The sequence below is a fragment of the Burkholderia sp. ABCPW 111 genome (genome assembly GCF_000773065.1).
In the GTDB taxonomy this organism is placed as follows: domain Bacteria; phylum Pseudomonadota; class Gammaproteobacteria; order Burkholderiales; family Burkholderiaceae; genus Burkholderia; species Burkholderia savannae.
Window position 1 is genome coordinate 57,672 of record NZ_JPWT01000050.1, and the last position, 49,962, is coordinate 107,633.

Sequence of the window (49,962 nt, forward strand, 5' to 3'; positions counted from 1 at the left end):
TCGCCCGGCCGGCGCCCGCGCTGCCGGAGCGCGTCGCGCACACGGCGGTCGTGCTCGACGGCGTGCAGGACGCGGGCAACGTCGGTTCGATCCTGCGCAGCGCGGCCGCGGCGGGCGTGAAGCAGGCGTTCTGCACACCGGGCACCGCATATGCGTGGTCGTCGAAGGTGCTGCGCTCGGCGATGGGCGCGCACTTTCTGCTCGACATCCACGAGGACGTCGCCGCCGACACGCTGATCGAGCGGCTCGCGGCCCCGGTCGCGCTGACCGATTCGCACGGCGCGCGCGCGATCTACGACTGTGATTTGTCCGGGCCGGTCGTGTGGGTGTTCGGCAACGAGGGGGCGGGCGTATCCGCACGCTGGCGCGACGCGGCGACGCATCGCGTGACGATTCCGCAGCCGGGCGGGATGGAATCGTTGAACGTGGCTGCTGCGGCGGCGATTTGTCTTTTTGAGCAGTGTCGGCAGCAACGCGCGCGCGGCGTGTGACGCACGCGCGTTTCCTTCTCTCTTCTGTTACGCGATTGGCGCGCTAGGCGCGGTGAGTGCGCTTGCGCGGCGCACGGCCTGAAACGCGATGCTCGCGATGTCGGCGGCCGGCATCGCGATGCCGATCAATGATGCCGCGGGTGACGCGCGTCGCCGCGCATGCCGGATGCAGCGGCGTTGGGGGGGCGCAAGCGCCGCGGCGCGCGAGCGGCGCTTGCATCGCCGCCGTCGCGGGCCTGCATCAATACGATTGCCGTTCCTCGAGCTTGATTTCCTGCAGGATCGTCGTCGCGATCTCCTCGATCGACTTGTGCGTCGACGACAGCCATTTGACCCCTTCGCGCCGCATCATCGCTTCCGCCTCGTTGATTTCGTAGCGGCAGTTCTCCGGCGCGGCGTACTTGCTGCCGGGGCGGCGCTCGTTGCGGATTTCGGAGAGGCGCATCGGGTCGATCGACAATCCGAACAGCTTGTCGCGGTGCGGGTGGAGCGGCGTCGGCAGCTTGCCGCGCTCGAAGTCTTCCGGGATCAGCGGATAGTTTGCCGCCTTCACGCCGTACTGCATCGCGAGATAGAGGCTGGTCGGCGTCTTGCCGCTGCGCGACACGCCGATCAGGATCACGTCCGCGTCGGCGAGATTGCGGTTGGACTGGCCGTCGTCGTGCGCGAGCGAGAAGTTGATCGCTTCGATCCGCGTCTTGTATTCATCGGTGTCCGCGTTCTGGTGAACGCGGCCCATCGCATGGCTCGACTTCAGCTGCAGCTCCTGTTCGAGCGGCTCGACGAAGCGCTGGAACATGTCGAGCACGAGCGCGTTCGAGCGCTTGACGATCTCGTTCGATTCGCCGTCGACGAGCGTCGTGAACACGATCGGCCGGCGGCCGTCGTGCTGCGCGGTGTCGTTGATTTTCTGGACGGTGCCGTACGCCTTCTCGAGCGAATCGATGAACGGCACGCGCACGAGCCGGAACTTCTGGTCGAACTGGGACAGGATCGAATGCGCGAAGGTTTCGGCGGTGATCCCGGTGCCGTCGGAGACGATGAATACGGTTGGAAGCATGAATCGGAGCGTCGAGCGTGTGCGTGGCGGCCGCGCGCGGCCGGGAAGCGGTCATTCTAGCAGGCGCGGGCGCGCGGTCCGGGCGACGGCGAAGCGTCGCCGGCGGCGCCCGAGCGTCGCGCCGCTCGACGATATGACGAACGATCAATCCGGATTCGACGATAAGCATTTGCGTATTGAGCAATAGTCGATGCGTGCATTCATCGGAATGATCTGTAATATTTCGTAATGCTGTTCGAAAGGTGGCAATGGCGAGCCGTATCATGTCGCCGAATGAATGTTTTCGCCGCGCAAATCAGTTTGTCGAGTTGCCTTGGTTGATTCGGAATCCTACTGATTGCCGATCGGCCCTTGGCGTGGACGGGCGGCGGCATTCGTTCATTGCCGCATCGCGGGCGAGGCCGGAGGAGCGGCGGCGCATGCGTGCGGACAGCAGTCGTGGGGCAGTGGTACTCGAGCAGTTCGGCGGTTCGATTTGTTTGAGTTTCGACTTTATTCAAACCAAATGAGGAACGACGAAATGACGTCAAGAAAATGGGCCAACCCTCGCGCTTCGCAAGCGAAGCGTGCGATTTGCGCGGCGACGTTTTGCGCCGCGACCACGCTGACGGCGCACGCCGCCGCGCCGGCGTGGGTCGATACGCAGACCCGCGCGTATCCGGCATTCCCGCAGCAGGCGTCGGCGGCGACGTTTGCGGCCGGCAAGGCGATCGACGCGGCGCCCGGCGAGCCGGTGCGGGTGGTCGTCAGTCTCAATCTCAACGACGAAGCGAGGCTCGATCGCTTTCTGCGCGATCTGCATACGCCCGGCAACGCCGCGTACGGCCGGCATCTGACGCCCGCCGAATTCGCCGCGCAGTACGCGCCGACGCAACAGCAGGTCGCGCTCGTCGAAGCGCATCTGCGCCGGTCCGGATTTCGCGACATCCAGGTGTCGCCGAACCGGCTGCTGATCTCGGCGACGGGCACCGCGGCCGCGGTCAAGACGGCGTTCAACACGCGGTTGAAGAGCTTCACGCTCGAAGGCCGGCGCGTGCACGCGAACCAGGACACGGCGCAGGTGCCGGCCGCGCTCGGCAGCATCGTCGGCGCGGTGCTCGGGCTCGACAGCGCGACGCTCGCGCACACGTACAACCGCCGGGCGGCCGTGACGGGCGCCGTCGGCGGCGCGAAGGCGTCGCTTGCGGCGCGCGCGAGCGACGCGACCGCGAACGCGGCCGCGAGCGGCACGCCGGTGCTGACGGGCCACGATCCGCTCGAATTCTCGCAAATCTACCGCGCGGGCTCGACGCCGACGGCGTCGCAGACGACGGTCGGCGTCATCATGGCGGGCGACGCGGCGCCCGTGCTGCGGGATCTCGGCACCTTCGCGGCGAAAGCGGGGCTCGCGCGCGTGGCCGCGAGCGTCACGCGCACCGGGCCGCCCGGCAGCGACTACAGCGACAACTCGGGCCTGAGCGAGTGGGACATGGACAGCCAGGCGATCGTCGGCGCGGCGGGCGGGCAGGTGAAGGGGATCGTGTTCTACGCGGCGCCGTCGATGTTGCTGACCGACATCACCGAAGCATATAACCGGGCCGTCATCGACAACGTCGCGAAGGTCATCAACGTGTCGCTCGGCGTGTGCGAGGCGGATGCGCGCGCCGCCGGCACGCAGGCGGCCGACGACCGGATCTTCAAGAGCGCGGTCGCGCAGGGGCAGACCTTCGCCGTCGCGGCGGGCGACGCCGGCGCGTACGAGTGCAGCGTGAGCCGCGTTTCCGGCGGGCAGGGCGTGCCGGCGCGATCGAACTATTCGGTGAGCGAGCCCGCGACGTCGCCGTACGTCGTCGCGGTCGGCGGCACGACGCTGTCGACCGACAAATCGACGGGCGCCTACGCCGGTGAAGCCGCGTGGAACGAGGGGCTGCAGCCGATCGGCGTGTACGATCCGTACGGCAGTTACGATTCGACGCAGCGCCTGTGGGCGACGGGCGGCGGCTACAGCAAGAACGAAGCGGTGCCGGCGTGGCAGCGCAGCGTGCTCGGCACGTCGGCGAGGACGCGCGCGGTGCCGGACGTCGCGTTCGAGGCGGACGGCCGCAGCGGCGCGCACGTCTACGTGAACGGGCAGATCGAGCAGTGGGGCGGCACGAGCCTCGCCGCGCCGATCTTCACGGGGATCTGGGCGCGCTTGCAATCCGACAATGGCAACCGGCTCGGCTTTCCGCTCGCGAGCCTTTATCGCTACGTTCCGTCCAACGGCACGCTGGTGCACGACGTGACGTCCGGCAACAACGGCTCGGGCGGCTACGGCTACAAGGCGGGCACCGGCTGGGACCCGGTGACGGGCTTCGGCAGCTTCGACATCGGGAACCTCGCCGCATTCGTCAAGAAGACGGCGGATTTCGCGCGATAGGGCCCGGCGCGCCGCTTCGGCGCGCGGGCCGCGGCGGCGCGGGCGGCGGGAGCCGCGCCCGGCTTTTGCGCGCCGTTTCGCATCGCCGCGCCCCGCTCGGCGTCGCGCTATGCTCGTGCGGGCGCCGTGCGCGAGCGGCGCTCCACTCGTCGAACGACAAAGGATCGATCGTGACAAAAAGAAAAGGATTCGCCGTGGCCGCGTTGTGCGCGTTCGCGTTGATCGGGCGCGCGGCCGCGCAAACGCTGCCGTTGCCCGACGGCCTGATCGACCTCGGCAGCGGCGCCGGCGAGCACATGCTGGCCGAGAGCGGCGCGCGCAGCGCATACGTGCCGCTCGGCAGTCACTTCGTCACGCAGAAAACCGAGAGCTATTGCGGCGTCGCGTCGCTCGTGATGGTGCTGAACGCGCTGCGCGTGCCGGCGCCCGCCGCCGCGCAATATCCGCCGTTCCACTACTTCACGCAGGACAACGTGCTCAACGACGCGACCGAGAAGATCCGTCCGCAGGCGCAGATCGAGCAGCACGGGATGACGCTCGATCAACTGGGGGCGCTCGCGAACGCGCTCGGCGCGCGCGGCGACGTGCGCCATGCGTCCGATGCGTCGGTCGATGCGTTTCGCGCGGACGCGGTCGCGCATCTCGGCCGCCCGGGGCGCTACGTGCTCGTCAACTACCTGCGCAGCCGCCTCGGCCAGCAAACGGGCGGCCACATCTCGCCGCTCGGCGCGTACGACGCCGCGGCCGACCGCTTCCTGATCCTCGACGTGTCCCGTTACAAATACCCGCCTGTCTGGGTGAGGGCGGCCGATCTGTACGCGGCGATGAACACGCCCGATGCGGACAACGGCGGCCGCAGTCGCGGCTACGTGCTCATCGGCGGGGCGACGGCGGGGCGTTGATGCGTGCCGGCGACGTGCCGGCCCGCAGGGTGGGCGTACCCGTCGTCCGACAGGCGCGAGGCCGCACGACGCGGGCGGCGCCGGCGCAAGATTGCGGCGAGTCGGTCGGCCCGCCGCCCGTGCGTCGTTTGCGTCGGGGAGCGGGAACCCGGCATTCGGCGCGCCAAATGTCTGAACGCCTGAATGCCCGAATGCCCGAATGCCCGAATGCCCGAATGCCCGAATGCCCGAATGCCCAATGCCCAATGCCTGCACTCAAACGCCCGTACACCGCCCCGACGAAAAGCGACAGACCGGCCAAGCCCCTGCCGGCAAGGCGTCCCGACTTGCCCGGCGCGTCGAAACCGCGCGCTAGAGCCCCATTGCGAGCGGGTTGCGCCACATCCGCTGGCCGTCACGGTAGAATAGCGGCAACCTGTTGGATAAGCCCTTGCGGCTGAAGCGCGGCGCAGCCGCGATTCGGGTCGCGATGCGCTACGGATTCCCGGCAAGTTCGGCGATTTGTCTGCTTTTTCGCCTTTCTGCCGGGATTTTTGCAAGTGCGCCGGAGTCGTCCCGTCCCTGCGAAGGCTTATCCGACAGGTTGTGCAATGCGTGTCCCGCTTTTTGCAGGCGGCCGCGCTCCGAGCCCGTTGCACGATCGAGCATTTTTTTCACACTTAGGGGCTTGTATGACTAACGCAGCAAACGTCGCAAAGGATCAGGCGTATGTAATTCCGTTCGAGCAGTTGCGAATGACCGATGTCGAAATCGTCGGCGGCAAGAATGCGTCGCTGGGCGAGATGATCAGTCAACTGGCTGAGGCAGGCGTACGCGTGCCCACCGGTTTCGCAACGACCGCGCTCGCATTTCGCGACTTCCTCCAGCACAACAAGCTCACGGAGCGCATCGCGCAACGTCTCGAGTCGCTCGACGTCGACGACGTGAAGGCACTCGCCGAAGCCGGCGCCGAGATCCGCCGATGGATCGTCGACGCGCCGATGCAGTCGCGCCTCGAACAGGAGATCCGTGCGCAGTTCGAGATCCTGAAGAACGGCTCGCCGGGCGAGCTGTCGTTTGCCGTGCGCTCGTCCGCGACCGCGGAAGACCTGCCGGACGCATCGTTCGCGGGCCAGCAGGAGTCGTATCTGAACGTCGTCGGCATCGAAGACGTGCTCGACCGCATGAAACACGTGTTCGCGTCGCTCTACAACGACCGCGCGATCTCGTACCGCGTGCACAAGGGCTTCACGCACGCCGAAGTCGCGCTGTCGGCCGGCGTGCAGCGCATGGTCCGCTCGGACGTCGGCGCGGCCGGCGTGATGTTTACGATCGACACCGAATCGGGCTTCAAGGAAGCCGTGTTCATCACCGCGAGCTACGGCCTCGGCGAGACCGTCGTGCAGGGCGCGGTGAACCCGGACGAGTTCTACGTGTTCAAGACGACGCTCGCGCAGGACAAGTACCCGATCATCCGCCGCTCGATCGGCTCGAAGCTGATCAAGATGGAGTTCACGCAGCCGGGCGAGCCGGGCCGCGTGAAGACGGTCGACGTGCCGCACGAGCAGCGCAACCGCTACTCGATCACCGACGAGGACGTGATCGAGCTCGCGAAGTACGCGGTCATCATCGAGAAGCACTACCAGCGCCCGATGGACATCGAGTGGGGCAAGGACGGCCGCGACGGCAAGATCTTCATCCTGCAGGCGCGCCCGGAGACGGTGAAGAGCCAGGCCCACGGCAAGGTCGAGCAGCGCTTCAAGCTGAAGGGCCAGTCGCAGGTGCTCGCGACGGGCCGCGCGATCGGCCAGAAGATCGGCGCGGGCCCCGTGCGCGTGATCCACGATCCGTCCGAGATGGAGCGCGTGCAGCCGGGCGACGTGCTCGTCGCCGACATGACCGACCCGAACTGGGAGCCGGTGATGAAGCGCGCGTCCGCGATCGTCACGAACCGCGGCGGCCGCACCTGCCACGCGGCGATCATCGCGCGCGAGCTCGGCGTGCCGGCGGTGGTCGGCTGCGGCGACGCGACCGACGTGCTGAAGGACGGCTCGCTCGTCACCGTGTCGTGCGCGGAGGGCGACGAAGGCAAGATCTACGACGGCCTGCTCGAGACCGAAGTGTCCGAGGTGCAGCGCGGCGAACTGCCGCCCGTGCCGGTCAAGATCATGATGAACGTCGGCAACCCGCAGCTCGCATTCGACTTCTCGCAGCTGCCGAACGCGGGCGTCGGCCTCGCGCGCCTCGAGTTCATCATCAACAACAACATCGGCGTGCACCCGAAGGCGATCCTCGAGTATCCGAACGTCGACGCCGACCTGAAGAAGGCGGTCGAAAGCGTCGCGCGCGGCCACGCGTCGCCGCGCGCGTTCTACGTCGACAAGCTGACGGAAGGCATCGCGACGATCGCGGCGGCGTTCTATCCGAAGCCCGTGATCGTGCGCCTGTCCGACTTCAAGTCGAACGAGTACAAGAAGCTGATCGGCGGCTCGCGCTACGAGCCGGACGAGGAAAACCCGATGCTCGGCTTCCGCGGCGCGTCGCGCTACATCGCCGAGGATTTCGCGCAGGCGTTCGAGATGGAGTGCATCGCGCTCAAGCGCGTGCGCGACGAGATGGGCCTCGCGAACGTCGAGATCATGGTGCCGTTCGTGCGCACCGTGAAGCAGGCGGAGCGCGTCGTCGGCCTGCTCGAGAAGTTCGGCCTGAAGCGCGGCGACAACGGCCTGCGCCTCATCATGATGTGCGAAGTGCCGTCGAACGCGATCCTCGCCGAAGAGTTCCTGCAGCACTTCGACGGCTTCTCGATCGGCTCGAACGACCTGACGCAGCTGACGCTCGGCCTCGACCGCGACTCGGGCATGGAACTGCTCGCCGTCGACTTCGACGAGCGCGATCCGGCCGTGAAGTTCATGTTGAAGCGCGCGATCGACACCTGCCGCAAGCTCGGCAAGTATGTCGGCATCTGCGGCCAGGGCCCGTCCGATCACCCGGATTTCGCGAAGTGGCTCGCCGACGAAGGCATCGCGTCGATTTCGCTGAACCCGGACACGGTCATCGACACGTGGCAGGCGCTCGCCGCCAAGCAATAACCGGCAGCGGTGATCGTTCGTCCGGGCGGCGGTCGTCGGATCGCCGTTTGAATGAAGGCAAATTGAAAGGTTCGTGCTATAAACACCCCGGTAACGCCGGGGTGTTTTTCTTTGTGCAACGGGAGGGGCGATGGTGTCAGGGCAGTTTTTCTGGTGGATCGGCGTCGGGGTGTTCGTCATCGCGGAACTGCTGACGGGAACGTTCTACCTGCTGATGATCGCGCTCGGCTTCCTCGCGGGCGGCCTCGTGCATCTCGCGGGCGCGCCCGTCGCGTGGCAGTTCGCCGCCGCCGCGCTCGTCGCGATCGTCGCCGTGATCGTGCTCCGGCGCTCGGGGCTCGGCCGCAAGCAGAAGCGCGACGCGTCCGCGAATCCCGACATCAACATCGACATCGGCGCGACGATCACGGTCAGGCACTGGCATGATCGCCGCGCCCGCGCGCAGTATCGCGGCGCGCAATGGGACGTCGAGCTCGCCGCCGGCGAGCGCGAGGACGCGCATCTGTACGAAGTGCGCGCGGTGCGCGGCAATTGCCTCATCGTCGCCGCGAAGCCGTCGGCCTGACCGCACGCGTGCTCGCGCGTTCGGCTTTCACATTTCAACCAGGAGGACCAGCTTCATGGATTCGTTGATCGTCTGGGCGGTGCTGCTCGTCATCGCTTTCGTGATCGTGTCGCAGACGGTGAAGATCGTGCCGCAGCAGCACGCGTGGGTGCTCGAGCGGTTCGGCCGCTATCACGCGACGCTGTCGCCGGGCCTGAACATCGTGCTGCCGTTCGTCGACCGGATCGCCTACCGGCACGTGCTGAAGGAAATCCCGCTCGACGTGCCGAGCCAGATCTGCATCACGCGCGACAACACGCAACTGCAGGTGGACGGCGTGCTGTACTTCCAGGTCACCGATCCGATGAAGGCGTCGTACGGGGCGAGCAACTTCGTGCTCGCGATCACGCAGCTCGCGCAGACCACGCTGCGCTCGGTGATCGGCAAGCTCGAGCTCGACAAGACGTTCGAGGAGCGCGACTTCATCAATCACAGCATCGTGTCGGCGCTCGACGAGGCGGCGTCGAATTGGGGCGTGAAGGTGCTGCGCTACGAGATCAAGGATCTGACGCCGCCGAAGGAGATCCTGCATGCGATGCAGGCGCAGATCACCGCGGAGCGCGAGAAGCGCGCGCTGATCGCCGCGTCCGAAGGGCGCAAGCAGGAGCAGATCAACCTCGCGTCGGGCGCGCGCGAGGCGGCGATCCAGAAATCGGAGGGCGAGAGGCAGGCGGCGATCAACCAGGCGCAGGGCGAGGCGGCCGCGATTCTCGCCGTGGCCGAGGCGAACGCGCAGGCGATCCAGAAGATCGCGCAGGCGATCCAGTCGCAGGGCGGGATGGACGCGGTGAACCTGAAGGTCGCCGAGCAGTACGTCGGCGCGTTCGGCAATCTCGCGAAGGCGGGCAACACGCTGATCGTGCCGTCGAACCTGTCGGACCTGAGCACGGCGATCGCGTCGGCGCTCGCGATCGTGAACCGCGGTGCGCCGGGCGCGGCAGGCTCGGGCGCGAGCAAGGGCTGAGCGCCGCCGTCGGCGGGATGAAGAAAAGGCCCGCTTTTTCGAGTCGATCGAAGCGGGCCTTTTCGATGTCGGCGCATCGCGCGGCGGATGAAGTGCGCCGCGGGCGGGCGCGCGGCGTGCGGCAAAGCGTCGCGCGTTACGCGGCCGAGCGCATGATCCGCGCTTTTTCGCGTTCCCAGTCGCGTTTCTTTTCGGTTTCGCGCTTGTCGTGCAGTTTCTTGCCCTTGGCGAGGCCGATCTCGCATTTGACGCGGCCGCCTTTGTAGTGGAAGTTCAGCGGCACGAGCGTATAGCCGCGCTGCTCGACCTTGCCGATCAGTTTCTTGATCTCGTCGCGATGCAGCAGCAGCTTGCGGGTGCGGACCGGGTCAGGCTTGATGTGGGTCGAGGCCTCGGGCAGCGGGCTGATGTGCGTGCCGATCAGGAAGATCTCCGCGTTCTTCACGACGACGTAGCCTTCCTTGATCTGGCCGCGCCCGGCGCGCAGCGCCTTGACCTCCCACCCCTCGAGCACGAGCCCCGCTTCGTAGCGCTCTTCGATGTGGTAATCGAAAAACGCTTTTCTGTTGTCGATGATGCTCATGAAGGGAAATGGCCAACTCGTTTAAAATCACAATTTTAGCAAAGCGGGGCGGCGTTGGCCCGGCTTGCTCGTTTACCTTAGCGATGCCGCGCGATTTATGGCAGATGTCCAGAAAACCGTATTGATCCGCCATTCGGCGGAACAGATGTTCGACCTCGTCACCGACGTGGCCGACTACCCGAACTTCCTGCCGTGGTGCGGCGGCGTCGAGATTCGCCGTCGCGACGAAACCGGCATGGAGGCGCGGATCGACATCAACTTCAAGGGCATCAAGCAGCATTTCGCGACCCGCAACACGCAGGAGCGCCCGACCCGGATCGACATGGAGTTCGCCGACGGGCCGTTTCGCAAGTTCACCGGCTACTGGCGCTTCACGCCGCTGCGCGCGGACGCGTGCAAGATCGAATTCGCGCTGCATTACGAGTTCTCGAGCATCATCCTCGAGAAGATCATCGGGCCCGTGTTCACGCACATCGCGAGTACGTTCGTCGAATCGTTCGTGAAGCGCGCCGACCAGCGCTACGGCAAGGGGTGACGCAGATGCCGAAGGTCCAGGTCTGCTACGCGCTGCCCGAGCAACAGACGCTCGTCGCCGTCGACGTGCCGGCGGGCGCGACCGTGCGCGACGCGATCGACGCGAGCGGCGTGCTCGCGCGTCATCCGGACATCGATCTCGCGACGCTGAAGACGGGCATCCTCGGCAAGCTCGCGCCGCTCGACGCGCCCGTGGCCGACGGCGACCGCGTCGAGATCTACCGGCCGCTCATCGTCGATCCGAAGGTCGCGCGGCAGCGCCGCGTCGACAAGACCCGCCGCGAAGGCTCGATCGAAGGCCGCAAGTGGCTGCCGAAGGATTCGCGCTGAGCGGCGGCGCGCGGCGTGGGCGATTCGCCTGACGAAATTTCGCGGCGGCCCATGCGCGCGCTTTCCGGGCCGACGCCGGGCGAAGCTTCCGAAGAGAAATCCAAACAGACATATCCGAAGAAATATTCGGAGAAATATTCGGAGAAGCGTCCGGCGGAGGCCGCGCTCAATGCGCGCCGAGGTTCGCGTTGAGCGGATCGTCGGCCGCGCGCTTGCCGTCGCCGTGGCGGCGCACCGATCCGTAAACGCCCGCGAGCAGCAGCGCGAGCGCCGCGATCTCGAGCGTGCGCGGCAGGCGATGATCGAAAACGAAGCCGTACAGCAGCGCGAAGACGGTTTCGAACACGATCAACTGGCCCGACAGCGTGAGCGGCAGCCGCTTCGACGCCGCGTTCCACAGCCCGTTGCCGAGCCACGACGCGCCGATCGCGAGGCCGAGATTCAGCAGCCAGAACAACTGCCAGCGCGATGCGGGCAGCGCGGGCTGCAGCGCGCCGGCCGGCAGCGCGACGATGCCGATCCAGCACAGCCCGCCGATCAGGCCGGTGACGACGCCCCACAGCACCGACCATTCGTTGCCGTCGAAATGATGGTGGCGTTGCAGGTAGCGGGCGTTCGCGACCGCGTACCATGTCCAGCTCGCGAGCGCGCCCGCCGCGCACGCGATGCCGGCGAGCTTTTGCGAGAGCGTCGTCGCGTGCGCGGCTTCGGACGTGAACAGGTCGACGTTGATGCACGCGATGCCGGCCACGACGAGCGCGAGCGGGCCCGCGAGCCGCTTGAGCGGCACCGCGCCGTGGTCGCCGAGGCCGGCGAGCGTGACGGTGACGGGCAGCACGCCGACGATCAGCGAGCTGGGCGCGATGCCGATCAGATGCACGGCGCTCGACAACAACATGTAGTAGGCGACGTTGCCGACGAGCGCGAGCTTGACGAGCGCGACGAGATCGTCGCGCGTCAAGCGCGCGGCGAGCGAGCGGGCGGCGGGCAGCGCGGCCGCGAGCGACACGAGGCCGTACATCGCATAGCGGCCCACGCTCAGCAGCAGCGGCGAAAAGTCGGTCAGAAGCCGCGGCACGAGAAACACCATCCCCCACAAGGCGCCTGCCAACACGCCATACACCACACCGCGCTGCATCGAATTCTCCGGCCATTTCACTGACGAGCGCGCATCTTAGCGAAGCGAGGCGGTGTCTGTCTTGTTCATTCCTGCACTCGGTCGGAGCGGCGTGGGCGTGGAGCGCGCCGGCTCGGCGGCTCGGTGTTGAGGCGGATCGCCGGCAATTGCGCGTGCCGCGTCGGCGGCGCGGCCTCATCGCTCGACGGCGGCGAGCGAAGTTTTGGCGCGCCTGTCGCCGTGTTTGCGCGTGACGCGCGGACGGACGTTGCGGCGCATGCCGCCCGTGGCTGCCCGTGGCTATTCGTCGGTCGAGCCGGCCGCGCGCCCCGCGCCGCCGCGTGCCGCGCCGTTTCGCGCGGGGCGGCGGACGGCTCGCATTTTCCCGCTGTTGCCGCCGCCGCAGAAGAAGCGCTCGCCGCCGTCGGATTCGAGCCCCGACACGCCCACGCCAGCCGGCATCTCGAGCGCTTCCAGCACGTCGCCCGTTCGCGGATCGATGCGGCGCAGCTCGCTCTCGTCGTTCTCCCACGTGCCGTGCCAGAGCTCGCCGTCGACCCACGTGACGCCGGTGACGAAGCGGTTCGATTCGATCGTCCGAAGAATCGCGCCTGTGTCGGGATCGATCTGATGAATCTTGCGATCGCGGTACTGGCCGACCCAGAGCGTGCCTTCCGCCCATGCGAGCCCGGAATCGCCGCCGCCGCCGGGCGCGGGGATCGTCGCCAGCACGCGCCCCGTGTCCGGATCGATCTTGTGGATGCGATCCTCCGCGATCTGATACAGGTGCCGGCCGTCGAACGCCGTGCCCGCGTGCGCGGCGACACCGATGGAGCGCAGCGTCGCCCCGCTCGCCGGGTCGAGCGCGTTCAGTTTGTCGCCGGACGCGAACCATACGCGATGGCCGTCGTACGTGAGCCCGTGCACGCTGTCGACGCCTGCGAACGGGCCATATTCCCGAATGATTTCGGCTGCGGATCGTTTCATGTCTTCGCCTTCCGGTCGATCGATGGCGCCATCCTAATCGCCCGGCAGCGCGGCCGGGAGTAACAAGGCTGTCGCGAATCCGGGCACGGGCGGGGTGGTCCAGCGGCGCGCGCGCCCGCGGCCGAACGACTGCGCCTTGCCTGCCGTCGCGAGCGCGTCGAGCGAGCGCTGCACGGTGCGCTGGCTCGCGCCGAGCGCGAGCGCGAGCGCCGAGCTCGACCACGACTCGCCGTCGGCGAGCAGGGCGAGCACCGCCGCGTGCGCGTCCTCGACCGGGCGCGCGAGCACGGCCACGTCGCGCGCGCGGCGCGGCGTCAGCGCGAATCCTCGCTTCGTCGCATGAATGTCGGCGAGCGCGCCGAGCATCGCGCGCAGCCGTCCGATTTCGACGCGCAGGCGCGCGCGATGCGTTTCGTCCATGCGTTTCGCGCGGAACGCGCGGGCGACGAGCGCGTCCCGCGGCACGTCGCCCGGCCAGGCCTCGCCGAGCGCGCGCGCCAGCGCGAACAGCACGGGACGTCTCGCGAGCGAGACCGTCGCGCGCGCATCGCGCACGACGTGGCGGCACGCGTCGACGACGAGCGATTGCGATGCGCGCCACGCTTCGACGTCGTCGAGCCGCAGCGCGCGTTCTTCGCCGCGCGCGATGAGGCGCGCCGCGGGCGCGTCGAGCACGCGCAACGCGTGCTCGACCTCGGCCGTCAGCGCGGGAATACCGGCCTCGCGCGCGGCGCGCCCGGCGTCGGCGAGCGCCGCGCGCGCGGCCTTCGTTCTGATCCGCCGCAGCGCGATCCCCGCGACGATCAGCGCGTGCGTGGCTTGCAAGGCGGGCGGCAAGGCGGCCGGATCAAGCGCGGCGAGCGTGCGCTCGGCTTCGTCGAGGCGGCCGATTAGCAACAGGCGCCGGACTTCGAGATAGCGCGCATGCGCGGCGTTCGCGCGGTCGCCGTGCGCCTCCAGCGTCGTGCGCGCGGCTTCGAGCGCCTTCTCGGGCCAACCGAGCTCGCGCGACGCGAGCGCGATCTCGGCTTCGGCGACGACGCATCGCGCGCGGGCGACGGCTTCCGTCGCGCCGAACGCGCGGGCCGCGCTTCGCACGAGCGCCTTCGCCCGCGCGAAATCGCCGAGCTGGGCCATCGCGATGCCGCGCAGCGCGAGCGCGGGCGCGTCGTCGCGCAACGCGACGCGGTTCAGCGCGCCGAGCGGATCACCCGCCGCGAGCGCGCGCGCCGCGGCCGTGATCAGCGAGTCCATCGGAATCCCGCCACACTTGTCACTCCCACCGTTCGAAGCCCGCGACTAATCTACCACCACGATCACGCAACCCGCGCGCCGGTTCGCGAATCGGGCGAGCTGCGCGCGACACGAAAAAGGAGGGACGATCGATGGCGACTCACACGATTGGGACGCGCGACGAATGGCTCGCCGCGCGGCTCGAACTGCTCGATGCGGAAAAGGCGCACACGCGGCGCGGCGACGAACTCGCGCGGCTGCGCCGGGCGCTGCCCTGGGTGCGCGTCGACAAGGCGTATCGATTCGAGACCGACGAAGGACGCGCGTCGCTCGCGGAGCTGTTTCGCGGCCGCTCGCAACTGCTCGTCTACCACTTCATGTTCGGGCCCGACTACACGGCCGGATGCCCGTCGTGCTCGGCGATCGCGGACGGCTTCGACGGCTTCGTCGTTCACCTCGCGCATCACGACGTCACGCTGTCGGCGGTGTCGCGCGCGCCGCTCGCGAAGCTGCAGGCGTACCGCAAGCGCATGGGATGGACGTTTCCGTGGGCGTCGTCGCTCGACAGCGACTTCAACTACGACTTCAACGTGTCGTTCACGCAAGCGCAGCAGCGCGACGGGACCGTCGAATACAACTATCGGCGCGGCGGCCATGCGATGGACGCGACGCCCGCGCCTGCGCCCGTCGCCGAATTCGCGGCCACCTGCGGGACCGATGCGCGCACGTACGCGCGCGATCGGCCCGGGATGAGCGCGTTCGTGCTCGAGGACGGCGTCGTCTATCACACGTATTCGACGTACGCGCGCGGGCTGGACGGCCTCTGGGGCATGTACCAGTGGCTCGATCGCGCGCCGAAGGGACGCAACGAAACGGGTGTCTGGTGGCGTCGCCATGACGAGTACGGCGAGCGCTGAGGGCGCGCGCGGTCGCCGCCTGCGCGACACCGGGCGCGGCGTCGCGCGGCACGCCGCCTTCGGGCGCGCGGCGCCGGGCGTGCTCGGCGGCGCGTCGGCGCTGCTTGGGGGCGCCGTCGCGGCGGCCGCGATCGCGTGGCTCGCGTCGATGCCCGCGACGGGCGACGCGCCGATGGCGGGCGGCGGGACGATGTCGGTGATTGGCGCGCGAGTGTGCGGACGGACGTGGGCGGGCGATGCGGCGTCGTTCGTCGGCATCTGGGCCGCGATGATGGCGGCGATGATGTTGCCGTCGTTCGCGCCGATGCTCGTGCGCTGCGCGCGCTCGGTCGGCTGCGTGGGCGGGATTCGGGCCCGGCTGCGGGCTGGGCTGCGGGCGGTGTCGGTCGCGGCGGGATATGGGTTCGTGTGGATCGCGGTCGGCATTGCCGTCTATGTGCTCGGCGCGGCGCTGGCGGCGGTCGAGATGCACGTGCCGGCGCTGGCGCGCGCCGCGCCGGTCGCGCGCGGCGTGGTCGTCGCGTGCGCGGGCGCGCTTCAGTTCACTGCGTGGAAGGCGCGCCATCTCGCATGCTGCCGTGAGGCGCCGCGCCGCTGCCGCGCGTTGTCCGCGAGCGCCGGCGCGGCCTGGCGGCACGGCGTGCATTTCGGCCTTCGCTGCTGTTGCTGCAGCGCGGGCCTCACGGCGAGCCTCGTCGTCCTGGGGATCATGGACCCGCCGACGATGGCGGCCGTGACGGCCGCGATCACGGCCGAGCGCCTCGCGCCGGCTGGTGAGCGTGTCGCGCGGGGCGTCGGGTGTGTCGGCGTCGCGGCGGGCATGATCCTGATCGCGCGAGCGGCCGGGCTCGGGTGACGCCGCAAGCGACGCGCGCGGCATCCGGCGCGGCGGGCAAGGCGCTCGCGCCGCGCTCTGCCGTCGGAGCAAATGTGGGGCACGCGCGGGGTGCTCCGGCCCGAGCGGCCGTGTATGAGCGACGGAGTCTGCGAAAGCTGCAAGGACTGCGACGGCCATGGGCTGACAGAGCCGTTTGGCCGGGCGATGGCGTGGCAGTGGTTCGCTTCGGCGTGGACGAGGGCGCGACATGGGTGCAACAGGACACGACTAGGGTACGGACAAGGGCGGGGTACGACAGGGGCGCGTCGCCCGCCCCGCCCGACTTGCGTGCCGCTTTTCGCGCGCTTATCCGTCCTGTCGCCTAGCGCCGCCGCCGCAAGCGTCGCACACGGCGCACACGGCGCACACGGCGCACACGGCGCACACGGCGCACACGGCGCACACGGCGCACACGGCGCGCGTGGCACGCCGGCTTCGCCCCGCGCGAACCCGCGCCCGCCGGGCCAAAACGAAACCGGATCGAAAGCGACTCGAACCGGGAGCCGAACGATTCGGGGCTCCGAACGACCGAAAGCGGCCGAAAACGGCTAAGCCGTTGTTCGTGTTGTGAAAATTAACCGGGCATCGCGTATAATTCGCTTTTGCGCCCATAGGATTTGCCATGCGTCTGATCCAAAAAGCACTCACGTTCGATGACGTGCTCCTCGTCCCGGCGTTCTCCGACGTTCTGCCGCGCGACACCAGCCTCAAGACCCAACTGACCCGCAACATATCCCTGAACATGCCGCTCGTGTCCGCCGCGATGGACACGGTCACCGAAGGTCGCCTGGCGATCGCGATGGCGCAGCAAGGCGGCGTCGGCATCGTTCACAAGAACCTCACCCCCGTCGAGCAGGCCCGCGAAGTCGCGAAGGTCAAGCGTTTCGAATCGGGCGTCGTGCGCGATCCGATCACCGTTCCGCCGAGCATGAAGGTGCGCGACGTGATCGCGCTGTCGCGCCAGCATGGCATCTCGGGCTTTCCGGTCGTCGAAGGTCCGAAGCTCGTCGGCATCGTCACGAATCGCGACCTGCGCTTCGAAACCCGCCTCGAGGAGCCGGTCAAGTCGATCATGACGCCGCGCGAGCGCCTCGTGACCGTCGCCGAAGGCACGCCGCTCGCCGAGGCGAAGGCGCTGATGCACAGCCACCGCCTCGAGCGCGTGCTCGTCGTCAACGATGCATTCGAGCTGCGCGGCCTGATGACGGTCAAGGACATCACGAAGCAGACCGAGCACCCGGAAGCGTGCAAGGACGAGCACGGCAAGCTGCGCGTGGGTGCGGCGGTCGGCGTCGGTGCGGACAACGAGGAGCGCGTCGAGCTGCTCGTACAGGCGGGCGTCGACGTGATCGTCGTCGATACGGCGCACGGCCACAGCAAGGGCGTGCTCGAGCGCGTGCGCTGGGTCAAGCAGAACTTCCCGAAGGTCGAGGTGATCGGCGGCAACATCGCAACCGCCGCCGCCGCGAAGGCGCTCGTCGAATACGGCGCGGACGCGGTGAAGGTCGGCATCGGCCCGGGCTCGATCTGCACGACGCGGATCGTCGCGGGCGTCGGCGTGCCGCAGATCAGCGCGATCGCGAACGTGTCGGACGCGCTGCGCGGCACGGGCGTGCCCTGCGTCGCCGACGGCGGCATCCGCTTCTCGGGCGACGTGTCGAAGGCGCTCGCCGCCGGCGCGAACGCCGTGATGATGGGCAGCATGTTCGCCGGCACCGAAGAATCGCCGGGCGACGTGTTCCTGTATCAGGGCCGCCAGTACAAGTCGTACCGCGGCATGGGCTCCGTCGGCGCGATGAAGGACGGCGCGGCGGACCGCTACTTCCAGGACAATTCCGCGAACATCGACAAGCTCGTGCCGGAAGGCATCGAAGGTCGCGTCGCATACAAGGGCTCGGTCAACGCGATCATCTTCCAGTTGATCGGCGGCGTGCGCGCGAGCATGGGCTACTGCGGCTGCAAGACGATCGCGGAGCTGCACGACAAGGCCGAGTTCGTCCAGATCACCGCGGCCGGCATGCGCGAATCGCACGTGCACGACGTGCAGATCACGAAGGAAGCCCCCAACTATCACGTGGACTGATTGCCGATGAAACCGTTGCTGCGCGCCGTTCTCCTCATCGATGCCGCCTTGCTCGCCGCCTTCGGCGTGCTGTTCGTGCTGACTCCGTGGAAGGCGCTGTACGACGCGCTGCAACTCGTCACGGTCGATCCCGCGATGATCGGCCAGGCGTTCGGCATCGCGCTTCTCGGGCTTGCGTGGCTGTCCGTGCACGCGGCCTTCAACGGCGACCTGACCGCGGGCGTCGCGCGCGCGGTCGGGCACGTGAACTGGCTGACGGGCGTCGTGATGCTCGTGTGGCTGCTCGCGATCCGCTCGCCGCAGTTGTCGTCGTTCGGTCAATTCGTGTCGGTGGTCACGGCAGCGGTGCTGCTCGTGATCGGCCTGGGCGGCGTGCGGCTCGCGGCCGCGGTGCGCAGGCGCGAAAAGACGCAGGCGATCGAGGCGCGCGTCGCGTCGAAACGCGCTGCGGAGCCGGCCGTGACGGCGCCCGCCGCCGCGCGGATCGAGCCGAGCGTGTCGCGCGCAGGCGAGCCGACCGGTGCGGCGGGCGCCGCATCGGCAACGAGCGCGAGCGCGGCGCAGGCCGCGAACGCAGGCGAGACGATCGCGGCGCCGGCCGAGCGCAAGGGCGCCCCGACGAGCGATCTCGGCGACGCGGCGCGGCCGCCGTCGCAACCGTGAGCGGCCCGGTCTCCCCGACTGTCAGGCCGCCGCGCATCGCCGCGGCGCGACCGCCCGGATACGTATTCGATGCAGCGCCTCGTGCGCTGCTTTTGTTATTCCATTGTTCTTTTTCCCGTCCGCTGCCATGCACGACAAAATCCTGATTCTCGACTTCGGTTCGCAAGTCACCCAACTGATCGCGCGGCGCGTCCGCGAAGCGCACGTCTACTGCGAGATCCATCCGAACGACGTCTCCGACGACTTCGTCCGCGAATTCGCACCGAAAGGCGTGATTCTGTCCGGCAGCCACGCGAGCACCTACGAGGACCAACAACTGCGCGCGCCGCAGGCGGTGTGGGATCTCGGCGTGCCCGTGCTCGGCATTTGCTACGGGATGCAGACGATGGCCGTGCAACTGGGCGGCAAGGTCGAATGGAGCGACCATCGCGAGTTCGGCTATGCGGAAGTGCGCGCGCACGGTCACACGCGACTGCTCGACGGCATCCAGGATTTCGCGACCCCGGAAGGCCACGGGATGCTGAAGGTGTGGATGAGCCACGGCGACAAGGTTGCCGAGCTGCCGCCGGGCTTCGCGCTGATGGCGTCGACGCCGAGCTGCCCGATCGCCGGCATGGCCGACGAGTCGCGCGGCTACTACGCGGTGCAGTTCCATCCGGAAGTCACGCACACGGTGCAGGGCCGCAAGCTGCTCGAGCGCTTCGTGCTCGACATCGCAGGCGCCGCGCCCGACTGGATCATGCGCGACCACATCGAAGAGGCGGTCGCGCTGATTCGCGAGCAGGTCGGCGACGAAGAAGTGATTCTCGGCCTGTCGGGCGGCGTGGATTCGAGCGTCGCGGCGGCGCTGATTCACCGCGCGATCGGCGATCAGCTGACCTGCGTGTTCGTCGATCACGGCCTGTTGCGCCTGAACGAAGGCAAGATGGTGCTCGACATGTTCGAGGGCCGCCTGCATGCGAAGGTCGTGCACGTCGACGCGTCCGAGCAGTTCCTCGGCCATCTCGCGGGCGTCGCCGATCCGGAGCGGAAGCGCAAGATCATCGGCCGCGAGTTCGTCGAGGTGTTCCAGGCCGAGGCGAAGAAGCTGACGAACGCGAAGTGGCTCGCGCAAGGGACGATCTATCCGGACGTGATCGAATCGGGCGGCGCGAAGACGAAAAAAGCGACGACGATCAAGAGTCACCATAATGTCGGCGGTCTGCCGGAGACGCTCGGCCTGAAGCTGCTCGAGCCGCTGCGCGATCTGTTCAAGGACGAGGTGCGCGAGCTCGGCGTCGCGCTCGGCCTGCCGGCAGAGATGGTGTATCGCCATCCGTTCCCGGGCCCGGGCCTCGGCGTGCGGATTCTCGGCGAGGTGAGGCGCGACTACGCGGAGCTGCTGCGCCGTGCGGACGCGATCTTCATCGAAGAGCTTCGCGGGACGTTGGCGACCGAGCAGGACGCGGCGGCGGGCCTTTGCGAGCCGTCGCAGGTCGGCAAGAGCTGGTACGACCTGACGAGCCAGGCGTTCGCGGTGTTCCTGCCGGTGAAGTCGGTCGGCGTGATGGGCGACGGCCGCACGTACGACTACGTGACCGCGCTGCGCGCGGTGCAGACGACCGATTTCATGACCGCGCACTGGGCGCACCTGCCGTATGCGCTGCTCGGCCGCGCGTCGAACCGGATCATCAACGAAGTGCGCGGGATCAACCGGGTCGTGTACGACGTGTCGGGCAAGCCGCCGGCGACGATCGAGTGGGAGTGAACCCGGTCTTTCGAGAAGCTGCCGTGAGTCGTTGAAGTGCCGGGGCTCGTGCCGCACGATGGCTGTCGGCGGCCATCGCCCGTCGGTATCTTGCGTTGGCCGTAACGTCGAGGAAGGTTTTCGGCGGTCGAAAGCAGCGAGAGACGCCGCGATTGCGGCTGTCGAGAGTTTCGCGGCGATACGACTGGCCGCCGCCGACGCGCTGCAACGTGCGCATGGCTTACGGCGCGCGGCTCATGCGCACGAGCGTCGTTGATCGAAACCGCTTGTGCGCGCTTTTCGGAAACGCTTGTCGACCGAGATCGATCCGGCCGATTGATGAGGCGAGTGTTTTGCAACGAGGCGAAGGCGTCCGGAGCGCCGGCAGCAACCTCCCTGTCAGCGAGTTCGTTCGGTGCAGCCGCGTCTTCGCCATCGCTGACGGAGAAGGCGTGCGCCCCGGCTCGTCTTGCCGACGCTTGTCTCAGAAAACGTACGCCTGTCCGTCTTCCGGAACGAGCAGGCGGTCCGTCATGCCTTTCTCCTTGGAGAATTCGCGCAGCGCTTGTCGCGTCAATGCGGCGTGATTCACCGCTTCCATGTGACTCGCGATCAACGTGGCCTGCGGCGCCGCGCGGTGGACTTCGTAGACGTCTTCCTTGCCCATGATGATTGCACCGAGGCCGACGACTTGTGCGTCTCCGCTGTTCACGATGACGACGTCCGGTCGGAAGCGCTTCAGGTTCTGTTCCACGTGCTTGTTCCAGACCGTGTCGCCGGCCAGGTAGAGCGTCTTTTCGTCGGCGTGCCTGAACACGACGCCGCAGACTTCGCCCAGCAGCTCGCCGATCGCGTGAATCGCATCGTCCGTGCCGTGTTGCCCGGGCGTCTTGACGAGCGTCACGCCGTTGTATTGGGTGCGATGCGTCAGCAGGCGGACGTCCATGAATCCGGACGCCTTCACGAGGCGGGCGTCGCGTTCGTGCTGGACGAAGACCGGCAGGCTCTTCGGCACGACGGACTTCGCCGTTTCGTCCCAATGGTCCGGATGCGTGTGGGTGACGATCACGGCGTCGACGTCGAGGATCGCGTCCATGGCGATCGGCAGTTCGACGGTCGGCCATTTCAGGTGGCCGTTCACGGTGCCCTCGAGCCCGGGGTAGGTGCCCTTGGAAGCAAGCATCGGATCGACGAGAAACCTCGTGCCGGCATATTCGATCAGGACCGTCGCATTGCGTACTTGCCGGAATTTCACGGGGCACTCCTTTTGTCGTTTTTCATTGCGTACCGATCGGTACAAAACCAGGATAAAGATGCGCGCGTGCCAGGCATGCGCGTGTTCAGCGGAGATTCGAGAGGAGCGGCAGCAAAGACTCGTTCAGTCGCTCGATGCGAAATATCAACGGGCTTGCGGATTGCGGCATCAGAACAATGTCGGCGTGCCGTTTGCAGCGGCGACCGAGCGATGGCGGCTTCCACGACTTCGCTCAGTCTGCGGTGTGCGTCAGCGTCGCAGCGCGGCCGGTCAGCGCTAGCAGCACCGCTTCGACAAAAGCCGTCGCATCCGCGCGGCGTTTGGCTGCGAGGCGCTGTTCGCCGAGCGTTCTGAGCGTCGCTCCGCCGAAGTGCTCCATGATGTCCGGCAGGCGCGCACGCTACCGCGGCTTCCCCAGCCGCCGTCGCCGATTTCGGTCGGGAAGATCCAGGCGCGCGCTCCGATTTCGTCCGCGGGCGTGCCTTCCGCGCGCGCGATGGCGGCGGTGACTTCCTTCACGAGGCTGGCTCGCGCCGCATCCGTGTATTGACCTTCCGGCACCGACGCCACGATTCGAAAGATCGGCGCGGCCGCGAGCGCGCCGGCCCGATAGACTGCCGTGGGCCGATGCACGAATATCCATGCGGCGTCGCGCACCCGCGGATCGTCGGGATCGAGATCCTCGTGACGGATCAAGATGTCCGTCAGCTCGCGCATCAATTGCGCCTCTGCTTGCGGCGCGAGTGCGCCTTCCGGAATATATGCATCGATCATCGGCATCGTGAATTCCTCGAGTGGTTTCAGGGCGGGCCGGCTCGCATGCCGGGCGACGTGGTTCCACTTTAGGAATGGACGCGATGTATCGGAAGTGGCGAAATCGCCATTCGGCGGGGCAATTCGGACATCGGCTGCGGCGTCGATGATCGCCGCCCACCGATGCTCATCGAGCGAATCGGCGCCGGTATTCGCCCGGCGACACGCCCGTCACACGCTTGAACAGCTGTCTGAAGCCGCTGACGTCCGTGTATCCGACGCGTTCGCATACGGCGTCGATGCCGAGCTTTCTTTGTTCGAGCAGGCGCTTTGCCACTTCGATGCGCAGCGTCTGCAGATACCTGAGCGGCGGCGCGCCGACGGCCTCCTTGAAGCGCCGATTGACGGTCCGCTCGCTGACGGCGAGATGGCGGCTCAAGCGTGTCAGGCTGAACGGCTCGCGCAGATGCCGCTCCATCCAGCGTTGCGCACGCGCGACCACGGCGTCGTCGTGTTCGCGGCTGTCGGCTTGGGTGATGTCGATGAACGAATCCTGCGACACGCGGTTCATGTCGATCAACATGATCTTCGCGGTTGCGGCGGCGAGTTTCGGTGTCCCGAGCTTTTCAACGACGCGCAGCGCGAGGTTCTGATACGACGTGACGGCGCCGCTGCAAAGGATGCCTTCCTGTTCGGTCAGAACGTCCGATGCGCGCAATTCGACTTCAGGGTAGCGCGCGCGAAAGCTCGTCGCTTTCGACCAATGCGTGGTGGCCACGCGTCCGTCGAGCAGGCCCGCTTCGGCGAGCAGGAACGCACCGGTGCAATACGTTGCGATCAGCGTGCCGCGTGCGTGTTGGCGCCTCAATGCGTCGAGAAGCGGCGCCAGCAGGGCCGGGCGGCTCAGGAGCCGCCCGACGTCGGAGACGAACGGTCCTGTCAGCCAGATCGCATCGGCTGCGCTTCTGCCGTCGATTCGCCCGTCGACCTGAGCGATCTGGCCCGAAGCGGTGCGCACCGGATTGCCGTCGATCGAATCGACGCGCCATGTGAACGCGCGCGCGCGTCGCTCGCTCCCGTCTTCCGCGGCGAGATGATTGGCGGCCGTCAGCATGTCGATCGGCGCGGCGATGCCCGATGCGAGACAATGCTCGACCGCCCATATTCGGATGAATGGCATGGTTGGCAAAATTGTCGATGTATCAGGACGATTCTGCCACAGCCATTTGTTGGTATCCGGGGCTATTGCGGTCGCCCGTTCGCCGTATTTTCCGGGGAGGGCTCGCTCGGCATCAGCCTCGCCGTGGCGGCCCAGAACGCGAATGCCGCGGCGCTCGTGGCCGCGCCCAGCATGCACACGCCGCGCCACCCGGCTGCCGCGTAGACGGCCGTCGACGCGATCGCGCCGAGGCCGCTGCCGACCGAATAGAACAGCATGTAGACGGCGACGAGCCGGCTGTGCGCGTCGGGCCGTGCGCGAAAGATCATGCTCTGGTTGGTCACGTGAATCGCCTGTCCGCCGACATCGAGCAGCACGACGCCGAGCGCGAGCGCCCACAGCGACGCGGGCATGAACGCAATCGGCAGCCATGACGCGAGCAGCAGCGCGAGCGCCGCGGCGCTCGTCGGCTGCCCGAAGCCGCGATCGGCCCAGTGTCCGGCGCGCGCGGCGGCGAGCGCGCCCAGCGCGCCGACGAGCCCGAACGCGCCGATCGCGGTGTGCGAAAACGCATACGGCGGCGCGCTCAGCGGCAGCACGAGCGCATTCCAGAAGATGTTGAACGCGGCGAACATCAGGAGGGCGATCGTGCCGCGGATCTGCAACACGCGCTCGTCGCGCAGCAACGTGAAGAGCGACGCGATCAGGCGCGGATAGCCGATGCGCGACGGCGCAGGCGCGACGGCGGGCAGCTTGCGCGCAAGCAGCGCCGCAAGCACGAGCATCGTCGCAGCCGAAAGGAAATAGACGCTGCGCCATCCCGCCGCGTCGCTGACGACGCCCGCCAACACGCGCGCGAGCAGCAGCCCGACGACGACGCCGCCTTGCGCCGCGCCGACCACGCGTCCGCGCTCGTGCGCAGCCGCCGCGCTCGCCGCGTACGAAATGAGTCCCTGGGTCATCGCGGTGCCGAGCAGCCCGGCGCCGAGCATGCCGGCGAGCAGGACGGTGGCGGTCGGCGCGAAGCCGACGACGGTCAAGGTCGCCGCGAGCGCGAGCGATTGCGCGAGCATCAGCCGCCGTCGGTCGACGAGGTCGCCGAGCGGAACGAGCAGCAGCAGCGCGAGCGCGCAGCCGATCTGCGTGGTGGTCACGACGCCGCCGATCGCCGCGCGCCCGATCGCGAAATCGGCGGCGAGCGCATCGAGCAGCGGCTGCGCATAGTAGACGTTGGCGACGCTCAGGCCGCTCGCGCAGGCGAACAGCGCGACTGCGCTGCGCGGCAGCGTCGCCGGCGCCGCAGGCGAATCGGCGGCTCGAATCGAACGGGCGGCCGGTGCTGCTGGCGGAGCTTGCATGCGGATGCCTCGCTTGAATGGTTGCAAATTGAAACCATGCGAAGAATAGTTCGTTTGGTTTTGATTTGCAACCGATCGGCAAGAGGTTCGACGGTGTATTGTCGAAACCCTGCCGGGCGTGCGGTGAAAAGAAAGCCGCGTATCGGAGAACTTCGCTTCGAGCGGCATTTCTTCGGCGGCACGTCCGCGCGGGCCGTGCGCGGTGCGCTGTCGAAAGCCTCGTCGAATGCTTGCCGCTTGGCGACGGTGCGCATGCTTGTCCGATCCGGTCTATGCTAAGGAGCCGCCGTCAGCGACGGTCGGCCATCCCGAGGATGATTCGCGAACCCGTCAAGGAGAACCCATGGCTCTTTCGATGTACGACGTTTCGATTCCCGCGTTCATTCGCGGCCTGAACAACCTGTCGGCCGTGCTCGACAAGGGCGACGCGTACGCGCGCTCGCAGGGCGTCGAGCCGGCCGAGTTCGTTCGCGCGCGGCTTCGCGACGACATGTACTCGCTCGACGCGCAGGTTCAGCGGGCGAGCGACACCGCGAAGGGATGCGGCGCGCGGCTCGCGGGGATCGCGGTGCCGTCGTTCGCCGATACCGAGGCGACGTTCGCCGAGCTGCGCGCGCGCATCGGCAAGACGATCGATTTCCTGAAGACGATCCAGCCGGCGCAACTCGACGGCAGCGAAACGCGCGCGATCGAGTTGCCGCTGCGCGACGGCGTGATGACGTTCGACGGCAAGTCGTATCTGCTCGGCTTTGCGCTGCCGAATTTTTATTTCCACACGACGACGGCCTACGACATCCTGCGGCACAAGGGCGTGCCGCTCGGCAAGATGGACTATCTCGGCGGGCGTTGACGCGGGGCCGGCGCGCGCGCCGTCGCCGGTAGCGGCGACAGCGCGCCGGCGCGCCGGCCGTTCGGCGAGTTTGGGATTCGACGACGAGCCTCCGGTGATCGGCCGCGAGCGGAGCCGGCTGTCCTGGCGAATGAAATCGTGTCGGAACGGCGGCGGGAGAATGCCGGGCAGTGGAGTGGCCGGAGACGGCGGCGTAACGGCCGCAGTCGGCGTGTCCGGCCAGAAAAGAGGGGCGAAGCGCCGTGGCTTTTCGAGTGTCGCGTCGGGCGGAGGTGGCGGAGGCGCCGCTTGCCGGGCCGATTCGCGCGGAGCGAAGCGACGCGTCGGCGGGCGAGGCGGCGCGGAATGCGCGACGCGAGGGCAGTCGGCGCTAGCGAAACCTGGCGGCGTGCCGCGGCGGCGAGAAACCCTCGCCTCGTCGACGCTTGCCGATCGACGGCGATGCCGCTATCGGCCGCCGGTTTGGTGCTTGAATCCGCTTCGCTCAGGCCTTTTCGCGACGCCTAAAACCTCACGCCGGTCGCGCACCCGCCCGCAAACCCGCCGTTGCCGCCCGCGCCGCCGCACATCACGCCGCATCCCGACGCGAGTCCGGCTGCGACGAGCGACACCGCAAAAACGAGGGCGCGAACGTGGCGCCGAGTGACGATCGACATTGCTTCGTTGCCCTGAGCGAGCGCAAGGCGCCATGCGCCGCGCGGTTGGAGAGGCCGCAGCAAGAATAGCGCCTTTTCTCGCATGCGGGCCCGGATATCGAGCATTTGCTCGGACAGGCTGGACCTCGGCGCGCCGCCTGCTAAAATCCGCATGCCGCATTGTTATGAAACCCCGATGAAACTGCTTGACGCTCTAGTCGAACAACGTATCGCCGCCGCCGTCGCGCGGGGGGAGTTCGACGATTTGCCGGGCGCCGGCGCGCCGATGGAACTGGACGACGACCTGCTCGTCCCGGAAGAAGTGCGCGTCGCGAATCGGATATTGAAGAACGCGGGCTTCGTGCCGCCCGCGGTCGAGCAACTGCGGGCGCTGCGCAACCTGCAGGACGAGCTGCGCGCGGTCAGCGACCGCGCGACCCGCTGCCGCCTGCAGGCGAAGATGCTCGCCCTCGACATGGCGCTGGAATCGTTGCGCGGCGGCCCGATGGTCGTGCCGCGCGAATACTGCCGCCGCATCGCCGAGCGTCTGTCCGAGCGCGTGCTCGGCGAAGCGCAGGGCGAAGCGGGGGCGATGTGATGCCCGCTGGCGCGCCCGCGTCCGGCGTCGAGCCCAGCGAATCGCAACCGCCGCTTCTGTCAGCCGCCGCCGAGCGCGACCGCCGCTACATGCGCATGGCGCTCGCCGCCGCCGAGGAAGCGCGTGCGGCGGGCGAAGTGCCGGTGGGCGCGGTGATCGTGCGAGGCGACGAGGTGATCGCCCGCGGCTTCAATCATCCGATCGGCGGCCACGATCCGTCCGCTCACGCCGAGATGGCCGCGCTGCGCGCCGCCGCGCGCGCGCTGCGCAACTACCGGATGCCCGGCTGCGAGCTGTACGTGACGCTCGAGCCATGCCTGATGTGCTCGGGCGCGATCATGCACGCGCGGATTGCGCGCGTCGTGTTCGGCGCGCCGGACCCGAAGACGGGCGCATGCGGCAGCATCGTCGACGCATTCGCCGACGCGCGCCTGAACCATCACACGCTGGTCGAAGGCGGGGTGCTCGCGGACGAATGCGGCGCGGCGCTCAAGTCGTTCTTTGCGGAGCGGCGGCAGGCGATCCGCGACGCCCGCCGCGCGCAGCAGGCGCCCGACGCGCCGCCGCGCGAGGATTGAACCGAGCGGTGCGGGGCGCCTCTAAATACGTCTGATCGATTCTTCCCAGCGAATTCATGATTCTCACGCCCCGCATGCCGCGCACGATTCGTCTTCTCGCCCCTTCCGGTTATCCGCACGACCCCGCCGCGATCGATCGCGCGCTCGAACGCCTGAGCGACGAGCGGCATCGCATCGAGAACCTCGACGCGACGCAGCGCCGCTATCAGCGCTTCGCCGGCACCGACGGCGAGCGCGCGGGCGATCTGAACCGGCTCGCCGATTCGTCGCTGCCGCTGCCCGACATCGGTCTCGCGGTGCGCGGCGGCTACGGCGCCGCCCGGATTCTGCACGGGCTCGACTATCGGGGCCTAGAAAGGCGGCTGCGCGATCAGCCGATCGCGCTCGTCGGTCACAGCGATTTCACCGCGATCCAGCTCGCGCTCTACGCGAAGGCGCGCGTGAAGACGTTCGGCGGCCCGATGCTGTCCGCCGATTTCGGCGCGGAGAAGCCGAGCGAATTCACGCTCGCGCATTTCTGGCAGACGCTCACGCAGCCGACGGCGACGATCGTCTCCGACGTGCCGCAAACGCAGGCCGTCAACGCGTCGGGCACGCTGTGGGGCGGCAATCTCGCGATCCTCGCGTCGCTCGTCGGCACGCCCTACATGCCGCAGATCGAAGGCGGAATCCTGTTCGTCGAGGACGTCAATGAACAGCCGTTCCGGATCGAGCGGATGATCTACCAGCTGCATCTCGCGGGCGTCCTCGTGCGCCAGCAGGCGCTCGTGCTCGGCCAGTTCACGGGCGCGCGTCCGTTCGAGTACGACAACGGCTACGACATGCAGACGATGATCGAGCAGGTGCGCGGCGTGATCGGCATTCCGATCGTCACGGGGCTGCAATTCGGCCACGTGCCCGACCTGCTGACGCTGCCGTTCGGCGCGCGCGCGGAGCTCGTCGCGAACGAGCACGGCTTCCGGCTCACGATGTCGGACTATCCGCATCTTTCGGCGTGAGCGCGGGGCGGCCGCCGGCACGGCACGAAAAAGGCGGGCGACCGCCTTTTTTTTACGCGTTGCTTCGCAACTAACGGATATGGAGCGCGATTCGCTCGATCTGTCGCGATGCACCAATCGAAGGAAAAATTGTCGACAAAAATACAGGCTGCCGATGGCGATTGTGACGACTCAAACGGTGAAGAGTCCCGTCAAATATGGCGAATTGAAGCGTCTGCACCGAATTGATGCGGTTCGGGTGACGTCCCAATCACCCATGTTGTGCAAAATCGATGTGCAAAATTGTTGACAATATTTATGTCCAATCTACGATGCTGTTCATAACGAGATGCGAACCATGACGAAGAAAGATTCCGCGCCGACGGGCGCGAGCCCCGAGTCGATCGCCGAGCGGATGCGCACGGCGATCCTCGAGCATCGGCTCGCGCCCGGCACGAAGCTGACGGAAGCGCAGTTGTGCGAAGTGTTCGGCGTGAAGCGCGGCACGATCCGGCAGGCGCTAGCGCTCCTCGCGACCGATCGGCTCGTCGATCTTGAGCCGAATCGCGGCGCGTTCGTCGCGAGTCCGACGCTGCAGGACGTGCACGAAGTGTTCGAGATGCGGCGCATCGTCGAGCTCGCGGTGATGGAGCGGCTCGCGACGGGACCGGGCGCGAAGCGCCTGAAGGGCGTCGCGGCGATGATCGACAAGGAGCGCAACGCATTCGAGCGGCGCGATTTTCCGGCGTGGGTGCGTTTGTCCGGCGAGTTCCATACCGCGCTCGCGGCGCTCACCGGCAACACGGTGCTGCGCGATTGCCTGGAGGGGCTCGTCGTGCGCTCGACGCTGATGTCGGCGCTGTACGAATCGCACGGGCGCAGCCCGTGTTCGTTCGACGACCATGCGCAGATCCTCGCGGCACTCGAAGCCGGCGACGCGAAGCGCGCGGCGCAACTGATGGCGCACCATCTTCAGCACGTCGAACTGAGGATGCTCGATCGGCCGGCGCAGGGCGCGGTCGATCTGCGCGAGGTGTTCGGCAATCCGGGCTGACGGCCCGGCCGCACGCCTCGAGCGCTCACTGAACTGACGAAATGCCGGGAGGTCGCGTATGCGGCCGCCCGCCAGGGCGGCATCGGGCGACCACGTTCGGGCCGCGATTTCAATGACGATCGCGCGGCTCGTCCGCGGCAGGCAAGGAGATGTCATGGCTCAGTTCAGTGTGGCGCAGCAAGGCGCCTCGTATCGACCGAACGAAGATCGCCCGGGCGACACGGACGGCGCGGCGGCGCCCCCCGGTTACAGCAATCGTCTGTACAACGAAGATCTCGCGCCGCTCGCGAACCAGAGCTGGGGCGCATACAACATCTTCGCTTTCTGGATGTCCGACGTGCACAGCGTCGGCGGCTATGTGTTCGCGGGCAGCCTGTTCGCGCTCGGCCTGACGAGCTGGCAGGTGCTCGTCGCGCTGATCGTCGGCATTTCGATCGTCAACGTGCTGTGCAATCTGATTGCGAAGCCGAGCCAGCAGCTCGGCGTGCCGTATCCGGTCGCGTGCCGAGCGACGTTCGGCGTGCTCGGCGCGAACGTGCCCGCCGTGATCCGCGGGCTCATCGCGATCGCATGGTACGGAATCCAAACTTATCTCGCGTCGAGCGCGCTCGTGATCGTCGTGCTCAAGTTCTTTCCGCAGTGGATGCCCTATGCGGACGTACATCGCTACGGCTTCCTAGGGCTCTCGGCGCTCGGCTGGGCGGGCTTCATGCTGCTGTGGGTGCTGCAGGCGTTCGTTTTCTGGAACGGCATGGAGACGATCAAGAAGTTCATCGATTTCGCCGGCCCCGCGGTGTACGTCGTGATGTTCGTCCTCGCGGGCTACATGGTGTGGCGCGCCGGCTGGCGCAACATCGGCCTCAATCTCGGCGGCGTCAAGTATCACGGCGCCGAGGTGATCCCGGTGATGGTGACGGCGATCTCGCTCGTCGTATCGTATTTCTCGGGGCCGATGCTCAATTTCGGCGACTTCTCCCGCTACTGCGGGCGCTACGGCAGCGTGAAGCGCGGCAATTTCTGGGGGCTGCCCGTCAACTTCCTCGCGTTCTCGCTCGTCACGGTGATCACGACGGCCGCGACGCTGCCCGTGTTCGGACAACTGATCACCGATCCCGTCGAGACAGTCGGCCGCATCGATCATCCGACCGCGGTGATTCTCGGCGCGCTGACCTTCACGATCGCGACGATCGGGATCAACATCGTCGCGAACTTCGTGTCGCCCGCGTTCGACTTCTCGAACGTCGCGCCGCGCCTGATCAGCTGGCGCGCGGGCGGCATGCTCGCCGCAGTCGCGTCGGTGTTCATCATGCCGTGGAATCTCTTCAACAATCCCGTCGTGATCCATTACACGCTCGACGTACTCGGCAGCTTCATCGGGCCGCTGTACGGCGTGCTGATCGTCGATTTCTATCTGGTGAAGCGCGGCGCGCTGCGGCGCGACGATCTGTACACGATGTCGACGGACGGCGCGTACTGGTATCGCGACGGCGTGAACCGGCGTGCGATCGCGGCGCTGCTGCCCGCGGCCGCGATCGCCGTCGCGTGCGTGATGGCGCCGGCATTGTCCGGGCTCGCGAATTTCTCGTGGTTCATCGGCGCGGCGCTCGGCGGCGCGTTCTACCGCGCGCTCGCGCAAGCGAAAGCATGACGGAGTCCGTATGAAGATCAAGCTGATCAATCCGAACACGACGCAGCGAATGACCGACGCGATGGGCCGCTGCGCGCGCGAAGTCGCGTCGGCGGGCACGGCGATCGTCGCCGTGAGCCCGACGATGGGGCCGCCTTCGATCGAGGGCCATTACGACGAGGCGCTCGCGACGCCGGGCCTGCTCGCCGAAGTCGCGGCGGGCGAGCGCGACGGTTTCGACGGCTACGTGATCGCGTGCTTCGGCGATCCGGGGCTGTACGCGGCGCGCGAGCTCGCGCGCGGGCCGGTCGTCGGCATCGCGGAGGCGGCGATGCACGCGGCGAGCGTGCTCGCGCCGGGCTTCTCGGTCGTGACGACGCTCGCGCGCACCTGCGGAATGGCATGGCACCTCGCGGAGCGCTATGGAATGAAGCGCTTTTGCCGCAACGTGCGCGCGACCGACGTCGCCGTGCTCGACCTCGACAGGCCGGGCTCGGCCGCGCGCCGCGTGATCGTCGACGAATGCCGGCGCGCGCTCGACGAGGACGGCGCGGACGCGATCGTGCTCGGCTGCGCGGGGATGGCGGAATTCGCGCACGAGATCGAGGCGGCGATCGGCGCGCCCGTCGTCGAGGGCGTGACGGCAGCGGTCAAATGGGCGGAGGCGCTGATCGCACTGAAGCTCGCGACCGCGAAGCGCGGCGATTTCGCGCGGCCGCTCGCGAAGCGCTACGACGGCGAATTCGCACGCTTCAGCCCGGGCGGGGCGGCGGTGCCCGAGCGAGCGCCGGCCGCGGGCGCGGCGGCGTGCGATGCGGCCTGCGATGCGGTGCGCGATGCGGCGGGTGCGGCGGGTGCGGCGCGTGCCGCCGCTGCGTCCGGCATGGCGCCGCCCGACATCGCCACGCCGGACACCGCGACGTCCGCCGTTTTTCCGCAACCGCACATACATTCCGTCTGACCCGCACTATCCGTGCCCCCGTATGGGCGGTCCGAGGCGTTTTCGCTACACTGGGCCATCCGTCGCATCGGCCGCGCAGCGCCCGTTTCCGGGCGTCGCGCGGGCGGCGCGAAACCGCTGACGGGGCATCACTTCGCATCCAATCATGGCATTCGATCCCAACTATCCACGCGATCTGATCGGCTACGGCCGACATCCGGTGCAGGCGAACTGGCCGGGCCGCGCGCGCGTCGCGGTGCAGTTCGTGCTCAACTACGAGGAGGGCGGCGAAAACTGCGTGCTGCACGGCGATCCCGCCTCCGAGCAGTTCCTGTCCGAGATCGTCGGCGCGGCCGCGTATCCGGCGCGCCACATGAGCATGGAGTCGATCTACGAATACGGCTCGCGCGCGGGCGTGTGGCGCATCTTGCGCGAGTTCGACAAGCGCGGGTTGCCGCTCACGGTGTTCGGCGTCGGCATGGCGATCGAACGGCATCCGGAGCTCGCGCGCGCGTTCGTCGAGCTCGGCCACGAGATCGCGTGCCACGGCTGGCGCTGGGTCCATTATCAGGACATGTCGCCCGAGCGCGAGGCCGAGCACATGAAGCTCGGGATGGAGGCGATCGAGCGCGTGACGGGCGTGCGTCCGCTCGGCTGGTACACGGGCCGTGACAGCCCGAACACGCGACGGCTCGTCGCCGAACACGGCGGCTTCCTGTACGACTCCGACTATTACGGCGACGATCTGCCGTTCTGGATGGGCGTCGAAGTGTCGGGCGGCGCAACGGTGCCGCAGTTGATCGTCCCGTACACGCTCGACACGAACGACATGCGCTTCGCGACGCCGCAAGGCTTCAACACGGCGGATCACTTCTTCCACTACCTGCGCGATGCGTTTGACGTGCTGTACGAGGAGGGCGACGAAGCGCCGAAGATGATGTCGATCGGCATGCATTGCCGGCTGCTCGGCCGTCCTGGGCGCTTGCGCGCGCTGCAGCGCTTTCTCGATCACGTCGAGCGGCACGATCGCGTGTGGGTCACGCGCCGCGTCGACATCGCGCGCCACTGGCGCGAGCATCACCCGTATCAGCCTGCTCGACGCGAGGGGGACGCATGATGAAGGCGATGCACTACACGCTCGAGCAATTGAACGCGATGTCGACGGACGCGTTCGTCGCGGCGCTGTCCGGCATCTTCGAACATTCGCCGTGGGTCGCCGAGGCGGCCGCGCTCGAACGGCCGTTTCGCGGCGTCGACGCGTTGCACCGGACGATGAAGGACGCGGTCGAGAGCGCGGGCGACGCGCGGCAGCTCGCGCTCATCAACGCGCACCCGGAGCTCGCCGGCAAGGCGGCGGTGCGCGGCGAGCTGACGGCGGAATCGACGCGCGAGCAAAGCGGCGCAGGCCTCGATCGCTGCACGCAGGAGGAGTTCGACAAATTGCAGCGGCTCAACCGCGCATATCGCGAGAAATTCGGCTTTCCGTTCATCTTCGCGGTGCGAGGCTACGACCGGCACGGGATCATCGCGAACTTCGAGGCGCGCGTCGATCATTCGCGCGACGAGGAATTGCGCGCGAACCTCGAGCAGATCTACCGGATCGCGCGCTTCAGGCTCGACGATCTGATCGGCGCGTGAGCGCCGGCCGGGCGCTTCGATCGGCCCGGCGTCTGCGGGCGGCCGCCGCTTGCCGCTCGTCGCTTGCCGCTCGTCGCGGCGCGGCTGCAGGCGAAACGAAGAAGAATCACGCGATGCGCGGCGCGGCAGGTTCGCCGCGACGACACCGCCGCGACGCGCCCGGCGCGCCGCATCCGCCGCCATGCGCGCGCGATCGCGCGCCGCAGCGGCTTTCCACTCATCACGCAGCACGCACATCACGACAAGGACACTACGATGGCTCTTCCGCTTTCCGATCCGAACGCACCCGAGTTCACGCGGCGTTACGTGAATCTCGCCGATCCGCGTCTCGGCGCGCAGGCGCTCGAGGCGAGCGACGATTTCTTCGCGCCGAAGGAGCGCATGCTGAATCCCGAGCCGGCCGTGTTCATCCCGGGCAAATACGACGATCACGGCAAATGGATGGACGGCTGGGAGACGCGCCGCAAGCGCACGACGGGCTACGACTGGTGCGTCGTGAAGCTCGCGCGTCCCGGCGTGATCAAGGGGCTCGACATCGACACGAGCCATTTCACCGGCAATTTCCCGCCCGCGGCGTCGATCGAGGCCGCGCACGTGGCCGACGGCGCGCCGAACGACGCGACGAAGTGGGTCGAGATCATGCCGTCGACGACGCTGCAGGGCAACAGCCATCACTACGTCGAAGCGCGCGACGCGAACGCTTATACGCATCTGCGCGTGAACATCTACCCGGACGGCGGCATCGCGCGGCTGCGCGTGTACGGCCAGCCGCAGCTCGATTGGGCGGGCGCGAGCAAGTCCGAGCTGTTCGATCTCGCGGCGATGGAGAACGGCGGCTACGTCGTCGCGGCGAACAACCAGCACTTCGGTCTCGCGTCGAGTCTGCTGCTGCCGGGCCGCGGCGTGAACATGGGCGACGGCTGGGAGACGCGCCGCCGCCGCGAACCGGGCAACGACTGGGCGATCATCGCGCTCGCGCAGCCGGGCGTGATCCGCAAGATCGAAGTCGACACCGCGCACTTCAAGGGCAATTATCCGGACCGCTGCTCGATTCAGGCCGCATACGTGACGGGCGGCACCGACAGCTCGCTCGTCACGCAGGCGATGTTCTGGCCGGTGCTGCTCGGCGAGCAGAAGCTGCAGATGGACAATCAGCACTATTTCGAGGCGGAGCTCGCCGCGCTCGGCCCCGTCACGCACGTGCGGCTGAACATCGTTCCGGACGGCGGCGTGTCGCGGCTGCGCCTGTGGGGCACGCTCGACCAATGAAGACGCTCGCGATCGAACCATTGACGCGCGCGGCATTCGCGCCGTTCGGCGACGTCATCGAGACGAACGGCGCGAAGCAGATCCCGATCAACCTCGGCACGACGATGCGCTTTCACGATCTCGCGCGCATCGACGTCGCCGACGAAGGCGGGCGGCCGCTCGTGAACCTGTTTCGCGGCCAGCCGCGCGCGCTGCCGTTCGAGGTGACGATGCTCGAGCGGCATCCGCTCGGCAGCCAGGCGTTCATTCCGCTTGCGGATCGGGCTTACATCGTCGTCGTCGCGCCGGCGGGCGATCTCGATCCGTCGAAGATTCGTGCGTTCGTGACGAGCGGATGGCAGGGCGTGAACTATGCGAAGGGCGTCTGGCACCATCCGCTGATCGCGCTCGGCGAGGTGAGCGACTTCGTCGTCGTCGATCGCGGCGGCGATGGGCTCAATCTGAACGAACAGGATCTGTCCGAACCGCTGTGGCTGACCGACGATGCGTTGCTGGCGGTGAGCGCATGACGCGCATAAAACAGGCATGAAGCATGAAGCGGCGCTGACGCGCCGCAACGCAACGCAACGCAACGCCCGCGCCTCGTGCGCGGGCTTTTCTTTTCTTGCCGCGCCGTGTAGCGGCGTACTTCGTTGCTGTTGCAACCGTCATGCGGCGGCGCGCGGCACGGCGGCGGGCTCGGCTTCGTATGCGCGCTGCAACGGCGCGACGCACGAGCGCGCGTCCGGCAGCCGCGTAACGCAGGCCCGATGTTTCGCGATGGCGCGTGTCCGGGAGTTCACCACGACCGCGCCCCCGATGGCGGGCGACTCGTCTCGTGACACGTCGCGGTTGCGCCGCGGCGCGTCAACTGGCAGCGCGGGATCTGCATCGTGACGCCGCTCGGCATATCGGCGTTCGGCCACGCGGCCGTTTCGCCGTTCCGGAGCGCGAGATTCCGGATCGAGCCTTCGCCGAGGCGGCCGCGCACGGGAAGGCAGTGCACGTCGTGTATCCCGAGTGCAGCCGCGACCATTCGCGCGCCGTCGCGTTTCGCGCATGATGGGTGGCGAAGCGCGCGTCACTGAGGCAGTGCAGGATGGCCGAACGCGGCCAATGCGGCGCGCGGTGACGGTTGCTTGATTGCGATGGGCGCGCATCGTCCGCGGTGCGCTGCCGCATGCCGTCGGGGCGGCGCTGACTCGAAGCCCGCGCCAAATGCAACAGGCCCGCCGAAGCGGGCCCGCCGGCAACGCGCGCGGCCTTCGTCACTTCGTCGCGCCGCTGCCGAACCAAGCGGCGATCTGCGTGCGCTCGCCGTCCGTCATGTGCGTGACGTTGCCGATCGGCATCGCCTTCAACTGCACCGCCTGTTGATAGATCCGCGGCGCATTCTGCGCGATCTCGTCGGGCGTATCGAACATCACGCCGGCGGGCGCGCTGCCCATCAGCGTCGGCTTCGCCGAGTGGCACGCGACGCAGCGCTGCTGCAGGATCGGCGCGATGTCCTTGATCGCGAGCTTCGGCGCGTTCGCGGCCTGCGCTTCGGGCGCGATCGGCTTCGGCATCGTCGCGACGAGCGCGAGCATCATCAGCGCGACGCCGCCGAGCGGCAGATACCACAGCTGCCGGCCGCGATGCCGCATCACGAAGAACTGACGAATCAGCGCGCCCGCGAGCATGATGACGACGAGCACGATCCAGTTGTACTTGTTCGCATACGTCATTGCATAGTGGTTCGACAGCATCGCGAACACGACGGGCAGCGTGAAGTACGTGTTGTGCACGGAGCGCTGCTTGCCGCGCTTGCCGTAGATCGGATCGGGCGTCTCGCCCTTGAGCAGCTTGTCGACCATCTTGCGCTGGCCGGGGATGATCACGAAGAACACGTTGGCCGTCATGATCGTCGCGAGCATCGCGCCGACGATCAGATACGCGGCGCGGCCCGAGAACACATGGCAGGCGAGGTACGCGGCCGCGACCACGTAGAGGCCCACGAACGCGCCGAGCAGCGTGTCGCGGTTGCCGAGCAGGCGGCACGCGCAGTCGTAGACGATCCAGCCCGCGAGCAGGAAGCCGAGCGCCGACGAGACCGCGACGACGGGGCCCATGTCGAGCACGTTCTTGTCGATCAGGTACGTGTTCGGCGCGAGCAGGTAGAGCACGAGGAAGAGGCCGAAGCCGGACATCCACGTCGTGTACGACGGCCACTTCGACCAGTGCAGGTCTTCCGGCATCTCGGGCGGCGCGACGAGGTACTTCTGCATGTTGTAGAAACCGCCGCCGTGCACGTGCCAGAGCTCGCCGAACACGCCGCGCGCCTTCAGCCGCGCGTCCTTCGGCGGCTTGAGGCTATTGTCGAGCGCGACGAAATAGAACGACTCGCCGATCCACGCGATCGCGGCGACGACGTGCAGCCAGCGGATCGCGAGATTCAGCCAGTCGGTGATGAAGCCTTCCATGAAACTCCTCCTGAGTCGATCGTTGTCGTTCGTGGGCAGCGATGCGTGGTCAGCTGCCGCGATAGGTGCTGTACGACCACGGCGACACGAGAAGCGGCACGTGATAGTGCGCGGCGGGGTCGGCCACGCCGAAGCGCAGCACGACGAGATCGACGAAGCGCGGCTCGGGCAGCGCGACACCCAGCGCGGCGAAGTAGTCGCCCGCATGGAACACGAGTTCGTAAGTGCCGGCCGCGAGCGCGTCGCCCTCGAGGAGCGGCGCGTCGCAGCGGCCGTCGTCGTTGGTGAGCACCGTCTTAAGCAGCCGGCCGCCGTCGCCCGAGACCGCGTGGAGTTCGATCTTGATCGCGCCGCCCGGGCGGCCGTGCGCGGTGTCGAGTACGTGGGTAGTGAGCTTGCCCATTCGCAATGTCCTTGTGTAGTTGCGAGGATCGGCGGCGGCTCGATCCGGTGATGCTGCGGCGGATCGAGGCTCCACGTCAGTGGCTACATACCCGTCGGCGGATCGAAGCGAGCGCCGTGCAGCCATTGTAAAAAGGTTCGCTCGCGAAACGATGAGCGATAACGAAGATAATGCGCGCCGCATGAGCGCGCGTCCATGCGCACGGACGCGCGCGGACGCGCATGGGCGCGTGGCCGCGGCGCTCGCGGGATATGGCGGGTTTTTGCGTCGTTCCGATGACGGACGCGGCCGGACATATCGGCCGCATGAAGGCGATCATGCGCGCGGCCCGCTTGCGCCGCGCCGCGGATTGCGCGATGCTCGGCCGGTGCGCGGGTGCGGGATCGGCCGGTGAGGCCGAGGCCCTGCGTGCATCCCGAAGACGGCGGGCACGCCGGGTAACCGGGCCAGGGCGTTCGAACGGACGCGGCGGCGCGGTGCGTGCCGCGCGTCGTGTTCGAGCGGGACGGCCGCCTCGGCGGCCGAACGATACGGAGATCGAACGACGATGGAACGACACCCGAGCGCGCGCGCCGGCGCGCAACCCCTTTCCCCGAACCGTCCGAAGACGCTCGTCGTCAAGCACGCCGACGTGCTCGTGACGATGGACGGCGCGCGCCGCGAGCTGCGCGACGCGGGCCTTTACGTCGAAGACAACCGGATCGTCGCGGTCGGGCCGAGCGCCGAGCTGCCCGCGCACGCGGACGAGGTGCTCGATCTGCGCGGCCATCTCGTGATTCCGGGGCTCGTCAACACGCATCATCACATGTATCAGAGCCTGACGCGCGCGATTCCCGCCGCGCAGAACGCCGAGCTGTTCGGCTGGCTCACGAACCTGTATCGGATCTGGGCGCACCTGACGCCGGAGATGATCGAGGTGTCGACGCTGACCGCGATGGCCGAGCTGCTGCTGTCCGGCTGCACGACGTCGAGCGATCATCTGTACATCTATCCGAACGGCAGCCGGCTCGACGACAGCATCGCGGCCGCGCGGCGCATCGGCATGCGCTTTCACGCGAGCCGCGGCAGCATGAGCGTCGGGCAGAGCGACGGCGGGCTGCCGCCCGATGCGGTCGTCGAGCGCGAGGCGGACATCCTGCGCGACACGCAGCGCGTGATCGAGGCCTATCACGACGACGGCCGCTACGCGATGCTGCGCGTCGTGGTCGCGCCGTGCTCGCCGTTCTCGGTGAGCCGCGGCCTCATGCGCGACGCGGCGGCGCTCGCGCGTGACTACGGCGTGTCGCTGCACACGCACCTCGCGGAGAACGTGAACGACGTTGCGTACAGCCGCGAGAAATTCGGGATGACGCCCGCCGAATACGCGGAGGATCTCGGCTGGGTCGGGCGCGACGTGTGGCACGCGCACTGCGTGCAGCTCGACGAGCCGGGCATCGCGCTGTTCGCGCGCACGGGCACGGGGGTCGCGCATTGCCCGTGCTCGAACATGCGGCTCGCGTCCGGCATCGCGCCCGTGCAACGGATGCGTCTCGCGGGCGTGCCGGTCGGGCTCGGCGTCGACGGCTCCGCGTCGAACGACGGCGCGCAGATGGTCGCCGAGGTGCGCCAGGCGCTGCTGCTGCAACGCGTCGGATTCGGACCCGATGCGATGACGGCGCGCGATGCGCTGGAGATCGCGACGCTCGGCGGCGCGCGGGTGCTGAACCGAGACGACATCGGCGCGCTCGCGCCCGGGATGGCGGCGGATTTCGTCGCGTTCGACCTGCGTGCGCCGCAGTTCGCGGGCGCGCTGCACGATCCCGTCGCCGCGCTCGTGTTTTGCGCGCCGGCGCAGGCGGCGTACGGCGTCGTCAACGGGCGGGTCGTCGTGCGGGAAGGGCGCTTGACGACGCTCGAGATCGAGCCGCTCGTCGCGCGGCACAACGCGCTCGCGCGAACGCTCTACGAAGCCGCGCGCTGAGCGGCGCGTCGGGCGGCGGCGCGGCGCGCGCGGCTGGGTACCCGGTTGCGCGGATTGGGCGGAATATTCGGCGACAGGCTTGCCGCCGGATGTTCCGCGATCGACACTGATGCCGACATCGCCGACATCGCCGACATCGCCGACATCGCCGACGTCGCCGCGCCGCGCGCTTACATATCGATCAGCGTGCGAGTCGCCTCGGCGACGAGCCCGCGCAGCCAGCGCACTTCGTCCGAATAATGGCAGCGCTCGTGCCACAGCTGGTAATACTGCATCGGCGGAAAATCGAGCGGCGCGGGCACGACCGACAGCGGCAGGAACTTCGCGTAGTGATCGGCGAAGAGCCGCGTCGTGGTGAAGATCAGATCCGACTTCACGAGCACGTACGGCGCGAGATTGAAGTACGGCAGCGTGACGACGACATGGCGCTTCAGCCGTTCGCGCGCGAGGTGCACGTCGATCGCGCCGCGCTGGCCGACCGAATACGGCGTCGGCGCGAGATGCGGCGCGTTCAGGTACTGGTCGAGCGTGAGGCCGCCGCGCTTCGCGAACGGATGCGTGTTGCTCATCAGGCAGACGATCTCGTCGACGAACAGGTTCGACAGATGCAGCTGCTCGGGCGGCTCCGGCCAGTTGCCGACGACGATGTCGAGCTTGCCGTCCTCGAGCGCGAGCTCGTAGTCGAACGCGGGGCCGAGCGAATGGAACTCGAGTGTCGCGTTCGGCGCGGCCTGCCGGAAGCGCTCGACGACGGTCGGCACGAACAGCACGTTCAGGTAGTCGGGGCAGCCGATCCGGTAGCAGCGGATCGACGTGGCCGGATCGAAGTTGTGCTGCTGGAACTTGATGCGCTCGATCTCGCGCAGCGCGTTCTGCACGGGTTCGAGCAGGCGCAGGCCGTACTCGGTCGGCACCATGCCGGACTTGCCGCGCACGAGGAGCGGATCGCCCGTGATGTCGCGCAGGCGGCGCAGCGCGGCGCTGATCGCCGGCTGCGACTGGTTCAGTTTGACGGCCGCGCGCGTCACGCTGCGCTCCATCAGCAAGGTGTGCAGGACGCGCAACAGATACGTGTCGATCGCCTCGCGTTGCTGGCTCATGTTCTCTCCGTTTATATGTCCAGGCTGATCGATTGGAGGTGGGGATATATGTTTTTTAATATGGACATAAAGGAGCGTCAAGAGCGGCCCGTTCGGATTTTCGCTCGGCCGCGCGCGCTCGGCCGCGCGCGTGCGCGGGTGATTCGTTTGCCGCGTCACTGCATCGACGCGATGAAGATCGCCGATGCGGGAAGCGGTTGGCGCGCGCAACAAAAAGGGACGGGCGGCGACGTTTCAAGGAGGCCGAAGGAACGGCGAACGATCGGGTGCGCGGTGCGACACTTTGCACGCGATGCACGTAACTCGTCGCGCTTGCGCGGCATGCAGTGAAACGCGCGAAGCGGCGGCGTCGAATGTACGGCGGGGCGGCTCGTCGACGTCGGGCTCGATGTAGAGCCGGCAAGCGAGCGATCCGCGCGATGCGTCTCGCGCTTTTGCGCGGCCGGCGCTTTACCCGATCGACGCGCGAGCCGAACGTGCGATGTCCGACGCAAGCCGCTTTCGCCGAGCGCGTGCCCAACGAAACGAGTGCGACAAGATCTGAATGCCCGATGCGCCCGATGCGCGGCTCACGCGCCACACGCGCTTTCCAAACGAACGTTTGACGCCGCCGTTCGCCGCGCCCCGCCCGCGCGATCAGTCTTCGATGCGCAGCCCGACCTTGAGCGTCACCTGCCAGTGAATCACCTGGTCGCCTTCGATGTGCCCGCGCATGTCGGTCACTTCGAACCAGTGCAGATTGCGCACGGTCTTCGCCGCTTTCGAGATCGCGTTGCGGATCGCCTCGTCGCTCGATTGGCGCGACGAGCCGGTGAGTTCGATCAGTTTGTAGACGTGGTCGTTCATGACGTTTCTCCCGTGAGTCGTTCGATGTGCGGCCCGGCACGCGGGGCGCGCGCATTCGGCGTTCCCGCGCATGCCTTCTTGAGTGATAGGTATGATGGGCGGCAACTTCAATCGGTATTCGAACGAGAGGAAAGGGGAAGACGTGGACGTGGGATTTTGCGGACCGGGATTGATGGGCGCGCCGATGATCCGGCATCTGCTGTCGGCGGGCCATCGGGTGCACGTATGGAACCGCACGCGCGCGAAGGCCGACGCGCTCGCCGCGCACGGCGCGCAGGTCGTCGACACGCCGGCCGAGCTTGCCGCGCGCGCGCAGACGGTGATGCTGTGCGTGCTCGACGCGCAGGCAGTCGGGGAAGTCGTGTTCGGCGCATCCGGCGTGCTCGCGGGCGACGCCGCGGCGCGCGGCGCGCGGCGCATCGTGGATCATTCGAGCATTCCGCCCGCGGCGACGCGCGCGTATGCGGCGCGCGCGGCGGCGCTCGGCGCGAGCTGGATCGACGCGCCGGTGTCGGGCGGCGTGCCGGGCGCTCAGGCGGGCACGCTCGCGGTGATGGCGGGCGGCCAGCCGGCGGACGTCGACGCGGTGCGCGAGCTGATCGGCGCATACGCATCGCGCGTCACCCATCTCGGCGAAGCGGGCGCGGGGCAGACGGCGAAGCTGTGCAATCAGGCGATCGTGACGGCGACCGTCACGGCGATCGCGGAGGCGGTGGGGCTCGCGCAGGCGAGCGGCATCGACGCGTCGCGCCTCGCCGAGGCGCTCGCGGGCGGCTGGGCGGATTCGGTGCTGCTGCAAACGTTCGTGCCGCGAATGACGAGCGCGGGCCATCCGCCGATCGGCGCGCTGAAGACGTTCCAGAAGGACGTCGACGCGATCGCCGACGCGGCGCGCGACGCGGGCGCGGTGATGCCCGTCGCGGCGACGGTCCAGCAAGTGTTGCGGCTCGGCGCGGCGATGGGGCTTGCGCAGGCCGATTTCGCGGCGTTCATCGATATCGTGCGGCCGCAGGCGAAACGAGGCGAATAGCGGGGCGAACACGCGCGCCGCGCGCGGGCGGCAAGGGCGCCGGCGAACATGCGACGCACGCTGCCGCGCGGACCGCGAACCGTTGCGGCCGGATGAAGAAACGGGCCGTTTGAAACGGCCCGTTCTAGGTTGGCGAGGGTTACAGCGAGCGAGGCGTCGTGTCGCCGGCGTTCGGTTGCCCGATTCCGCTTCGCAGCCCGGCTTTCACGCCCGCACCGAATTCGGGCAGGATACGCGCTCGCGCGCGGCTCGCGAACACGAGGAAGCCGAATCCGTTCGCTTCGTACCAGTAGCCGCCGTTCTCGAGCCCGTCGAGCGGCTGCTCGAGCGCGTTGGCGATCGATTCGATGCAGCGCTTGCGCAGCTCGGCGATCGCGGGATACGGCGGCTGCGCGCCGCGCACGCTGCAGAGCAGGACGTCGAGGCCGGGCAGCACGTGCGCGTAGAGCACGGGCTCGTCCTGCGACCTGGCGCGCGCGATCTTCGTATCGAGCTGCGCGAACGGTTTGGCATGGCGCAGCACCGCGAGGAACGATTCCTGGCCGTCTGGTTGCGCGCGTCGGCGTTTTTTCGGGAAGGACATAAACACTCGCCTCAAAAACAATTGCAAGAAATGCGGCATCCTCATGCGACCCACTCCCGGCTATGTGCGCCGCATGTCGATCTTTTATAGCATACGAAAATGCCGGCTTCACGAAGTTCGCCGATGCGTTTTGCCGTGCGTCGACCGAACCGGGTGAGAGCCTACGATCGCCAAAGCCAGCGCTTTTTGCGCCTGCACTGTCGTTGAGTCTCCATGATAGACCCGGTAGCGCCGCGCGTGCGTCAGAACGTCGCAAAAAATGATTCGGGTATTCTCTGCCTCCGCGCGCGACGCACCGCCGAAGAGCGTCCGGACGACGAAAAAAAGCCCGCGCGAAGGCGGGCTGCGTTGCGGCTCGCGGCGCGCTCGCTCAGCGCTGCTTCAGCGAATCGCGGATCTCGCGCAGCAGCAGCACGTCTTCGGGCGTCGCGGCGGGCGCGGCTTCTTCGGGCTTGCGCAGCTTGTTGATGAACTTGACCATCAGGAAGATGATGAACGCAAGGATGACGAAGTTGATCAGCACGGTGATGAACGAGCCGTAGCCGAACGCGGCGACGCCCGCCGCCTGCAGATCCTTGAACGAATCCGGATTGCCCCTGAACGACGCCGGAATCTGGCCGAGCAGCACGAACTTGTTCGAGAAATCCAGGCCCCCCGTCAGCACGCCGATCACGGGCATGATGAGGTCCTTCACCACCGAGTCGACGATCTTCGAAAACGCTCCGCCGATGATCACGCCGACGGCGAGATCCATGACGTTGCCCTTGACGGCGAATTCCTTGAATTCCTTGATGATGCTCATGGGCGGCTTGCTCCTGTCGAAAATGGAATAGGGCGTAGCGCAACGATTCGTTACGGCACGTTGATGGCCGTCATCATAACGAACCCGATCCTTTATCGATAGTTCATCTGAGAAATCTTGACAAAGGGGACCGATAAAAAAATGGGCCGTCGCCGGCCCATTTCGTCGTTCTAACGGTGCGTCGTCAACCGTTGTTGCTCCAGTCGTCTCCATTGCTGCCGAGATCGATGCCGCCGCCGTCGGAGCCGCCGCTGTCCCAACTGCCGCCCTGGCCGAAGTCGATGCCCGGATCGGCGGCCGCACGGCGCCGCGCTTCGTCGTCGACGATCACGTCGCGCTCGATCACGCGCTCGCGGCCGTGCGACATCGCCTCGCCGAGCAGCACGCCCGTGAGCAGCCCGCCCATGCCGCTGCCGAAGCCGCCGCCTTGCTGGATCACGACGGGCGGCTGCTGTTGCGGCTGCGGCGGATACGGCGAGTAGGGCGGCTGGCCTTGCGCGCCCGTCAGCCGATCGGCTTCCTGAGCGAACACCGAGCCCGCGCCGCCGGGCGCGCTCGCCGCGGCCGCGTTCGGATCGGGGCGGCCTTCGACGCGCGCCTTCAGGCTCGCGAATTGTTTCTCGAGTTCGTCCAGCCGGTACGGCGGCGCCGGATTCTGGCCGTTCGACAACGTCTCGACGAGCTCGCGCGCCTGCGCTTCGAGCGCTTCGATCTCGCCGTTGAGCGCGGCGGCGCCGGGCGCCGTCGACAGCCGCGCGTCGAGCTTGAGCGGGCGCACGTCGTTGAGCACGTCGGTCGCGCGCTTCAGTTGCGCGCGGCGTTCGTCGTCGGCGCGCTTGTCGTCGGTCGAGCGCGCGCGGCGCAGCGTCCAGCGCAGCACGAGCGCGATCGCGCCGATCACGACTGCGATGCCGATCCACATGCCGGCCGACGGCCCGCGGTGCGCGGGCGCGGCGGGCGCCGCGGCGAATTGCGATTGCGCCTGGGCCTGCGCTTGCGGCGCGACGAGCATGCCGCCCGACGTCGCCGAGCGCGAGGTCTGCGCGGCCGTCCGGCGCGCGTCGGCGCGCACGCGCGCTTCCGTCTGCGCGAAGCGCGACGGATCGGTGAACCGCAACTGCGGATCGAGCGATTTCGCGCGCTCGATCTGCTCGAGCGCCTCGGCGGGGCGGCCTTCGCGGTCGAGCACCTGGCCGTACAGATAGCGGGCGCGCGCGTTGTCCGGATACGCGTCGATCACTTGCGAGAGCTGCGCGTCGGCGCGTTGCCAGTTGCCTTGCGCGATCGATTGCTGGATTTGCTGCAGCGACGGCACCGCCGCGTTGGCGGCGGCCGACACGAGAAGCAGCGACAATCCGACGGCTGCGAGAAGCTTTTTCATGATCGGTTCGGGCGCTCGGCCCGTCTCCTTGCGGATTGTCGCGGCGCGGCGGCGTGCGCGTTCGACGTGCGCCGCCGCCGCGCCGCGAAGCGCCGGCTGGCGTAGCGCCGCCGTTATTGCGCCGGCGTGTTCAGTTGCTTTTTCAGCGCTTCGAGGCGGTCCTCGACGGACGGGCCCTTGTTCAGCGCCGCGAGCTTGTCGTCGAGCGCGCGGCCGCTGTTCGTGTCGGCCGAGTTCAGGCGGGCGTCCGAGCGCGCGTTCGACAGCGTGACCTTGTCCTCGAGCTTCTGGAAATCCTCGGACAGGTTCTTGCCGCCGATCCCGCCGAGCGCGGTGGCCGCGACGTCCTTCGCCTGCGCGATTTCCTGCTTCGCCTGCAGGATGTTCGAGCGCGCGTTCAGTTCGTTGCGGCGCGCGCGCATGTCGGCGATCTGGCCTTTGAGCTTGTCGACCGACGGCTCGAGCGTCTCGAGCTCGCGCGCGAGCGCGTCGCGCTCGGCCTCGGCGTTCGCCTGCGCGGCGAGCGCTTCGCGCGCGAGGCCTTCGTCGCCCGACTGCAGCGCGCGTTTCGCGCCGTCTTCATATTTCTTCGCGCGCTCGTCGGCCGTGTCGCGCTTGCTGCGTTGCGTGGCGACCTGCGCCTCGATCTCGATCAGCGAGTTTTCCGCGCGGCCGATGCTGTCGTCGAGCTCCCGCACGATCTGCCGCGCGTCGCGCGACGGATCTTGCACCGAGTCCGCCGCGTCGTTCAGCAGACCTTTGATCGTGCGCGAAATAGAGTCGAAAAGCGACATGGATTCCTCCGTAAGTAATGAACGATGCGCGCGCCGCGCATCGCGTGCGATGCTTCGCCGTGGCGCGGGCGGTCGGCGTCGGCGGATATTACACCACCGGTTCGCTTAAACACCGCTTAAAACCGCGTGAACGCGGGCTCGCACGGGCGGCGCGCATGCCGCCCGCCGCGACCGAAAATGCGGGCGGGCGGCGAAAATTTCCAGTGCGCCGCGCGCAAATTTCTCGCGTGCGCGCCTTTCAAAACGAAAGCCGGCGGCGCACGGCATGCCGTCTTCATCATAGGAGCGTTCGCGGCCCGCGACGGTGCGCGGCGCAACGAATTGGAGGATTTTTTACAAAAAATCGTGAAGAGCGCCCGTCGATTTCATTAAAATGCGCTGTCACGCTGCGGACCGGACGCCGTATGGACCAACGCGCGCCGGGAGCCGTCGACGTGATACGCTCCACGACGCTACGTCCACCGATTCCACGCACGCGCCCCGCGCGCGTTCGCGGCGCGCCTCGTGCGCTGCCCATCCGACATGCCTATTATCAAACGACCGCCTTCCTCCCGCGCCACGAACGAGCACCATTATTCGCTACGACGTTCGCCCGCCGGCGCCTATTACACCGACGACACCGATGAAGACGACGACCGCGCGCAGCGCCGCACGAGCGGCGGCTCGCGCACGTTCGGCTCGCGCGTCGCGCTGTGGTTCGTCGGGCTGTTCGCGACGCTTCTCGCCGTCGGCGCGCTGGTCGTCGGCTATGCGCTCGTCGTGATGGGGCCGCAACTGCCGTCGCTCGACGCGCTCACGAACTATCAGCCGAAGGTGCCGCTGCGCGTGTACAGCGCGGACCACGTGCTGCTCGGCGAGTTCGGCGAGGAGCGCCGCAGCCTCGTGCGCTTCGCGGACATCCCCGACGTGATGAAGAAGTCGGTGCTCGCGATCGAGGACTACCGCTTCTACGAGCACGGCGGCGTCGATTTTCTCGGCATTCTGCGCGCGGGCGTCGCCGACATCCTGCACGGCGGCGCGCGGCAGGGCGCGAGCACGATCACGATGCAGGTCGCGCGCAACTTCTTCCTGTCGAGCGAGAAGACTTACACGCGCAAGATCTACGAGATGCTGCTCGCGTACAAGATCGAGCGCGCGCTCACGAAGGACCAGATCCTCGAGCTGTACATGAACCAGATCTATCTGGGCCAGCGCGCGTACGGCTTCGCGGCCGCCGCGCGCGTGTACTTCGGCAAGGACCTGAAGGACGTGACGCTCGCCGAGGCGGCGATGCTCGCGGGGCTGCCGAAGGCGCCGTCCGCGTATAACCCGATCGTCAATCCGAAGCGCGCGAAGGTGCGTCAGGAATACATCCTGAAGCGGATGCTCGAGATCGGCTACATCACGCAGCAGCAGTACGACCAGGCGGTGAAGGAGGAGATCCGCGTGCGCACGCCGGGCAACCAGTACGCGGTGCACGGCGAGTACGTCGCCGAAATGGTGCGGCAGATGATGTACGCGCAGTACAAGGACGAGACCTACACGCGCGGCCTGACGGTCACGACGACGATCAACGCGGCCGACCAGGAAGCCGCGTACCAGGCGGTGCGCCGCGGGATCATGGACTACGAGCGCCGCCACGGCTATCGCGGGCCGGAGGGCTTCGTCGCGCTGCCGCCCGCGGGCGACGAGCGCGACGAGGCGATCGACGATGCGCTCGCCGATCATCCGGACAACGGCGACTTGCAATCGGCCGTCGTGCTCGCCGCGTCGCCGACGGCGCTCGAGGTGCAGTTCGTCGGCGGCGCGACGACGACGATCAACGGCGCGGGGCTGCGTTTCGCGGCGGGCGCGTTGAGCGCGCGCGCGTCGGCGGCGCTGAAGATCAAGCCGGGCTCGATCGTGCGCGTGATGAAGGACGCGAGAAGCGCATGGCAGATCGTGCAGCTGCCGCAGGTCGAAGGCGCGCTCGTCGCGATCGCGCCGCAGGACGGCGCGATTCGCTCGCTCGTCGGCGGCTTCGATTTCAACAAGAGCAAGTTCAACCACGTGACGCAGGCGTGGCGGCAGCCGGGCTCGAGCTTCAAGCCGTTCATCTATTCGGCGTCGCTCGAAAAGGGCCTCGGGCCCGCGACGATCATCAACGACGCGCCGCTGTATTTCCCGCCGAGCGTGCCGGGCGGCCAGCCGTGGGAGCCGAAGGACGACGACCAGCCGGACGGCCCGATGCCGATGCGCACCGCGCTGCAGCGCTCGAAGAACCTCGTGTCGATCCGGATTCTCGCGTCGATCGGCACGTCGTACGCGCAGGACTACGTGACGCAGCGCTTCGGCTTCGATCCCGCGAAGACGCCGCCGTATCTGCCGATGGCGCTCGGCGCGGGCCTCGTCACGCCGCTGCAGCTCGCGGCCGGCTACGCGGTGTTCGCCAACGGCGGCTACAAGGTCGATCCGTATCTGATCGCCGAAGTCGACGACGCTCGCGGCCAGGCGCTGCAGAAGGCGCAGCCTGTCGCCGCCGGCGCGAACGCGACGCGCACGATCGACGCGCGCAACGCGTACGTGATGAACAGCCTGCTGCACACCGTCGCGACGGCGGGCACGGGCGCGGGCACGAACGCGCTCGGCCGCGGCGACCTGCAGGGCAAGACGGGTACGACGAACGACGCGAAGGATGGCTGGTTCGCGGGCTATCAGCAATCGCTCGTCGCGGTCGCGTGGATGGGCTTCGATCAGCCGAAGAGCCTCGGCAGCCGCGAATTCGGCGCGCAGCTCGCGCTGCCGATCTGGGTGAACTACATGCGCACCGCGCTTTCCGGCGCGCCCGAGCAGCAGATGGCGATGCCCGACGGGCTGACGACGATCGACGGCGAGCTGTACTACGCGGATCGCACGCCGGGCGCGGGCTTCGTCGCGAGCGTCGACTTCAACCCGGCCGCGAGCCCGACCGTGAGCGCGAACGACGCGCTCGGCTCGGCGGGCGCCGGGGGCCTGACGCCGCCGCCCGTGACGCCGGAGGAGAAGCGGCAGATCATCGACATGTTCGAAGGCAACAAGCCTTGAGCGCGGGTCGATCGCATGACGAAACGGGCGCCGGCGCGCCCGTTTTTTTTGTCGATGCGATTCGCTGGCGGTTGCGTTCGCGGCGGTGCGGCGTGGTCGCGTGCGAGGCTGGCGCGCATGTGGGCGGTTTCGCGGCGGCGCGCGGCGGCGTTTGCGCTGACGGCTTCGCCGAGCGGCAGGGCCGGTAGATGCGCGGGCGCGCGACGCGCTCGATGCGGCGCGTTTGCGAGACCGGGGGCTTCGTGTTAAGTCGAATGCTTCGAATGCTTCGAATGCTTCGAATGCTTCGAATGCTTCGAATGCTTCGAATGCTTCGAATGCTTCGAATGCTTCGAATGCTTCGAATGCT

Annotated in this window: 45 protein-coding genes and 1 pseudogene (1 of these 46 cut by a window edge); 28 read left to right on the top strand and 18 right to left on the bottom strand. The window is 67.9% G+C overall.

Features of this window, described 5'->3' with window-relative positions; genetic code table 11:
* Positions 1–491 carry the 3' portion of a TrmH family RNA methyltransferase gene (locus X946_RS06580; protein ID WP_038745019.1) on the top strand. Its footprint begins 298 nt before the window's first position, so only the last 491 of its 789 coding nucleotides appear in the window; its start codon lies off the left edge, out of view; the stop codon is at positions 489–491.
* 241 nt (positions 492–732) lie between these two features.
* On the opposite strand, the gene ppsR is transcribed toward X946_RS06580, so the two are convergent.
* Positions 733–1,551, bottom strand: a complete 819-nt coding sequence (ppsR, locus tag X946_RS06585) for a posphoenolpyruvate synthetase regulatory kinase/phosphorylase PpsR (RefSeq protein ID WP_038745021.1) — start codon at positions 1,549–1,551, stop codon at positions 733–735.
* A 248-nt stretch (positions 1,552–1,799) separates the two neighbouring features.
* Here ppsR and X946_RS33355 point away from each other — a divergent pair, with 248 nt between their 5' ends.
* The 3 genes and pseudogenes from X946_RS33355 to X946_RS06595 all read left to right on the top strand — a co-directional run.
* Positions 1,800–2,060: a hypothetical protein gene (locus tag X946_RS33355; RefSeq protein WP_145986752.1), complete on the top strand. Its 261-nt coding sequence runs from the start codon at positions 1,800–1,802 to the stop codon at positions 2,058–2,060.
* Positions 2,057–3,949 carry a S53 family peptidase gene (locus tag X946_RS06590; protein ID WP_038745023.1) on the top strand — a complete coding sequence of 631 codons (1,893 nt, stop codon included), beginning with the start codon at positions 2,057–2,059 and terminating at the stop codon, positions 3,947–3,949. Before X946_RS33355 ends, X946_RS06590 begins: the two co-directional genes overlap by 4 nt.
* A 21-nt stretch (positions 3,950–3,970) precedes the next feature.
* Positions 3,971–4,851, top strand: a pseudogene (locus X946_RS06595) (phytochelatin synthase family protein); the annotation flags it as partial.
* Positions 4,852–5,325: 474 nt separating this feature from the next.
* Here X946_RS06595 and X946_RS34990 read toward each other — a convergent pair.
* The gene (locus X946_RS34990; protein ID WP_156440113.1) at positions 5,326–5,508 is read right to left on the bottom strand and encodes a hypothetical protein; all 183 of its coding nucleotides are present in this window, start codon (positions 5,506–5,508) and stop codon (positions 5,326–5,328) included.
* Positions 5,509–5,522: 14 nt separating this feature from the next.
* Between X946_RS34990 and ppsA the strand changes: the two genes are divergently transcribed.
* The 3 genes from ppsA to X946_RS06610 all read left to right on the top strand — a co-directional run bounded on the left by ppsA (position 5,523) and on the right by X946_RS06610 (position 9,490).
* Positions 5,523–7,922: a phosphoenolpyruvate synthase gene (gene ppsA / locus X946_RS06600; protein WP_038745025.1), complete on the top strand. Its 2,400-nt coding sequence runs from the start codon at positions 5,523–5,525 to the stop codon at positions 7,920–7,922.
* Between the two features lie 130 nt (positions 7,923–8,052).
* On the top strand, positions 8,053–8,487 hold the full coding sequence (locus X946_RS06605) for an NfeD family protein (protein ID WP_038745028.1): 435 nt from the start codon (positions 8,053–8,055) through the stop codon (positions 8,485–8,487).
* Between the two features lie 55 nt (positions 8,488–8,542).
* A complete protein-coding gene (locus X946_RS06610; protein WP_038745031.1) occupies positions 8,543–9,490 on the top strand; it encodes an SPFH domain-containing protein in 948 nt (315 codons plus the stop codon).
* 136 nt (positions 9,491–9,626) lie between these two features.
* On the opposite strand, the gene smpB is transcribed toward X946_RS06610, so the two are convergent.
* Positions 9,627–10,073, bottom strand: a complete 447-nt coding sequence (gene smpB / locus X946_RS06615; protein WP_038745032.1) for an SsrA-binding protein SmpB — start codon at positions 10,071–10,073, stop codon at positions 9,627–9,629.
* Positions 10,074–10,170: 97 nt separating this feature from the next.
* Here smpB and X946_RS06620 point away from each other — a divergent pair, with 97 nt between their 5' ends.
* Both X946_RS06620 and X946_RS06625 read left to right on the top strand, forming a co-directional pair.
* Positions 10,171–10,608: a type II toxin-antitoxin system RatA family toxin gene (locus X946_RS06620; RefSeq protein WP_038745034.1), complete on the top strand. Its 438-nt coding sequence runs from the start codon at positions 10,171–10,173 to the stop codon at positions 10,606–10,608.
* Between the two features lie 5 nt (positions 10,609–10,613).
* Positions 10,614–10,937: an RnfH family protein gene (locus X946_RS06625; RefSeq protein WP_038745123.1), complete on the top strand. Its 324-nt coding sequence runs from the start codon at positions 10,614–10,616 to the stop codon at positions 10,935–10,937.
* A gap of 166 nt (positions 10,938–11,103) precedes the next feature.
* On the opposite strand, the gene X946_RS06630 is transcribed toward X946_RS06625, so the two are convergent.
* From X946_RS06630 to X946_RS06640, 3 genes are all read right to left on the bottom strand, one after another.
* Positions 11,104–12,075 (bottom strand): DMT family transporter, encoded by a 972-nt coding sequence (locus tag X946_RS06630; RefSeq protein WP_038745125.1) that lies wholly within the window; start codon positions 12,073–12,075, stop codon positions 11,104–11,106.
* A 279-nt stretch (positions 12,076–12,354) separates the two neighbouring features.
* Entirely contained in the window at positions 12,355–13,041 is a 687-nt protein-coding gene (locus tag X946_RS06635; RefSeq protein WP_038745037.1) for a Vgb family protein, read from the bottom strand.
* 33 nt (positions 13,042–13,074) lie between these two features.
* The gene (locus X946_RS06640; RefSeq protein ID WP_038745039.1) at positions 13,075–14,295 is read right to left on the bottom strand and encodes a hypothetical protein; all 1,221 of its coding nucleotides are present in this window, start codon (positions 14,293–14,295) and stop codon (positions 13,075–13,077) included.
* Positions 14,296–14,426: 131 nt separating this feature from the next.
* Between X946_RS06640 and X946_RS06645 the strand changes: the two genes are divergently transcribed.
* The 5 genes from X946_RS06645 (at position 14,427) to guaA (ending at position 20,561) form a co-directional block, all read left to right on the top strand.
* Entirely contained in the window at positions 14,427–15,191 is a 765-nt protein-coding gene (locus tag X946_RS06645) for a DUF899 domain-containing protein (RefSeq protein WP_038745042.1), read from the top strand.
* Positions 15,169–16,047, top strand: a complete 879-nt coding sequence (locus tag X946_RS06650; protein WP_235364004.1) for a DUF2182 domain-containing protein — start codon at positions 15,169–15,171, stop codon at positions 16,045–16,047. The genes X946_RS06645 and X946_RS06650 overlap by 23 nt, the downstream gene beginning before the upstream one ends.
* A gap of 643 nt (positions 16,048–16,690) precedes the next feature.
* Complete coding sequence (gene guaB / locus X946_RS06655; protein ID WP_038745044.1) at positions 16,691–18,151, top strand: IMP dehydrogenase; 1,461 nt, start codon at positions 16,691–16,693, stop codon at positions 18,149–18,151.
* A 6-nt stretch (positions 18,152–18,157) separates the two neighbouring features.
* Positions 18,158–18,814, top strand: a complete 657-nt coding sequence (locus tag X946_RS06660) for a hypothetical protein (protein WP_038745131.1) — start codon at positions 18,158–18,160, stop codon at positions 18,812–18,814.
* Between the two features lie 127 nt (positions 18,815–18,941).
* Positions 18,942–20,561, top strand: coding sequence for a glutamine-hydrolyzing GMP synthase (gene guaA / locus X946_RS06665; protein ID WP_038745047.1), 1,620 nt, complete (start codon positions 18,942–18,944; stop codon positions 20,559–20,561).
* Positions 20,562–21,024: 463 nt separating this feature from the next.
* Here guaA and X946_RS06670 read toward each other — a convergent pair whose 3' ends face one another.
* From X946_RS06670 to X946_RS06685, 4 genes are all read right to left on the bottom strand, one after another.
* Positions 21,025–21,795 (bottom strand): MBL fold metallo-hydrolase, encoded by a 771-nt coding sequence (locus tag X946_RS06670; RefSeq protein WP_038745049.1) that lies wholly within the window; start codon positions 21,793–21,795, stop codon positions 21,025–21,027.
* A 276-nt stretch (positions 21,796–22,071) separates the two neighbouring features.
* Complete coding sequence (locus X946_RS06675; protein WP_235364005.1) at positions 22,072–22,575, bottom strand: tautomerase family protein; 504 nt, start codon at positions 22,573–22,575, stop codon at positions 22,072–22,074.
* 160 nt (positions 22,576–22,735) lie between these two features.
* Positions 22,736–23,728, bottom strand: coding sequence for a GlxA family transcriptional regulator (locus X946_RS06680; RefSeq protein ID WP_038745052.1), 993 nt, complete (start codon positions 23,726–23,728; stop codon positions 22,736–22,738).
* A 62-nt stretch (positions 23,729–23,790) separates the two neighbouring features.
* Positions 23,791–25,065, bottom strand: coding sequence for an MFS transporter (locus X946_RS06685; RefSeq protein ID WP_081989397.1), 1,275 nt, complete (start codon positions 25,063–25,065; stop codon positions 23,791–23,793).
* 343 nt (positions 25,066–25,408) lie between these two features.
* Here X946_RS06685 and X946_RS06690 point away from each other — a divergent pair, with 343 nt between their 5' ends.
* The 11 genes from X946_RS06690 (at position 25,409) to X946_RS06745 (ending at position 35,740) form a co-directional block, all read left to right on the top strand.
* Complete coding sequence (locus X946_RS06690) at positions 25,409–25,915, top strand: DUF1993 domain-containing protein (protein ID WP_038745055.1); 507 nt, start codon at positions 25,409–25,411, stop codon at positions 25,913–25,915.
* A gap of 831 nt (positions 25,916–26,746) precedes the next feature.
* Positions 26,747–27,148 (top strand): DnaJ family domain-containing protein, encoded by a 402-nt coding sequence (locus X946_RS06700; protein ID WP_038745060.1) that lies wholly within the window; start codon positions 26,747–26,749, stop codon positions 27,146–27,148.
* Positions 27,145–27,726 (top strand): tRNA adenosine(34) deaminase TadA, encoded by a 582-nt coding sequence (gene tadA / locus X946_RS06705; RefSeq protein WP_038745062.1) that lies wholly within the window; start codon positions 27,145–27,147, stop codon positions 27,724–27,726. Before X946_RS06700 ends, tadA begins: the two co-directional genes overlap by 4 nt.
* Before the next feature lie 56 nt (positions 27,727–27,782).
* Positions 27,783–28,724 carry a muramoyltetrapeptide carboxypeptidase gene (gene ldcA, locus X946_RS06710; protein WP_038745065.1) on the top strand — a complete coding sequence of 314 codons (942 nt, stop codon included), beginning with the start codon at positions 27,783–27,785 and terminating at the stop codon, positions 28,722–28,724.
* Between the two features lie 337 nt (positions 28,725–29,061).
* Positions 29,062–29,757 carry a GntR family transcriptional regulator gene (locus X946_RS06715; RefSeq protein WP_038745067.1) on the top strand — a complete coding sequence of 232 codons (696 nt, stop codon included), beginning with the start codon at positions 29,062–29,064 and terminating at the stop codon, positions 29,755–29,757.
* 154 nt (positions 29,758–29,911) lie between these two features.
* The gene (locus X946_RS06720; RefSeq protein ID WP_197419406.1) at positions 29,912–31,405 is read left to right on the top strand and encodes an NCS1 family nucleobase:cation symporter-1; all 1,494 of its coding nucleotides are present in this window, start codon (positions 29,912–29,914) and stop codon (positions 31,403–31,405) included.
* Positions 31,406–31,415: 10 nt separating this feature from the next.
* The gene (locus X946_RS06725) at positions 31,416–32,345 is read left to right on the top strand and encodes an aspartate/glutamate racemase family protein (protein ID WP_038745072.1); all 930 of its coding nucleotides are present in this window, start codon (positions 31,416–31,418) and stop codon (positions 32,343–32,345) included.
* A 145-nt stretch (positions 32,346–32,490) separates the two neighbouring features.
* Positions 32,491–33,441 (top strand): allantoinase PuuE, encoded by a 951-nt coding sequence (puuE, locus tag X946_RS06730; RefSeq protein WP_038745073.1) that lies wholly within the window; start codon positions 32,491–32,493, stop codon positions 33,439–33,441.
* Complete coding sequence (gene uraD, locus X946_RS06735) at positions 33,441–33,962, top strand: 2-oxo-4-hydroxy-4-carboxy-5-ureidoimidazoline decarboxylase (protein ID WP_038745137.1); 522 nt, start codon at positions 33,441–33,443, stop codon at positions 33,960–33,962. The genes puuE and uraD overlap by 1 nt, the downstream gene beginning before the upstream one ends.
* A 255-nt stretch (positions 33,963–34,217) precedes the next feature.
* Entirely contained in the window at positions 34,218–35,231 is a 1,014-nt protein-coding gene (alc, locus tag X946_RS06740) for an allantoicase (protein ID WP_038745139.1), read from the top strand.
* Positions 35,228–35,740: an ureidoglycolate lyase gene (locus X946_RS06745; protein ID WP_038745075.1), complete on the top strand. Its 513-nt coding sequence runs from the start codon at positions 35,228–35,230 to the stop codon at positions 35,738–35,740. The genes alc and X946_RS06745 overlap by 4 nt, the downstream gene beginning before the upstream one ends.
* A gap of 738 nt (positions 35,741–36,478) precedes the next feature.
* On the opposite strand, the gene X946_RS06755 is transcribed toward X946_RS06745, so the two are convergent.
* Both X946_RS06755 and uraH read right to left on the bottom strand, forming a co-directional pair.
* Positions 36,479–37,672, bottom strand: coding sequence for a urate hydroxylase PuuD (locus X946_RS06755; RefSeq protein WP_038745077.1), 1,194 nt, complete (start codon positions 37,670–37,672; stop codon positions 36,479–36,481).
* A gap of 49 nt (positions 37,673–37,721) precedes the next feature.
* Positions 37,722–38,075: a hydroxyisourate hydrolase gene (gene uraH / locus X946_RS06760; RefSeq protein WP_038745079.1), complete on the bottom strand. Its 354-nt coding sequence runs from the start codon at positions 38,073–38,075 to the stop codon at positions 37,722–37,724.
* Positions 38,076–38,622: 547 nt separating this feature from the next.
* Between uraH and X946_RS06765 the strand changes: the two genes are divergently transcribed.
* On the top strand, positions 38,623–40,035 hold the full coding sequence (locus tag X946_RS06765) for an 8-oxoguanine deaminase (RefSeq protein WP_038745082.1): 1,413 nt from the start codon (positions 38,623–38,625) through the stop codon (positions 40,033–40,035).
* Between the two features lie 170 nt (positions 40,036–40,205).
* Here X946_RS06765 and X946_RS06770 read toward each other — a convergent pair whose 3' ends face one another.
* Together X946_RS06770 and X946_RS06775 are read right to left on the bottom strand one after the other, a co-directional pair.
* Positions 40,206–41,135: a LysR substrate-binding domain-containing protein gene (locus tag X946_RS06770; protein ID WP_010104452.1), complete on the bottom strand. Its 930-nt coding sequence runs from the start codon at positions 41,133–41,135 to the stop codon at positions 40,206–40,208.
* Between the two features lie 636 nt (positions 41,136–41,771).
* Complete coding sequence (locus tag X946_RS06775; protein WP_038745088.1) at positions 41,772–41,981, bottom strand: dodecin; 210 nt, start codon at positions 41,979–41,981, stop codon at positions 41,772–41,774.
* A 91-nt stretch (positions 41,982–42,072) separates the two neighbouring features.
* On the opposite strand from X946_RS06775, the gene X946_RS06780 reads away from it, so the two are divergent.
* Positions 42,073–43,011 (top strand): NAD(P)-dependent oxidoreductase, encoded by a 939-nt coding sequence (locus tag X946_RS06780; protein ID WP_038745090.1) that lies wholly within the window; start codon positions 42,073–42,075, stop codon positions 43,009–43,011.
* 139 nt (positions 43,012–43,150) lie between these two features.
* On the opposite strand, the gene X946_RS06785 is transcribed toward X946_RS06780, so the two are convergent.
* The 4 genes from X946_RS06785 to X946_RS06800 all read right to left on the bottom strand — a co-directional run bounded on the left by X946_RS06785 (position 43,151) and on the right by X946_RS06800 (position 46,571).
* On the bottom strand, positions 43,151–43,594 hold the full coding sequence (locus X946_RS06785) for a hypothetical protein (RefSeq protein ID WP_059574562.1): 444 nt from the start codon (positions 43,592–43,594) through the stop codon (positions 43,151–43,153).
* 370 nt (positions 43,595–43,964) lie between these two features.
* Positions 43,965–44,396 (bottom strand): large conductance mechanosensitive channel protein MscL, encoded by a 432-nt coding sequence (mscL, locus tag X946_RS06790; protein ID WP_038745095.1) that lies wholly within the window; start codon positions 44,394–44,396, stop codon positions 43,965–43,967.
* A gap of 184 nt (positions 44,397–44,580) precedes the next feature.
* Positions 44,581–45,777, bottom strand: a complete 1,197-nt coding sequence (locus tag X946_RS06795; RefSeq protein WP_038745096.1) for a tetratricopeptide repeat protein — start codon at positions 45,775–45,777, stop codon at positions 44,581–44,583.
* Between the two features lie 113 nt (positions 45,778–45,890).
* The gene (locus X946_RS06800; RefSeq protein WP_038745099.1) at positions 45,891–46,571 is read right to left on the bottom strand and encodes a PspA/IM30 family protein; all 681 of its coding nucleotides are present in this window, start codon (positions 46,569–46,571) and stop codon (positions 45,891–45,893) included.
* A 522-nt stretch (positions 46,572–47,093) separates the two neighbouring features.
* Here X946_RS06800 and X946_RS06805 point away from each other — a divergent pair.
* Positions 47,094–49,613, top strand: coding sequence for a penicillin-binding protein 1A (locus X946_RS06805; protein ID WP_038745101.1), 2,520 nt, complete (start codon positions 47,094–47,096; stop codon positions 49,611–49,613).
* The last annotated feature ends 349 nt before the right edge of the window (positions 49,614–49,962 follow it).

What these genes read in the sequence shown, in the direction of transcription:
- X946_RS06775 (WP_038745088.1), bottom strand. Translation starts at nt 41,981, where the DNA reads ATGAACGACCACGTCTACAAACTGATCGAACTCACCGGCTCGTCGCGC.
- alc (WP_038745139.1), top strand. Translation starts at nt 34,218, where the DNA reads ATGGCTCTTCCGCTTTCCGATCCGAACGCACCCGAGTTCACGCGGCGT.
- X946_RS06675 (WP_235364005.1), bottom strand. Translation starts at nt 22,575, where the DNA reads ATGCCGATGATCGATGCATATATTCCGGAAGGCGCACTCGCGCCGCAA.
- X946_RS06590 (WP_038745023.1), top strand. Translation starts at nt 2,057, where the DNA reads ATGAGGAACGACGAAATGACGTCAAGAAAATGGGCCAACCCTCGCGCT.
- X946_RS06795 (WP_038745096.1), bottom strand. Translation starts at nt 45,777, where the DNA reads ATGAAAAAGCTTCTCGCAGCCGTCGGATTGTCGCTGCTTCTCGTGTCG.
- ppsR (WP_038745021.1), bottom strand. Translation starts at nt 1,551, where the DNA reads ATGCTTCCAACCGTATTCATCGTCTCCGACGGCACCGGGATCACCGCC.
- uraH (WP_038745079.1), bottom strand. Translation starts at nt 38,075, where the DNA reads ATGGGCAAGCTCACTACCCACGTACTCGACACCGCGCACGGCCGCCCG.
- X946_RS06685 (WP_081989397.1), bottom strand. Translation starts at nt 25,065, where the DNA reads ATGCAAGCTCCGCCAGCAGCACCGGCCGCCCGTTCGATTCGAGCCGCC.
- X946_RS06660 (WP_038745131.1), top strand. Translation starts at nt 18,158, where the DNA reads ATGAAACCGTTGCTGCGCGCCGTTCTCCTCATCGATGCCGCCTTGCTC.
- X946_RS06745 (WP_038745075.1), top strand. Translation starts at nt 35,228, where the DNA reads ATGAAGACGCTCGCGATCGAACCATTGACGCGCGCGGCATTCGCGCCG.
- X946_RS06720 (WP_197419406.1), top strand. Translation starts at nt 29,912, where the DNA reads ATGGCTCAGTTCAGTGTGGCGCAGCAAGGCGCCTCGTATCGACCGAAC.
- X946_RS06785 (WP_059574562.1), bottom strand. Translation starts at nt 43,594, where the DNA reads ATGTCCTTCCCGAAAAAACGCCGACGCGCGCAACCAGACGGCCAGGAA.
- X946_RS06800 (WP_038745099.1), bottom strand. Translation starts at nt 46,571, where the DNA reads ATGTCGCTTTTCGACTCTATTTCGCGCACGATCAAAGGTCTGCTGAAC.
- X946_RS06690 (WP_038745055.1), top strand. Translation starts at nt 25,409, where the DNA reads ATGGCTCTTTCGATGTACGACGTTTCGATTCCCGCGTTCATTCGCGGC.
- ppsA (WP_038745025.1), top strand. Translation starts at nt 5,523, where the DNA reads ATGACTAACGCAGCAAACGTCGCAAAGGATCAGGCGTATGTAATTCCG.
- guaA (WP_038745047.1), top strand. Translation starts at nt 18,942, where the DNA reads ATGCACGACAAAATCCTGATTCTCGACTTCGGTTCGCAAGTCACCCAA.
- X946_RS06765 (WP_038745082.1), top strand. Translation starts at nt 38,623, where the DNA reads ATGGAACGACACCCGAGCGCGCGCGCCGGCGCGCAACCCCTTTCCCCG.
- puuE (WP_038745073.1), top strand. Translation starts at nt 32,491, where the DNA reads ATGGCATTCGATCCCAACTATCCACGCGATCTGATCGGCTACGGCCGA.
- ldcA (WP_038745065.1), top strand. Translation starts at nt 27,783, where the DNA reads ATGATTCTCACGCCCCGCATGCCGCGCACGATTCGTCTTCTCGCCCCT.
- mscL (WP_038745095.1), bottom strand. Translation starts at nt 44,396, where the DNA reads ATGAGCATCATCAAGGAATTCAAGGAATTCGCCGTCAAGGGCAACGTC.
- X946_RS06680 (WP_038745052.1), bottom strand. Translation starts at nt 23,728, where the DNA reads ATGCCATTCATCCGAATATGGGCGGTCGAGCATTGTCTCGCATCGGGC.
- X946_RS06630 (WP_038745125.1), bottom strand. Translation starts at nt 12,075, where the DNA reads ATGCAGCGCGGTGTGGTGTATGGCGTGTTGGCAGGCGCCTTGTGGGGG.
- X946_RS06650 (WP_235364004.1), top strand. Translation starts at nt 15,169, where the DNA reads ATGACGAGTACGGCGAGCGCTGAGGGCGCGCGCGGTCGCCGCCTGCGC.
- X946_RS06605 (WP_038745028.1), top strand. Translation starts at nt 8,053, where the DNA reads ATGGTGTCAGGGCAGTTTTTCTGGTGGATCGGCGTCGGGGTGTTCGTC.
- X946_RS06610 (WP_038745031.1), top strand. Translation starts at nt 8,543, where the DNA reads ATGGATTCGTTGATCGTCTGGGCGGTGCTGCTCGTCATCGCTTTCGTG.
- X946_RS06625 (WP_038745123.1), top strand. Translation starts at nt 10,614, where the DNA reads ATGCCGAAGGTCCAGGTCTGCTACGCGCTGCCCGAGCAACAGACGCTC.
- X946_RS06635 (WP_038745037.1), bottom strand. Translation starts at nt 13,041, where the DNA reads ATGAAACGATCCGCAGCCGAAATCATTCGGGAATATGGCCCGTTCGCA.
- X946_RS06715 (WP_038745067.1), top strand. Translation starts at nt 29,062, where the DNA reads ATGACGAAGAAAGATTCCGCGCCGACGGGCGCGAGCCCCGAGTCGATC.
- X946_RS06640 (WP_038745039.1), bottom strand. Translation starts at nt 14,295, where the DNA reads ATGGACTCGCTGATCACGGCCGCGGCGCGCGCGCTCGCGGCGGGTGAT.
- X946_RS06770 (WP_010104452.1), bottom strand. Translation starts at nt 41,135, where the DNA reads ATGAGCCAGCAACGCGAGGCGATCGACACGTATCTGTTGCGCGTCCTG.
- X946_RS06725 (WP_038745072.1), top strand. Translation starts at nt 31,416, where the DNA reads ATGAAGATCAAGCTGATCAATCCGAACACGACGCAGCGAATGACCGAC.
- X946_RS06805 (WP_038745101.1), top strand. Translation starts at nt 47,094, where the DNA reads ATGCCTATTATCAAACGACCGCCTTCCTCCCGCGCCACGAACGAGCAC.
- smpB (WP_038745032.1), bottom strand. Translation starts at nt 10,073, where the DNA reads ATGAGCATCATCGACAACAGAAAAGCGTTTTTCGATTACCACATCGAA.
- X946_RS33355 (WP_145986752.1), top strand. Translation starts at nt 1,800, where the DNA reads ATGGCGAGCCGTATCATGTCGCCGAATGAATGTTTTCGCCGCGCAAAT.
- X946_RS06700 (WP_038745060.1), top strand. Translation starts at nt 26,747, where the DNA reads ATGAAACTGCTTGACGCTCTAGTCGAACAACGTATCGCCGCCGCCGTC.
- X946_RS06645 (WP_038745042.1), top strand. Translation starts at nt 14,427, where the DNA reads ATGGCGACTCACACGATTGGGACGCGCGACGAATGGCTCGCCGCGCGG.
- X946_RS06755 (WP_038745077.1), bottom strand. Translation starts at nt 37,672, where the DNA reads ATGGAAGGCTTCATCACCGACTGGCTGAATCTCGCGATCCGCTGGCTG.
- X946_RS06780 (WP_038745090.1), top strand. Translation starts at nt 42,073, where the DNA reads ATGATGGGCGGCAACTTCAATCGGTATTCGAACGAGAGGAAAGGGGAA.
- X946_RS06620 (WP_038745034.1), top strand. Translation starts at nt 10,171, where the DNA reads ATGGCAGATGTCCAGAAAACCGTATTGATCCGCCATTCGGCGGAACAG.
- uraD (WP_038745137.1), top strand. Translation starts at nt 33,441, where the DNA reads ATGAAGGCGATGCACTACACGCTCGAGCAATTGAACGCGATGTCGACG.
- guaB (WP_038745044.1), top strand. Translation starts at nt 16,691, where the DNA reads ATGCGTCTGATCCAAAAAGCACTCACGTTCGATGACGTGCTCCTCGTC.